The sequence below is a fragment of the Pseudoxanthomonas mexicana genome (assembly GCF_014397415.1).
In the GTDB taxonomy this organism is placed as follows: Bacteria; Pseudomonadota; Gammaproteobacteria; order Xanthomonadales; family Xanthomonadaceae; genus Pseudoxanthomonas_A; species Pseudoxanthomonas_A mexicana.
Map to the genome: position 1 here is coordinate 2015306 of NZ_CP060731.1, position 54991 is coordinate 2070296.

General features: G+C 68.2%; 59 protein-coding genes and 1 pseudogene (2 of these 60 cut by a window edge). 45 read left to right on the top strand and 15 right to left on the bottom strand.

Annotated features, from left to right (window positions below; translation table 11 throughout):
* Positions 1-313, top strand: the end of a protein-coding gene (locus IAE60_RS09270; protein WP_187572036.1) for a DMT family transporter. The gene continues 584 nt to the left of window position 1, outside the view; the window shows 313 of its 897 coding nt (coding positions 585-897); the start codon falls outside the window, past its left edge; its stop codon occupies positions 311-313.
* A gap of 6 nt (positions 314-319) precedes the next feature.
* Here the strand turns inward: IAE60_RS09270 and IAE60_RS09275 are convergent, their stop codons facing one another.
* The 4 genes from IAE60_RS09275 to IAE60_RS09290 all read right to left on the bottom strand — a co-directional run bounded on the left by IAE60_RS09275 (position 320) and on the right by IAE60_RS09290 (position 4424).
* The gene (locus IAE60_RS09275; RefSeq protein WP_187572037.1) at positions 320-1717 is read right to left on the bottom strand and encodes a DUF2867 domain-containing protein; all 1398 of its coding nucleotides are present in this window, start codon (positions 1715-1717) and stop codon (positions 320-322) included.
* A gap of 18 nt (positions 1718-1735) precedes the next feature.
* The gene (locus tag IAE60_RS09280) at positions 1736-2065 is read right to left on the bottom strand and encodes a metalloregulator ArsR/SmtB family transcription factor (protein WP_187572038.1); all 330 of its coding nucleotides are present in this window, start codon (positions 2063-2065) and stop codon (positions 1736-1738) included.
* An 89-nt stretch (positions 2066-2154) separates the two neighbouring features.
* Positions 2155-3063 carry a peptidylprolyl isomerase gene (locus IAE60_RS09285; protein WP_187572039.1) on the bottom strand — a complete coding sequence of 303 codons (909 nt, stop codon included), beginning with the start codon at positions 3061-3063 and terminating at the stop codon, positions 2155-2157.
* Between the two features lie 50 nt (positions 3064-3113).
* Positions 3114-4424, bottom strand: coding sequence for an MFS transporter (locus IAE60_RS09290; protein ID WP_187572040.1), 1311 nt, complete (start codon positions 4422-4424; stop codon positions 3114-3116).
* Between the two features lie 142 nt (positions 4425-4566).
* Between IAE60_RS09290 and cyoA the strand changes: the two genes are divergently transcribed.
* From cyoA to IAE60_RS09345, 11 genes are all read left to right on the top strand, one after another.
* The gene (gene cyoA / locus IAE60_RS09295) at positions 4567-5643 is read left to right on the top strand and encodes a ubiquinol oxidase subunit II (RefSeq protein ID WP_244966541.1); all 1077 of its coding nucleotides are present in this window, start codon (positions 4567-4569) and stop codon (positions 5641-5643) included.
* 78 nt (positions 5644-5721) lie between these two features.
* A complete protein-coding gene (cyoB, locus tag IAE60_RS09300) occupies positions 5722-7695 on the top strand; it encodes a cytochrome o ubiquinol oxidase subunit I (RefSeq protein ID WP_222937247.1) in 1974 nt (657 codons plus the stop codon).
* On the top strand, positions 7688-8320 hold the full coding sequence (cyoC, locus tag IAE60_RS09305) for a cytochrome o ubiquinol oxidase subunit III (protein WP_187572042.1): 633 nt from the start codon (positions 7688-7690) through the stop codon (positions 8318-8320). The genes cyoB and cyoC overlap by 8 nt, the downstream gene beginning before the upstream one ends.
* Positions 8320-8721 (top strand): cytochrome o ubiquinol oxidase subunit IV, encoded by a 402-nt coding sequence (cyoD, locus tag IAE60_RS09310; protein ID WP_187572043.1) that lies wholly within the window; start codon positions 8320-8322, stop codon positions 8719-8721. Before cyoC ends, cyoD begins: the two co-directional genes overlap by 1 nt.
* Positions 8718-9500: an SURF1 family protein gene (locus tag IAE60_RS09315; RefSeq protein ID WP_187572044.1), complete on the top strand. Its 783-nt coding sequence runs from the start codon at positions 8718-8720 to the stop codon at positions 9498-9500. Before cyoD ends, IAE60_RS09315 begins: the two co-directional genes overlap by 4 nt.
* Positions 9481-10827 (top strand): ATP-binding protein, encoded by a 1347-nt coding sequence (locus IAE60_RS09320; RefSeq protein ID WP_187572045.1) that lies wholly within the window; start codon positions 9481-9483, stop codon positions 10825-10827. Before IAE60_RS09315 ends, IAE60_RS09320 begins: the two co-directional genes overlap by 20 nt.
* Positions 10811-11353, top strand: coding sequence for a response regulator transcription factor (locus tag IAE60_RS09325; RefSeq protein WP_187572046.1), 543 nt, complete (start codon positions 10811-10813; stop codon positions 11351-11353). Before IAE60_RS09320 ends, IAE60_RS09325 begins: the two co-directional genes overlap by 17 nt.
* A gap of 222 nt (positions 11354-11575) precedes the next feature.
* The gene (locus IAE60_RS09330) at positions 11576-12172 is read left to right on the top strand and encodes a hypothetical protein (RefSeq protein WP_187572047.1); all 597 of its coding nucleotides are present in this window, start codon (positions 11576-11578) and stop codon (positions 12170-12172) included.
* Between the two features lie 92 nt (positions 12173-12264).
* Entirely contained in the window at positions 12265-12780 is a 516-nt protein-coding gene (locus IAE60_RS09335) for a DUF2878 family protein (RefSeq protein ID WP_244966542.1), read from the top strand.
* Positions 12781-12926: 146 nt separating this feature from the next.
* Entirely contained in the window at positions 12927-13292 is a 366-nt protein-coding gene (locus IAE60_RS09340) for a PadR family transcriptional regulator (RefSeq protein ID WP_162109843.1), read from the top strand.
* Positions 13289-14209: a sensor domain-containing protein gene (locus IAE60_RS09345; protein ID WP_187572048.1), complete on the top strand. Its 921-nt coding sequence runs from the start codon at positions 13289-13291 to the stop codon at positions 14207-14209. The genes IAE60_RS09340 and IAE60_RS09345 overlap by 4 nt, the downstream gene beginning before the upstream one ends.
* 133 nt (positions 14210-14342) lie before the next feature.
* Here IAE60_RS09345 and IAE60_RS09350 read toward each other — a convergent pair.
* Together IAE60_RS09350 and IAE60_RS09355 are read right to left on the bottom strand one after the other, a co-directional pair.
* Positions 14343-15581 (bottom strand): annotated as a pseudogene (locus tag IAE60_RS09350) (polyhydroxyalkanoate depolymerase); the annotation flags it as partial.
* 80 nt (positions 15582-15661) lie between these two features.
* Complete coding sequence (locus IAE60_RS09355; protein ID WP_187572050.1) at positions 15662-16270, bottom strand: class I SAM-dependent DNA methyltransferase; 609 nt, start codon at positions 16268-16270, stop codon at positions 15662-15664.
* A gap of 94 nt (positions 16271-16364) precedes the next feature.
* Here IAE60_RS09355 and IAE60_RS09360 point away from each other — a divergent pair, with 94 nt between their 5' ends.
* Entirely contained in the window at positions 16365-16781 is a 417-nt protein-coding gene (locus IAE60_RS09360; protein ID WP_187572051.1) for a CopD family protein, read from the top strand.
* Between the two features lie 132 nt (positions 16782-16913).
* Here the strand turns inward: IAE60_RS09360 and IAE60_RS09365 are convergent, their stop codons facing one another.
* A complete protein-coding gene (locus IAE60_RS09365; RefSeq protein ID WP_187572052.1) occupies positions 16914-18608 on the bottom strand; it encodes an alkaline phosphatase family protein in 1695 nt (564 codons plus the stop codon).
* A 138-nt stretch (positions 18609-18746) separates the two neighbouring features.
* Between IAE60_RS09365 and IAE60_RS09370 the strand changes: the two genes are divergently transcribed.
* The gene (locus IAE60_RS09370; RefSeq protein WP_187572053.1) at positions 18747-20024 is read left to right on the top strand and encodes a dicarboxylate/amino acid:cation symporter; all 1278 of its coding nucleotides are present in this window, start codon (positions 18747-18749) and stop codon (positions 20022-20024) included.
* Positions 20021-20458, top strand: a complete 438-nt coding sequence (locus IAE60_RS09375) for a GNAT family N-acetyltransferase (protein WP_187572054.1) — start codon at positions 20021-20023, stop codon at positions 20456-20458. The genes IAE60_RS09370 and IAE60_RS09375 overlap by 4 nt, the downstream gene beginning before the upstream one ends.
* Here the strand turns inward: IAE60_RS09375 and IAE60_RS09380 are convergent.
* From IAE60_RS09380 to IAE60_RS09390, 3 genes are all read right to left on the bottom strand, one after another.
* Positions 20455-21324, bottom strand: a complete 870-nt coding sequence (locus IAE60_RS09380) for a bile acid:sodium symporter family protein (RefSeq protein ID WP_187572055.1) — start codon at positions 21322-21324, stop codon at positions 20455-20457. The genes IAE60_RS09375 and IAE60_RS09380 overlap by 4 nt on opposite strands.
* 169 nt (positions 21325-21493) lie before the next feature.
* Positions 21494-22276 carry a C40 family peptidase gene (locus IAE60_RS09385; RefSeq protein ID WP_425504421.1) on the bottom strand — a complete coding sequence of 261 codons (783 nt, stop codon included), beginning with the start codon at positions 22274-22276 and terminating at the stop codon, positions 21494-21496.
* Positions 22277-22395: 119 nt separating this feature from the next.
* Positions 22396-22950, bottom strand: coding sequence for a C40 family peptidase (locus tag IAE60_RS09390; RefSeq protein ID WP_185895570.1), 555 nt, complete (start codon positions 22948-22950; stop codon positions 22396-22398).
* Positions 22951-23033: 83 nt separating this feature from the next.
* Between IAE60_RS09390 and IAE60_RS09395 the strand changes: the two genes are divergently transcribed.
* The 6 genes from IAE60_RS09395 (at position 23034) to IAE60_RS09420 (ending at position 29294) form a co-directional block, all read left to right on the top strand.
* Positions 23034-23513 carry an FKBP-type peptidyl-prolyl cis-trans isomerase gene (locus IAE60_RS09395; RefSeq protein ID WP_162109834.1) on the top strand — a complete coding sequence of 160 codons (480 nt, stop codon included), beginning with the start codon at positions 23034-23036 and terminating at the stop codon, positions 23511-23513.
* A 110-nt stretch (positions 23514-23623) separates the two neighbouring features.
* On the top strand, positions 23624-24871 hold the full coding sequence (locus IAE60_RS09400) for a DUF418 domain-containing protein (protein ID WP_187572057.1): 1248 nt from the start codon (positions 23624-23626) through the stop codon (positions 24869-24871).
* 19 nt (positions 24872-24890) lie between these two features.
* A complete protein-coding gene (locus IAE60_RS09405) occupies positions 24891-26141 on the top strand; it encodes an NAD(P)/FAD-dependent oxidoreductase (RefSeq protein WP_244966543.1) in 1251 nt (416 codons plus the stop codon).
* On the top strand, positions 26138-27493 hold the full coding sequence (gene gorA, locus IAE60_RS09410) for a glutathione-disulfide reductase (protein ID WP_187572059.1): 1356 nt from the start codon (positions 26138-26140) through the stop codon (positions 27491-27493). The genes IAE60_RS09405 and gorA overlap by 4 nt, the downstream gene beginning before the upstream one ends.
* A gap of 30 nt (positions 27494-27523) precedes the next feature.
* Positions 27524-28300 (top strand): N-formylglutamate deformylase, encoded by a 777-nt coding sequence (gene hutG, locus IAE60_RS09415; protein WP_187572060.1) that lies wholly within the window; start codon positions 27524-27526, stop codon positions 28298-28300.
* 100 nt (positions 28301-28400) lie between these two features.
* The gene (locus tag IAE60_RS09420) at positions 28401-29294 is read left to right on the top strand and encodes a DMT family transporter (RefSeq protein ID WP_187574717.1); all 894 of its coding nucleotides are present in this window, start codon (positions 28401-28403) and stop codon (positions 29292-29294) included.
* 10 nt (positions 29295-29304) lie between these two features.
* On the opposite strand, the gene IAE60_RS09425 is transcribed toward IAE60_RS09420, so the two are convergent.
* Both IAE60_RS09425 and parE read right to left on the bottom strand, forming a co-directional pair.
* Complete coding sequence (locus IAE60_RS09425; protein WP_187572061.1) at positions 29305-30447, bottom strand: carboxylate-amine ligase; 1143 nt, start codon at positions 30445-30447, stop codon at positions 29305-29307.
* Positions 30448-30560: 113 nt separating this feature from the next.
* Positions 30561-32450 carry a DNA topoisomerase IV subunit B gene (gene parE / locus IAE60_RS09430; protein WP_187572062.1) on the bottom strand — a complete coding sequence of 630 codons (1890 nt, stop codon included), beginning with the start codon at positions 32448-32450 and terminating at the stop codon, positions 30561-30563.
* Between the two features lie 322 nt (positions 32451-32772).
* Here parE and IAE60_RS09435 point away from each other — a divergent pair, with 322 nt between their 5' ends.
* The 9 genes from IAE60_RS09435 to IAE60_RS09475 all read left to right on the top strand — a co-directional run bounded on the left by IAE60_RS09435 (position 32773) and on the right by IAE60_RS09475 (position 40052).
* A complete protein-coding gene (locus tag IAE60_RS09435) occupies positions 32773-33027 on the top strand; it encodes a hypothetical protein (protein WP_187572063.1) in 255 nt (84 codons plus the stop codon).
* A gap of 137 nt (positions 33028-33164) precedes the next feature.
* Positions 33165-34826, top strand: coding sequence for a CTP synthase (gene pyrG, locus IAE60_RS09440; protein ID WP_162109826.1), 1662 nt, complete (start codon positions 33165-33167; stop codon positions 34824-34826).
* A gap of 149 nt (positions 34827-34975) precedes the next feature.
* Complete coding sequence (gene kdsA / locus IAE60_RS09445; protein WP_187572064.1) at positions 34976-35809, top strand: 3-deoxy-8-phosphooctulonate synthase; 834 nt, start codon at positions 34976-34978, stop codon at positions 35807-35809.
* A gap of 17 nt (positions 35810-35826) precedes the next feature.
* Positions 35827-37110 (top strand): phosphopyruvate hydratase, encoded by a 1284-nt coding sequence (eno, locus tag IAE60_RS09450; RefSeq protein WP_187572065.1) that lies wholly within the window; start codon positions 35827-35829, stop codon positions 37108-37110.
* A 3-nt stretch (positions 37111-37113) separates the two neighbouring features.
* Positions 37114-37458 carry a cell division protein FtsB gene (gene ftsB, locus IAE60_RS09455; protein WP_187572066.1) on the top strand — a complete coding sequence of 115 codons (345 nt, stop codon included), beginning with the start codon at positions 37114-37116 and terminating at the stop codon, positions 37456-37458.
* Complete coding sequence (gene ispD, locus IAE60_RS09460) at positions 37458-38150, top strand: 2-C-methyl-D-erythritol 4-phosphate cytidylyltransferase (RefSeq protein ID WP_162109822.1); 693 nt, start codon at positions 37458-37460, stop codon at positions 38148-38150. Before ftsB ends, ispD begins: the two co-directional genes overlap by 1 nt.
* A gap of 17 nt (positions 38151-38167) precedes the next feature.
* Positions 38168-38659, top strand: coding sequence for a 2-C-methyl-D-erythritol 2,4-cyclodiphosphate synthase (gene ispF, locus IAE60_RS09465; protein ID WP_187572067.1), 492 nt, complete (start codon positions 38168-38170; stop codon positions 38657-38659).
* Positions 38656-39717 (top strand): tRNA pseudouridine(13) synthase TruD, encoded by a 1062-nt coding sequence (gene truD / locus IAE60_RS09470; protein WP_187572068.1) that lies wholly within the window; start codon positions 38656-38658, stop codon positions 39715-39717. The genes ispF and truD overlap by 4 nt, the downstream gene beginning before the upstream one ends.
* Positions 39718-39821: 104 nt before the next feature.
* On the top strand, positions 39822-40052 hold the full coding sequence (locus tag IAE60_RS09475; protein ID WP_162109819.1) for a hypothetical protein: 231 nt from the start codon (positions 39822-39824) through the stop codon (positions 40050-40052).
* Positions 40053-40059: 7 nt separating this feature from the next.
* Here the strand turns inward: IAE60_RS09475 and IAE60_RS09480 are convergent, their stop codons facing one another.
* A complete protein-coding gene (locus IAE60_RS09480) occupies positions 40060-40605 on the bottom strand; it encodes a Smr/MutS family protein (protein WP_187572069.1) in 546 nt (181 codons plus the stop codon).
* Between the two features lie 89 nt (positions 40606-40694).
* Here IAE60_RS09480 and surE point away from each other — a divergent pair, with 89 nt between their 5' ends.
* Genes surE through IAE60_RS09505 form a run of 5 tightly spaced genes read left to right on the top strand, consistent with a single transcriptional unit; the run spans position 40695 to position 44486 of the window.
* Complete coding sequence (gene surE / locus IAE60_RS09485; RefSeq protein WP_187572070.1) at positions 40695-41474, top strand: 5'/3'-nucleotidase SurE; 780 nt, start codon at positions 40695-40697, stop codon at positions 41472-41474.
* Complete coding sequence (locus IAE60_RS09490; protein WP_187572071.1) at positions 41471-42148, top strand: protein-L-isoaspartate(D-aspartate) O-methyltransferase; 678 nt, start codon at positions 41471-41473, stop codon at positions 42146-42148. The genes surE and IAE60_RS09490 overlap by 4 nt, the downstream gene beginning before the upstream one ends.
* 4 nt (positions 42149-42152) lie before the next feature.
* Complete coding sequence (locus IAE60_RS09495) at positions 42153-42806, top strand: exopolysaccharide biosynthesis protein (protein ID WP_187572072.1); 654 nt, start codon at positions 42153-42155, stop codon at positions 42804-42806.
* Between the two features lie 31 nt (positions 42807-42837).
* Positions 42838-43617 carry a peptidoglycan DD-metalloendopeptidase family protein gene (locus IAE60_RS09500; protein ID WP_187572073.1) on the top strand — a complete coding sequence of 260 codons (780 nt, stop codon included), beginning with the start codon at positions 42838-42840 and terminating at the stop codon, positions 43615-43617.
* Between the two features lie 11 nt (positions 43618-43628).
* Positions 43629-44486 carry an endonuclease/exonuclease/phosphatase family protein gene (locus tag IAE60_RS09505; protein ID WP_187572074.1) on the top strand — a complete coding sequence of 286 codons (858 nt, stop codon included), beginning with the start codon at positions 43629-43631 and terminating at the stop codon, positions 44484-44486.
* A 32-nt stretch (positions 44487-44518) separates the two neighbouring features.
* Here the strand turns inward: IAE60_RS09505 and IAE60_RS09510 are convergent, their stop codons facing one another.
* Positions 44519-44896, bottom strand: coding sequence for an Mth938-like domain-containing protein (locus IAE60_RS09510; RefSeq protein WP_185895592.1), 378 nt, complete (start codon positions 44894-44896; stop codon positions 44519-44521).
* Positions 44897-44918: 22 nt separating this feature from the next.
* A complete protein-coding gene (gene yhbY, locus IAE60_RS09515) occupies positions 44919-45224 on the bottom strand; it encodes a ribosome assembly RNA-binding protein YhbY (RefSeq protein WP_187572075.1) in 306 nt (101 codons plus the stop codon).
* Between the two features lie 101 nt (positions 45225-45325).
* Between yhbY and rlmE the strand changes: the two genes are divergently transcribed.
* The 10 genes from rlmE to IAE60_RS09565 form a co-directional block, all read left to right on the top strand.
* The gene (rlmE, locus tag IAE60_RS09520) at positions 45326-45958 is read left to right on the top strand and encodes a 23S rRNA (uridine(2552)-2'-O)-methyltransferase RlmE (RefSeq protein ID WP_185895593.1); all 633 of its coding nucleotides are present in this window, start codon (positions 45326-45328) and stop codon (positions 45956-45958) included.
* 49 nt (positions 45959-46007) lie between these two features.
* Positions 46008-47936, top strand: coding sequence for an ATP-dependent zinc metalloprotease FtsH (gene ftsH, locus IAE60_RS09525; RefSeq protein ID WP_185895594.1), 1929 nt, complete (start codon positions 46008-46010; stop codon positions 47934-47936).
* A 63-nt stretch (positions 47937-47999) separates the two neighbouring features.
* Positions 48000-48899 (top strand): dihydropteroate synthase, encoded by a 900-nt coding sequence (folP, locus tag IAE60_RS09530; protein WP_187572076.1) that lies wholly within the window; start codon positions 48000-48002, stop codon positions 48897-48899.
* Positions 48900-48952: 53 nt separating this feature from the next.
* On the top strand, positions 48953-49909 hold the full coding sequence (miaA, locus tag IAE60_RS09535) for a tRNA (adenosine(37)-N6)-dimethylallyltransferase MiaA (RefSeq protein ID WP_187572077.1): 957 nt from the start codon (positions 48953-48955) through the stop codon (positions 49907-49909).
* A 165-nt stretch (positions 49910-50074) separates the two neighbouring features.
* Positions 50075-50353, top strand: a complete 279-nt coding sequence (gene hfq, locus IAE60_RS09540) for an RNA chaperone Hfq (RefSeq protein WP_162109808.1) — start codon at positions 50075-50077, stop codon at positions 50351-50353.
* Between the two features lie 34 nt (positions 50354-50387).
* Positions 50388-51728: a ribosome rescue GTPase HflX gene (hflX, locus tag IAE60_RS09545; protein ID WP_185895597.1), complete on the top strand. Its 1341-nt coding sequence runs from the start codon at positions 50388-50390 to the stop codon at positions 51726-51728.
* A gap of 222 nt (positions 51729-51950) precedes the next feature.
* A complete protein-coding gene (hflK, locus tag IAE60_RS09550; protein ID WP_187572078.1) occupies positions 51951-53069 on the top strand; it encodes an FtsH protease activity modulator HflK in 1119 nt (372 codons plus the stop codon).
* A complete protein-coding gene (gene hflC / locus IAE60_RS09555) occupies positions 53066-53929 on the top strand; it encodes a protease modulator HflC (RefSeq protein ID WP_162109805.1) in 864 nt (287 codons plus the stop codon). Before hflK ends, hflC begins: the two co-directional genes overlap by 4 nt.
* Positions 53930-54021: 92 nt before the next feature.
* Entirely contained in the window at positions 54022-54207 is a 186-nt protein-coding gene (locus tag IAE60_RS09560; RefSeq protein ID WP_162109804.1) for a DUF2065 domain-containing protein, read from the top strand.
* 223 nt (positions 54208-54430) lie between these two features.
* Positions 54431-54991 carry the 5' end (the start) of an adenylosuccinate synthase gene (locus IAE60_RS09565; protein ID WP_162109803.1) on the top strand. Its footprint extends 732 nt past the window's final position, so the window shows 561 of its 1293 coding nt (coding positions 1-561); its start codon is at positions 54431-54433; its stop codon lies beyond the right edge, outside the window.

The following is a 54991-nucleotide window of genomic DNA, read 5'->3' on the forward strand; positions in this document are numbered from 1 at the left end:
GGCGACGCTCGGTTGCGCGGCGCTGCTGGTGCTGCCGTTCGCGGCGACGCATTGGCCGACGGCGCGCATCCCGCCGGGTGCGTGGGGCGCGGCCATCGCCATCGGCGTGGTCTGCACGGGCTATGCGTTCCTGCTGTATTACCGGTTGATCCAGCGCATCGGCCCGGCCCGCGCATCGACGGTGACCTACCTGGTGCCGCTGTTCGGCGCGGGCTTCGCGTGGGCGTTCCTCGGCGAACCGGTCACGCTGGCGATGCTGGCCGCGGGCGCGCTGATCCTGGGTAGTGTGGCGGCCAGCCAGCGCGCCGCCTGAGCGGCGTCAGGCGAACAGCCCCTGTGCCAGCGTCAGCGGTGCGTGCCGCTGCACCGCACCTTCCACCGCCATGCGCAACATCGCCGGCGCGATATAGGCGTGGTGCACGCCGCTGATCGCGGCCATGTACGCGCGTCCGAAGAGATTGGCGCACTGCACGCGCGTGCCGAGGGTGATTTCCACGCCTGCATCGGTGATCTGCACGCCCACGCAGGACCGGAACGCCAGATGGCGATCGTTCGCGCCCAGGATCACCTGTGCGCGCCGCCCATCCGCGTCGATCCGCTGCGCCAGTACCGGATAGCGTCCGGCGAACATTGGCCCGTCACCCGTCGACAGCAGCGACGACACCGGGCAGCCCAGCGGCGAAGTGCGCAGCCGCAGCGGGCGCACCAGCGCATTCCGCAATCGCATCAGCTGGGTGACGCCGGCGGGGCGGTACTGCAGGAAGCCTTCCAGCACGTCCGCCATCAGGGCCGATGCGGTCGCGTTCGTCATGCCTTGCAGGCGCAGGCTGAAGGTGTCCTCGTGATGGAAGTCCGGCAGGTGCTCCGACAGCAGTGATCCCGTGGGTGGAGACGGCAGCGCCTTCACCGGCGATGCGCGGCCATCGACGAAGCCGATCCCGCCACACCAGCCGGCCAACCGCGTGTGGACACGCCCGGCCCGTGCGCGCAGGCTAGCGCAGAGGTGCTGCTGCCAGCTGCCGGGCGGCGCATGCAGGGCCAGCCGCACGGTGGGGATGCGCTGCGCATGTGCGGGATGGGTGGCCAGCCATGCCTGTACGGCAGCAGGGAGCGTTTCCGTCAGCGTGGCGATGGTCGCGTCGCCGGCCAGGACGTCGTCCTGCAGGGCGCCCGGTGGCAGCCCGCCAAGTTCGTCGGTGTGGCATGACAAGGCGAACAGCACCGGATGCGAACTGCTCGCCTGCAGCGGCGCGAACTGGTGCCAGGTGCCGCCCCCGAAGCGCACGCAGAAAAGCGCATCGGGGGGCAGGTCGACGTGGTGCAGGGCAGCGGCGAAGTGCGCCGGATCGCGCGCGAGCTGCGCGTCCGATGCCGTGGAGAAACGTAGGCGCACGCCGCCGCTGCCGGTCACCGCGGTGAACGTGCGGTGCCCGGCGTGACGGTGGAACGGATGGCCTGCCGCGCCGACGGTAAAGGTGTACAGCGCGCTGCGTTCGCCGGCATCGAAGTCCGGGGCTGCAATGCGCACCGATGGTTCGTCCAGCGCGTCCACGAAGCCTGGATGCGCGCGCTGCAGCGCGCCGGTGTCGGCGTGCAGGCGATCGCCCGCGCCGGGCCCCAGTTGCGCCAGCAACACCACCTCCACCGGCAGCCCGCCCGAGTAGGAGCGGATGCGGGCGGTGGGGAACCCCGGGACGACATCGGCATGGCGGTGCATGGCAGGACTCCTCGAAGGTCAGCGGGGCTTGGGTGTCGCGGTCTTGCGCGCGCGCGCCTTGGCTTCGCGCTTCAGCGGGCCGGCGGCGGGGCAGACCTCGAAGGCGAAACCGGTCAGCGTGTTGACCAGGTTGTCGGGCGCCAGCCGGTAGAAAACGAACTGCCCGCGCTTGTCGCTGCTGACCAGGCCAGCAGCTTCCAGTACGGACAGGTGCCGCGAGATGGCGGGCGCGCTCATGTCGAAGCGCGCAGCGATCTCGCCGGCGGTGAGTTCCTGCGCGGACAGGTAGGCGAGGATTTCGCGGCGCGGGCGGGAGGCCAGGGCGTCGAAGACGCGGTCGACCGTCATATGCACTTAGATAATTAACGTAATTGCTAAATATCTAAGTGCAAAGCACGGCTGTCAAGCGCCGCCCGTCGGGGCAGCGCTTGCGGGGCTCAGCGGGTCGGGGGCGTGCGCACCGGCAGCGGCACGTTGCACAGGTCGATATGGCCGGCGGGCCGCAGGTACCAGCCGTCGCGGCGGTTGCGGCGCGCCTCGGTGGCGGCGGCGAAGGTCTTCGAGTCGGTGCGCAGCACCTGCAGCGGCGTGCGCTCGGATTCGGGCACCTCGCTGGCCAGGCGGATGGCGGTGATCGGGGTGCGCTCGGTCGCGTTCTCGTAGAACCCCATCGGCTCTGGGCCGCGCGGGATCGCGCTGAGCAGTTCCATGCCCTTCACGACGCGCCCGACCAGGGTGATGTTGCGGTCCAGCTGCCGCGGCGACTGGCCGGTGACCACGTACAGTTCGCTGCCGTTGCTGCTGTCGGGCGGGCCACCGCGACCCGCGCCCAGCGCGCCGTAGCAGTGCGCCAGCCAGACCTCGTTCGTCTTCGGATCGCGTCCCACCGGAAAGCCATCGACGAAGCCGACCTCGGGCGCCCAGCCGTCAACATCCGGCAGCCGGGTGAAGGACACGCCTTCACCCGTGCGCGCGAATTCCGCCGGCAGCTTGGCCTTCGCCGTACCCAGCGGTTTCGCCTTGGCGGTGTCTTCCGCATCGGCATCGCCGAACTGCACCACGAAGTTGTCCTGCGAGCGGTAGATGGCCAGCCCGTTCCAGAAGCCCTCACGCGCCAGCGTGCGGATGTTGGCCACGTGCGCCGGCGCGAAGCCCGGCGCCAGTTCGATCACCACGCGTCCACCGGGCATGTCCATGTACAGCGTGCTGGCCGGATCCAGCGTGCGCCAGTCGGCGTCGGGCGAGGCGTCCAGGATCTCCTTGGCGCTGAGGTGCTTCGGCGGCTCTGCCGCGAGCGCGGCGGGCAGGGCGAACAGGCAGGCGAGCAGCAGGGGCGTCAGGCGCATGGACGTTCCGGGGCTTGGGATGCCCGGATTGTAGTGCGACTGTGCCGGCGTCAGCTCTTGTAGTTCATGGCCCGGTTGATGCCCAGGGCCACGAGCGTGCCCAGCGCGCCCGAGAGCAGGTAGGCGCCCAGCCACGCCAGTCCGAAGTTGGCGCACAGGCCCAGTGCGACCAGCGGGGCGAAGGCCGCGCCGATCAGCCAGGCCAGATCGGACGTGAGGGCGGCCCCGGTGTAGCGATAGCGCTGGCCGAAATTGGCGGTGACCGCGCCGGCGGCCTGGCCGTAGGACAGGCCGAGCAATGCGAAGCCCACCAGGATGAAGGCGCCCTGGCCGATCGGCCCGCCCTCCATCAGCGTGGGCGCGAAGCCGCTGAACATGGCGATGCCCACGGCCAGTGCACCCAGCGTGCGCGCCCGGCCGAAGCGGTCGGCGATCACGCCCGAGGCCACGATGGCGCCGGCGGCGATGAACGCGCCGACGATCTGCACGATCAGGAAGCTGACGATGGACTGCTGCGAGTACAGCAGGATCCACGACAGCGGGAAGATGGTGACGATGTGGAACAGCGCATAGCTGGCCAGTGCCGCGAACGCCCCGATCACCACGTGGCGGCCCTTGGCCCGGAACAGTTCGCGCACCGGCGTGGGTTCCAGTTCCAGTTCGCCCATGCGGTGCTGGTATTCCTCGGCCACCACGATGCGCAGGCGGGCGAACAGCGCCACCACGTTGATGGCGAACGCGACGAAGAACGGGTAACGCCAGCCCCACGACAGCAGGTCGGCCGGCTCCAGGCTGGCATACAGGAAGGCGAACACGCCCGCGGCCACGATGAATCCCACCGGCGCGCCCAACTGCCCCAGCATCGCATACCAGCCACGACGGTCCTTGGGGGCGTTCAATGCCAGCAACGACGGCAGGCCGTCCCACGAGCCGCCCATGGCCAGGCCCTGCAGCACGCGGAACAGGGCGAGCAGCACGATGGCGGTGCCGCCGAGCGTGCCGTAACCGGGAAGGAAGGCGATGCCGGCGGTCGCCGTGCCCAGCAGGAACAGGCTGATGGTCAGCTTGACGCCGCGACCCCAGCGCGCCTGCAGGGCCATGAACAGCACCGTGCCCAGCGGACGCGCGACGAACGCCAGCGCGAACAGCGCGAACGACCACAGCGTGCCCTGCAGACGGTCCATGAACGGAAAGAACACCGCCGGGAACACCAGCGCCGAGGCGATGCCGAAGACGAAGAAGTCGAAGTATTCCGATGCGCGTCCGATCACCACGCCGACGGCGATTTCGCCCGGGGCGACATCGGCATCGGCCTTGGTGCCATGGTCGTGGGTGGAACGGGTGGGGCTGATCGTCGACATCGCGCAGGGGCCGCCGGGCCGGACAGGGAAGGGGCGACCATAGACTCGCAGACCGGGCGCGCATCCGCGATAGGACAAAACGTCCAATACTCCCGGAAAGCGGGGCGCACTACATTGATCTGGATCAATCGGCAGACCCCCCATGCCCATGTCCTTCGTGCGCAAAACCCTGCAGGCCGCCGCGGCGATGTCCGCCGCGTCCATGCTGTCGGGATGCAACCTGCTGGTCCTGAATCCGGCCGGCGACATCGCCGCCCGCCAGGGCCATCTGATCGTCGTGGCCACCGTGCTGATGCTCATCGTCATCGTGCCGGTGATCGCGCTGACGTTCTGGTTCGCCTGGCGGTACCGGGCCGCGAACACGCGCGCCACCTACAAGCCCGACTGGGACCATTCCACCCAACTGGAGCTGGTGATCTGGGGCGTGCCGCTGCTCATCATCATCGCGCTGGGCGCGGTCACCTGGATCGGCACGCACCTGCTGGACCCGTATCGCCCGCTCGGACGCATCGGCGAGGGACGCCCCGTGCCGGCCGACGTCAAGCCGCTGGAAGTGCAGGTGGTCGCGCTGGACTGGAAGTGGCTGTTCGTCTATCCGGAATACGGCGTGGCTTCGGTCAACCAGATGGCCGCGCCGATCGACCGTCCCATCACCTTCCGCCTGACGTCGTCGTCCACGATGAACGCGTTCTACGTGCCGGCGCTGGCGGGGATGATCTACACGATGCCGGCGATGGAGACCAAGCTCCACGCCGTCATGAACAAGGAAGGCGAGTACGAAGGATTCTCCTCGCACTACAGCGGCGAGGGCTTCTCGCACATGCGCTTCCGTTTCCACGCATTGTCCGATCAGGGCTTCGAGCGCTGGATCGCCGAAGCCCGTAAGGAAGGCAAGGCATTGACCCGCGCCGAGTACCTGCAGCTGGAAGTGCCCAGTTCGCGCGAGCCGGCACGCCTGTACGCGTCGGTCGATCCCGGCCTGTTCGATGCGGTGGTCAACCGCTGCGTGGACACCGACCGCCTGTGCATGGACCAGATGATGGCCTACGACGCCATGGGCGGCCGCGGCCTGGACGGCAGCGGGGCGTTGCAGCGGCCGCGCCGCGGCAACCTCGCCGCCGGTCCGTTCGTCCGCTCCGACCTCTGCACGGTCGAGACGGCGCGAGCGGCCGATCGCATGTCTCCCGTTCCCACTGCCGGTGGCCTGAAGGCGCCCTGACGCGCCCGGTCGCCGCACTCCTGGATTCACCGGATCAGCAAGATGGCCTTCGATACCAGCACCGTCACGCATTCCCCGATCACCGGTCGCCTGGCCTGGGATGCGATTCCCATGCTGCACGACCCGATCATCGCCGCAACCTTCGTCGGCACCTGCCTCGGCGGCCTTGCGCTGGTCGCGGTGATCACGAAGTACAAGCTGTGGGGCTGGCTGTGGCGCGAGTGGTTCACCAGCATCGACCACAAGAAGATCGGCATCATGTACATGGTGCTAGGCCTGGTGATGCTGCTGCGAGGCTTCGCCGACGCCATCATGATGCGCCTGCACCAGGCGATGGCCTTCGGCGACAACCTGGGCTACCTGCCGCCGCACCACTACGACCAGATCTTCACCGCCCATGGCGTGATCATGATCTTCTTCGTGGCCATGCCGCTGGTCACCGGCCTGATGAACTACCTGGTGCCGCTGCAGATCGGCGCACGCGACGTGGCGTTCCCGTTCCTCAACAACTTCAGCTTCTGGATGACCACCGCCGGCGCGGTGCTGGTCATGCTGTCGCTGTTCCTGGGCGAATTCTCGACCTCCGGCTGGCTGGCCCTGTCCAACCTGGGCAACCAGGACCCCGGGGTGGGGCTGGACTACTACATCTGGGCGCTGCAGATCGCCGGCGTCGGCACACTGTTATCCGGCGTCAACCTGCTGGTGACCATCCTGAAGATGCGCGCGCCGGGCATGGGCATGATGAAGATGCCGGTGTTCACCTGGACCGCACTGTGCACCAACGTGCTGATCGTGGTGTCGTTCCCGGTGCTGACGGCGGTGCTGGCGCTGATGACGCTGGACCGCTACGTGGGCACCAACTTCTTCACCACCGATCTCGGCGGCAACGCCATGCTGTACGTCAACCTGATCTGGATCTGGGGCCACCCGGAGGTCTACATCCTGATCCTGCCGCTGTTCGGCGTGTTTTCCGAGATCGTGTCCACCTACTCGGGCAAGCGCCTGTTCGGCTACTCGTCGATGGTCTACGCCACGGTCTGCATCACCGTGTTGTCGTACCTGGTGTGGCTGCACCACTTCTTCACCATGGGCTCGGGCGCCAGCGTCAACTCGTTCTTCGGCATCACCACGATGATCATCTCGATCCCGACGGGCGCGAAGATCTTCAACTGGCTGTTCACCATGTACCGCGGCCGCATCCGCTTCGAAGTGCCGATGCTGTGGACGATGGGCTTCATGGTGACCTTCGTGATCGGCGGCATGACCGGCGTGCTGCTGGCGGTGCCGCCGGCGGACTTCGTGCTGCACAACAGCCTGTTCCTGGTGGCGCACTTCCACAACGTCATCATCGGTGGCGTGGTGTTCGGCCTGTTTGCGGCGATGACGCACTGGTTCCCCAAGGCCTTCGGTTTCAGGCTGGACGATTTCTGGGGCAAGGTATCGTTCTGGTTCTGGCTGGCCGGTTACTGGTTCGCGTTCACTCCGCTGTATGTGCTGGGCCTGATGGGCGTGACCCGCCGCATGAGCCACTTCGAGGATCCGTCGTTGCAGATCTGGTTCCAGATCGCCGCCTTCGGCGCGGTGCTGGTGGCCATCGGCATCGCCGCGTTCCTGTACTGCATCTTCATCAGTTTCCGCCGCCGCGAACAGCTGCGCGACCACACCGGCGATCCGTGGGGCGGCCGGACGCTGGAGTGGTCCACGTCGTCGCCGCCGCCGGACTACAACTTCGCGTTCACCCCGGTCGTGCACGACACCGACGCCTGGACGGACATGAAGCAGCGCGGGTTCGAGCGCCCCAAGAGCGGCTTCAAGGCCATCCACATGCCGCGCAACACCGGTGCGGGCGTGGTCCTGTCGGCGCTGAGCACGGTGTGCGGTTTCGCGCTGATCTGGCATGTGTGGTGGCTGGCGGGCGTGTCGCTGCTGGCGACGATCGCCTATGCGATCTGGAACAGCTTCGATCGCGACCGCGATTACTACATTCCCGCCGAGGAGGTCGCCAGGACCGAACAGGCGCGCACCGTGCAGCTGGAGCAGGTCCATGTCTGAGTCCATCGCCCTCAATCGACCCGACGGCTCGCCGGTGTTCCTGGATACCGAGGGCAGGCATCACCCGGAGAACGGCACGCTGCTGGGTTTCTGGATCTACCTGCTCAGCGACCTGATGATCTTCGGCTGCCTGTTCGCCACGTTCGGGGTGTTCTCGGGCAGCTACGCCGCCGGCCCGTCCGGCCGCGACCTGTTCCTGCCCAACCTGCACCTGATCGCCATCAATACCGGCATCCTGCTGGTGTCGTCGATCACCTACGGCTTCGCGATGCTGGCGATGGTGAAGCGCAACAGCCGCGGCACGATCGGCTGGCTGCTGGTCACCGGCCTGCTGGGCCTGGCGTTCCTGACAATCGAGGTCTACGAGTTCCATCACCTGATCCACATCGGTGCGGGACCCCAGCGCAGCGCGTTCCTGTCGGCGTTCTTCACGCTGGTCGGCACGCACGGCCTGCACGTGCTGTTCGGCGTCATCTGGCTGGTCGTGCTGTGCGTACAGGTGCGCAAGTGGGGCCTCAATCGCACCACCACGCGCCGCATCGCCTGCCTGTCGATGTTCTGGCATTTCCTGGACGTCGTCTGGATCGGCGTCTTCACCTTCGTCTACCTGATGGGCGTGCAGTGATGGCCACTCCTTCTTCTTCCTCCGAACACGACGACTTCCTCGAGGACGGCATTCCGCATGTCAGCGTGAAGGAATACGTCACCGGCTTCGTGCTGTCGGTCGTGCTGACCGCGATCCCGTTCTGGCTGGTGATGGCCAAGGTGCTGCCCACGCCGGCCATCACCACGCTGGTGATCCTGGCCTTCGCGATGGTGCAGGTCGTCGTGCACATGGTGTATTTCCTGCACATGAATCCGAAGTCGGAAGGCGGCTGGAACCTGTTCGCGCTCATCTTCACCGCCGTGCTGCTGGTGATCGTGCTGGCCGGTACGTTGTGGGTCATGCACAACATGAACACCCACATGATGCCGGGTGCGCACGACATGCATCGGATGCAGGACGCGGTCCAGAGCCTGCCGTGACCGACGCGGCTGCCACGCCGCCGCCGCGCGCGCGCTGGCGGGTCGCGTTCGCGGCGCTGCTGGTGTTCGCCTTCTGCGGATTCGTCGTGCTGGGGGTGTGGCAGTTGCAACGGATGGCGTGGAAGCACGACCTGATCGCCCGCGTCGATGCACGTATCCATGCGGCGGCCGTACCGGCGCCTTCCCGCGTGCAGTGGCCCGCCATCACCGAGGCGGACCATGGCTACCGGCGCATCCGGGTGGCTGGGCACTTCCTCCAGGACCGGCTGGTACGCACGCAGGCGGTGACCGAACTCGGCGGCGGCTTCTGGCTGCTGCAGCCCTTGCAGGCCGACAACGGTGACTACGTGCTGGTCAATCGGGGCTTCGTGCCGGCCGGCGCCACTGCGTCGCGCGCACCACGGGGCCGGGTGGTCGTGGAAGGCCTGCTGCGCATCAGCGAACCGAAAGGTGGCTTCCTGCGGCGCAACGTGCCGGAACAGGATCGCTGGTATTCGCGTGACGTCATCGCGATCGCACGCAGGCAGGAATTGCCGCCTGCGCGGGTCGCCCCCTTCTTCATCGATGCCGATGCCGAGCCGGGCTTCCGCGGTTGGCCGCGCGGCGGCATGACGGTAGTGAAGTTCCGCGATCCGCACCTGTCCTACGCGCTGACCTGGTTCGGGATGGCGCTGCTGACGCTGGTGGCTGCGGGTGTCCTGGTCGCGTCGGAACGCCGCTTGCGCGATGATCGGCGCCGACACTCCTCCCAGGACACGCATGTACTTCCGCCAGGCTGAAGCTCCAGACGATCCTGCCCCGCCGGCTGTACGCCTGGCGGGGTCGTATGATCGCGCCGGCCTGCGCAACCTGCAGCAGCTCATCCAGTTGCGCTGGATCGCGGTGGTGGGACAGGTGGCGACGATCCTGGTGGTGCAGTACGGCCTGGGCATCGCACTGCCCCTGCAGCCGATGTTTGCCGTGCTGGCCGCGCTGGTGCTGTTCAACCTGGCCAGCCACCTGTGGTGCCGGCGCCACACACAGGTTTCGCATGCGGCGCTGCTGGTCGGCCTGCTGGTGGACGTGGCCTCGCTCACGGTGCAGCTGTACCTGTCCGGCGGCATCGCCAATCCGTTCGTGTTCCTGTTCCTGCTGCAGGTCGTGATCGGCACGGTGCTGTTGCGTTCGCCCGGCAGTTGGGTGATTGCGGCCGCCGCGGCGCTGTGCGTCGTCGGACTCGCGGCCGTGCCCGCGCCGCTGAAGCTGGCGGTGGAGCCGGCGCGTGGGCTGGCCGATCACTACGTGCAGGGGTTGCTGGTCTGCTTCCTGTTAATCGCCGGCCTGCTGGTGGTGTTCATCACCCGCATCGGCGGCATCCTGCGCGAGCGGGATGCGCGCCTGGCCGAGCTGCGCCAGCGGGCGGTGGAGGAGGAGCACATCGTGCGCATCGGCCTGCTGGCGTCCGGAGCCGCGCACGAGCTGGGCACGCCGCTTTCCACGCTGTCGGTGATCCTGGGCGACTGGCAGCACCTGCCCACCATGGCCTCCGACGGCGAGCTGCACAACGACGTGCTGGAAATGCAGGCGCAGGTGGCCCGCTGCAAATCCATCGTCACCAACATCCTGATGGCCGCCGGCGAGACCCGCGCCGAAGCGCCCACCGAAACCACGCTGCATGCGCTGTTCGACGAACTGGCACATGAATGGGAACAGGCGCGGAATCCGCCACGTTTCGACTACCGCAACCAGAGCGGCCCCGACCCGCGTATCGTCACCGATGCCGGCCTTCGGCAGATGGTGTTCAACGTGCTGGACAACGCGCTGGAAGCTTCACCCGACTGGGTCGCCCTGGACGTACGCTGCGAGGACGACGCCGTGGTGGTGGTGGTGGCCGATGCCGGGCCCGGGTTCGAGCCGGGCATCCTGCAGCGGCTGGGCACGCCCTACAACAGCAGCAAGGGACGGCCGGGCGGTGGCTTGGGCCTGTTCCTGTCGGTCAACGTGGCCCGCACGCTGGGCGGCCGGCTGCAGGCGGAGAATCGCCCCCAGGGCGGTGCGGTGGTGACGGTGACGCTGCCGCTGGCGGCGATCGCGATCGAGGCCCCGGATGATGACGGCCAAGAATGAGCGCCGGTTGCTGATCGTCGAGGATGACGCGGCGTTCGCGCGCACGCTGGTGCGCTCGTTCGAGCGGCGCGGCTACCAGGTACGCCATCTCGCCGGCGAGGAGGGCATGGCCGCGTTGCTGGACGAATTCGCGCCCACGCATGCGGTGGTGGACCTGAAGCTGGCCGGCGGCGCGTCCGGCCTGTCCAGCGTCAGACTACTGCATGACGCCGATCCGGAGATGGTGATCGTGGTGCTGACCGGTTATGCCAGCATCGCCACGGCGGTGGAGGCGATCAAGCTGGGTGCGCGCCACTACCTGGCCAAGCCGTCCAACACCGACGACATCGAGGCGGCCTTCCAGCGCGCCGTCGGCGATGCCGATGTGGAACTGAGCGCACGTACCACCTCGATCAAGACGCTGGAGTGGGAGCACATCCACGAAGCCCTGGCGGCCAGCGACTTCAACATTTCCGAGGCCGCACGCCGGCTGGGACTGCACCGGCGCACGCTGGCGCGCAAGCTGGAAAAGCGGCGCGTCAAATAGGGCCTCCCCGGGCCGGCCTTCACGGCACGTGCACATCAGCGAATCCGCAGGCTGCCGTCCATCGGGCGGACGGCGCGATGCCGCGTGTCCCGCATCCACGGCCGTTGCGCCCGCGTATGGCGAAGGGCCTTCGATGCACGCGCCGAGAGCCGTGGGAAGCGTTGAACCCGCGCGTGCCCTGTCGTTGTCATTTCCCCGAAACCCACTTCACAGGAAGCCCTCATGAAAACGCTTCGACTCCGTGGTCTCGTCCTGGTCATGGCCGCGTTGCTGCCTGCGGCGGCATTCGCGTCGCCCACCGTCAACACGCTGGGCGGCGATACCCGCGTGCAGCTGTCCGCCGACCTGGTGGGCGCGCTGACCTCGCTGGGTGTCTCCGTGAAAGCCTCGTATCCCGCCCGCCTGCGGGGCGCGAGCGCGTCGTTCCCCATTGCCGGCGGCGAGCTGGATCTGGGCACTCTGAAAGGCGAGGTGGACCATGCGGGGGGCCTGACGCTGCGCGCCGGCGCCACCGAGGTGAACCTGAGCAGCTATACCATCGACACGACCGGTGCCGCCCCGGTGCTGACCGGCCTGGTGAAGGTCAACGACAGCGTGCTGGGCCGCCTGCCGCTGTTCGACATCACGCTGGTGAGCGCACCGGTCGTACGCGGACTGCACGCGCGTGCCGGTTCCGTGCAACTGGACAACGTGCGGCTGACGCTCAATGACGAAGCGGCCGTGGCATTGAACGCGGTCTTCAATGTGTCCGCGTTCCAGGCCGGCCTGCCGGTGGGCACCGCCCGCGTGCAGACCTACTTCTACGAGCCGGCGCCTTGAGTCGGGACCTGCGCCGGGAGAGCCGGGGGGCGTCGCCCCCCGGTCTTTCCGCATTCGGAATCCGGAAAGCCGCATGGCGGACGCTGTTCAATGTGGCCGGCAACCAGATCGTGTGGTTCATCGCGGTGATCGCCGCCGGCGAAGGCAGTGCATGGCCCGGGGTGCTGGCCGCGGCGGTATTCGTTGGTATGCACCTGGCGTGGGCGCCGCGTCGTGGCGACGAGGTGAGACTGGTGGCGCTCGCCGTGGCGTGTGGACTGGTGGTCGACGGTGTGGCCGCGGCGCAGGGCTGGGTGACGTATCGGGCCTCGATGGCGGGCGGTGCGACGGCGCCGGCCTGGATCCTGGCGCTGTGGGCCTCGCTGGCGGTCACCCTCAACGGCGCCATGCGCAGCCTGCAGGCGCGGTGGTGGGCGGGGGCGCTGCTGGGAGGCATCGGCGGCCCCCTGGCGTATCTGGCAGCCGCGCGCGGTTGGGGAGCCGCCGAGTTCGCCAGCCCCGCGTGGCGGGGACTTCTGTGGCTGGCAGCAGCCTGGGCCGTTGCGTTGCCGGGACTGCTGGCGGCCGCGCGGTGGCAGGCCGGACGAAGTCAGTACGCTTCGCGGTGACGGGTCGGCGGGTCGCTGCAGTGCGTCGAGCCGCCGCGAGCAGCCCGCCGTGCATCAGGGCATGGTGACTACTGGCACATTCGCTATATCAAAGTTCGCAATAGCATCGTCTCCAACCTAGCGGGTGTGCCGCGAAGGGGGGAGCCATGAGTGAACCCGATATCCATCTGAAGAAGTTCCAGAAGGAGCTGAGCGCCGGCACGGTGTCGCTGGCGCTGCTGGCGGTCCTGGCCCGCGCGGGCGAACCGCTGTACGGCTACCTGATTGCCAAGCAGCTGGAGCGTGTCGGCGACGGCGTGCTCAGCGGCAAGCAGAGTGCCCTGTACCCGGTACTCCGCAACCTGGAGGGCGGCGGCCTGCTGGACAGCTTCGTCGAGCCCTCGGTCGCGGGCCCGCCGCGCCGCTATTACCGCATCACTGAGGCGGGGCGACAGACCCTGCAGTCCTGGGCCGCCGCCTGGCGCGCCACCCGCGATTCCGTCGATTCCGTGCTTGAGGGGATTCCTGCATGAACACCACCACCCACCCGGGCAGCCGCCTGCCCACCACGATTCCCGAGTACCTGGACCAGTTGCGCGCCGCGCTCGCCGGTGCGGACAAGGCGATGATCCAGGACGCCGTCTACGACGCGGAGGAATACCTGCGCTCGGAACTGGCCGAAAACCCCGGCAAGTCCGAAGCCGAGGTGATCGCCTCGGTCGCCGGCAGCTACGGTGCGCCGGAGGAAGTTGCCGACATCTACCGCGAGACCGAGGTCACCGTCGCCAAGGCCCTGCGTCCGCCGCTACCGCCGAAGCGCAACTCGCTGCTGGGCCGGTTCTTCGGCGTGGCCGCCGATGCCCGTACCTACGGTGCGCTGTTCTACATGCTGCTGTCGCTGGCCACCGGCACGTTCTACTTCACCTGGGTCGTGACCGGCGCCAGCCTGTCGTTCGGTCTGATGATCCTGATCATCGGCATTCCGTTGCTGCTGTTGTTCCTGATGTCGGTGCGCCTGCTGTCGCTGGTGGAGGGGCGTGTGGTGGAGGTGCTGTTGGGCGAACGCATGCCGCGCCGTCCGCTGTACACGCAGCGCGACAAGCCGTGGACGACGCGCCTGAAGGAACTGTTCACCGACGGCCGCACCTGGACGGCGATGCTGTACCTGTTGCTGATGCACCCGCTCGGCGTCCTGTACTTCTCGGTGGCCATCACGCTGCTGGCCGTGTCGCTGGGCTTCATCGCGGCGCCGGTGGCGTACTTCCTGCCGTTCGACTACGTGATGAGCTTCGGCGACTGGAACATGATCACCGACGCGCCCTGGATGCTGCCGCTAGTGTCCGTCTTCGGCATCGTCCTGCTGTTCGTCACCCTGCACCTGGCGCGCATGGTCGGCCGCTTCCACGGCTGGCTGGCCAAGCACCTGCTGGTGCGCACGCCGGTGGTGTGAAGCCGCAGACACAGAAACGAAGAAAGCCGCCCCCGGGCGGCTTTTCTTTCATAGAGCGGAGCGTGCTCCGCTGCGCTGCGCCACCGTGCGGAGCCGGGCAAGCTCGGCTCTACAGCGTCTGGCGTCAGCCTGCGTATTTCGCGATGAAATCGCGCACCTGCGGGTAGACCTTCTCGCGCCAGCGGCGGCCGCTGAAGATGCCGTAATGGCCGGCGCCCTCGACGGTCAGGTGCTTGTGGTGGGGCTTGGGAATGCCGGTGCACAGGTCGTGCGCGGCAGCGGTCTGGCCCTGGCCGGAAATGTCGTCCAGTTCGCCTTCGATGCTCATCAGCGCGGTCTTGCGGATCGCGGCGGGCTTCACCAGTTCGCCATTGACCTTCCACATGCCGCGCGGCAGCAGGAATTCCTGGAACACGGTGCGGATGGTGTCCAGGTAATACTCGGCCGGCATGTCCAGCACGGCGTTGTACTCGTCGTAGAACCTGCGGTGCGATTCGGCATCCTGCAGGTCGCCCTTCACCAGGTCGCTGTAGAAGTCCCAGTGGGACATGAAGTGGCGGCTGGGATTCATCGCGATGAAGCCGGCGTGCTGCAGGAAGCCGGGATACACGCGGCGGCCTTCGCCCGGGTAGGGCATCGGCACCGTGTGGATGACGTTGTGTTCGAACCACGACAGGGGATTGCGCGTGGCCAGGCTGTTGACTTCGGTGGGACTACGGCGCGCATCGATCGGGCCGCCCATCATCACCAGCGAGCGCGGCGTGGCTTCACCACGCGCGGCCATCAGCGACACGGCGGCCAGCACGGGCACGGTCGGCTGGCAGACGCTGATCACATGCAGCTTCTCGGCGCCGATGTGGCGGATGAATTCCTCCACGTAGGCCACGTAGTCGTCCAGGCTGAAGGCGCCTTCGGACGCCGGCACCATGCGGGCGTCCACCCAGTCGGTCACGTACACCTTGTGGTTGCGCAGCAGGGTATGCACCGTGTCGCGCAACAGGGTGGCGTGATGGCCCGACAACGGCGCCACCACCAGCACCACCGGGTCGTCCTTCAGCAGCGCGATGGTGTCGGCATCGTCGGTATAGCGCTTGAAGCGCAGCAGCCGGCAGAACGGCTTCTTCAGCGCTTCCAGTTCCACCACGGGCACGGTACGGCCATGCGCCTCGACCTCGCGGATGTCCCACGCCGGCTTTTCGTAATCCTTGCCGATGCGGTGCACGAGTTCGTTGCCCGCCGCGATGCGTTCGGCGCCCGGCAGGTTGGACAGCCAACTGGTCGGAGCGGAGAAGATGCGCGCGTTCGCTTCGGCCATGTAGGCCAGCGGCGCCATCCATGCGCGTCCGAGTTCGTGCAGTTGGTACAGGGTCATGGCAGTCCGGAATCCCGATTTTGGTGCATGGTGCTGCGTCGCAGCATACCGCAAAGGGTGAGTTGCCGCCCGTGGCCTGTTCAGGTTATCGGCCGGTAATCCGCAGCCTCCAGTACCGCCACGTCGCCAGCCAGGCGTGGGCCCAGCCAGCAGTGATTGCCGACGGACTGGAAGCCCTCACCGTTGAAGGCCTGCCGGTACCAGGCCGCCCTGCGCGACTGAAAGCCGTCGTGATCGCCCTCGAAGTCGTCTTCCTTGGCGAACGTCTCCAGGAAGGCCACCCCGCCGCACAGTTCCGCCAGTCCGGTCAGGCCGCGCCTGAGTTCGCGCGTGGGCACGTAATGCAGTACATCCGAGCACACCAGCAGGTCGACGGGCTCGCAGGGGCGCAGGTACTGGAAGTCCTCGAAGCGCGCGTAGTGCAGGTTGCGCGTGCGCCCGAAGCGGCGGATCGCGTACTCGCTGCTGTCGAAGCCCAGGTACTGCAGCTTCGGTCGCAGCTTCAGCAGCGGTGCGCGCCAGGCGCCTTCGCCGCATCCGATGTCGAGCACCGTGCGGATCGGACGCTCCAGGTGGTACTCGGCCACCGCGACCGCCAGCGCGACCTTGCGCGCGAGCCGGGGCGCGCCGCCGATGTCGCCGTCGCGGTACCAGCGCTGGAAGTAGTCGGCGTCGTAATGCTTGGTCATGCGCGGGTCCCGGGCGTAAAGGCGGGAAGCTTACGCGATGGGCGCGCTATCCTATGAGTCATCCAAGCCTGCGCATCCAGACGGAGTCAACCGCATGTACCTGTGGGTCAAGACCTTCCACCTCGTCTTCGTCATCGCCTGGATGGCGACGGTGTTCTACCTGCCGCGCATCCTGGTCAACCTGGCCGAGACGTCGGGCCAGGCCGACGTGCAGGCACGCCTGCAACTGATGGGACGCCGCCTCTACGGTTTCGGCCACAGCATGTTCGGCATCGCGGTGATCCTGGGCCTGGTGCTGTGGTTCTACTTCGGCATCAGCGGCGGCTGGCTGCATGCCAAGCTGACGCTGGTCGCGCTGATGCTGGTGCACTTCATCGTCACCGGCCGCTGGCTGAAGGGCGCCGCGAAGGGCAAGTCGCTGCCTTCGCCAACCGCGCTGCGGTGGTTCAACGAACTGCCGCTGTTCGGGCTGATCGTGGTGGTGTGGCTCGTGCTGGCCAAGCCTTTCTGAGGCGATCTCGCTTGCGCGGGGTTGTGCTGGCGCGTTGCGACGCGCTTTCCCATGGCGGCGCCTCTTGTTCGATGAGGCGCGGTGCTGGCCAAGCCGTTCTGAGGGCGGTGCCGGCCAGGCCGGCACGCTGACTCACTTCTTCTCGAAATTTCCCGGTTTCGGCAATTCCACCGGTACGCCGTTCGCGTCGCAGGTGCCTGCGGCACAAAGGCGCGCGCGCAGCTTCGGCGCGGCCTGCACGATGACGTGGTAGATCGTGTTCTGTTCCAGCGTGCCGCGGAAGGCGTCGCTGCCGGGGCCGATGGCCCAGATGCCCACGTCTTCACCGCCGTGCGATTCGGACTTCAGTGGCACCAGGGCTTCCTGCAGGTAATCGGGATGCTCGGTGTCGACATGACTCAGGTCCGGGCGGCCTTCGGCGGGCTCGACGCTGCTGGGCGCATGCAGGAATTTCTTCGGGCCGGCAGGCTGCCGGTTGCTGGCGCCGGTGTAGCCGGGGCCGTTGGCATAGCTCAGCGTGGTGAAGGTCAGGCCGGTCTGGTCGCGGGCCAGGTCGCCCGGCGTGTCGTCTTCGCCGCCCTGGCCGCGCACCTTGCCGAGGATGGGATTGCCGCGTACGGGGTAACCGACGAAGTTCAGCGTGTGCGAGTGGTCGGCCGTCACGACGATCAGCGTGTCGTCGCGTGAGGTCGCCTCCACGGCGGCCTGCACGGCATCCGACATGGCGACGGTCTCGTCGAGCGCACGATAGGCATTGCCGTAGTGGTTGGCGTGGTCGATGCGCGCGCCTTCCACCAGCAGCACGAAGCCGTTGGGATTGCCTGACAGGGTGCGGATCGCCGCGCGGGTCAGCTCGGCCAGCGAGGGCTCGCCCTGGTCGTCCTTGCGGCGGTCGTGTTCGAACTGCATGTGGTCGTATTCGAACAGGCCCAGCAGCTGCGGTGCAGCGGCGGCGGCTTTCAGCTGCTGCGTGTTGGTGACGTACGCGCCCTGCGGATGCGCCTGCTGCCATTCGGCCACCAGGTTGCGGCCGTCCAGGCGCTGACCGACCTTGTCGTCCTCTTCGGGGTCGCGGACATCGATCGGCAGGAACTCGCCACGCCCGCCGCCCAGCGCGACGGTGGGGCCACGGCCGAAGCGCGCGGCGGCAAGCAACTGCTGCGCGATGTCCTTGCAACCCGCTGCGGCGGCTTCAGGCGGCAGATCGGTGTCGTTCTCCCAGTCACGGTGCGAGACATGCGCATACGTCGCGGCCGGCGTCGCATGGGTGAGGCGGGCGGTGGTGACGACGCCCGTGGCCAGGCCGGCGCTGTCGGCCAGCGTCAGCCAGCTGAGCAGGTCCTTGCTGCCGTCGGGCGTGCATTCGCCCTTGCGGCCGGCCGACACGCCGATGGCGCCCATGTGCGACTTCACGCCGGTGGCGATGGCGGTCATGGTGCCGGCCGAGTCGGGTGTCTGCGAGTCGGTGTTGTAGGTCTTGCTGAAGGCAGTGTGCGGGAAGTACTCCCAGCTCAGCAGGTTCTCCTCGCCCGGCATGCCCTTGCGCTGGCCTTCGAAGATGCGCGCGGCGGCCACCGTGGTCAGGCTCATGCCGTCGCCGAGGAAGACGATGACGTTCTTCGCCTTGCCTTGCATCGCGCCATGGGCGGCGGCCTTCGCCGCACCATTCCGATACCACCACTGCGGACTCTCACCCTGCGGGTGCGCAACCGCCGGCACGTCGACGTGCAGTGCTGGTGAGGAAGAGGGCGCGGTGCTGGCGCAGCCAGCCAGGGCGGTGAGCAGGGTCATGCCGGCGAGCGGCGACACGAAAGAACGCAGGAGCATGGCGAACCGGGAGAGGGTGGACGCGCCATTATGCCGCCCGTGCAGTGTCCTGTTCATGACACCCGGCATTCCGTGAGCAGGGTCGCGGGGTGGCAGACCTTGGGCTAAGGTGTCGCGTCCACCCTGTGGGTCGTACGGATGAAGCTGGTTGCAGCCTGGTTGAGGATCCCGTTCTGGCAGCGCGTCGTCGCCGGCTTCGTGCTGGGCGCAGTGGCGGGCTGGCTGATGGGGCCGGCTGCGGGTACGTGGTTGAAGCCACTCGGCGACCTTTACGTCACGCTGATCAAGATGATCGCGGTGCCGCTGGTGTTCTTTGCGGTGATCAATGCCGTGTCCAGCCTGCACGGGCAGAAGTCCGTGGCCGCGCTGGGCGGACGCACGTTCCTGTGGTTCGCTGCGACGGCCGCGCTGGCGGTCTGCGTGGGCCTGGCGGTGGGCTGGGTGGTGCAGCCGGGCAAGGGGCTGACCGGGCTGATGATGGCGCCGGATTACCAGGTGCGCGAAGTCCCCACGCCGGTACAGGTGCTGCTCGACATCGTGCCGGCCAATCCGTTCAAGGCGCTCACCGAGGGCAAGATCCTGCAGGTGATCTTCTTCGCCGGCCTGCTGGGCTTCGCGCTGGTCAAGCTGGGCGAACGCAGCGCGGGCCTGCGCAAGCTGGCCGGCGAGGCCAGCGACACCATGGTGCAGGTCACCCGCTTCGTGCTGGAGATGACGCCGATCGGTACGTTCGGCCTGATCGGCAGCCTGGTCGGCACCTATGGATTCGAGAAGCTGCTCCCGCTGGGCAGCTACATCGGTGCGCTCTACCTGGCCTGCGCGCTGCACATCACCGTCGTGTACGGCAGCCTGCTGCTGGCGCACGGGCTCAACCCGTGGAAGTTCTTCCGCGGTGGCGCACCGGGCATGCAGGTGGCGTTCGTCAGTTCGTCCAGCTTCGCTTCCATGCCGGTTGCGCTGCGCAGCGTCACCCACAACCTGGGCGTGGACAAGGACTACGCCGCGTTCGCGGTGCCGCTGGGCGCCAGCATCAAGATGGACGGCTGCGGCGCGATCTATCCGGCGCTGACGTCGATCTTCGTGGCCCAGTACTTCGGGCTGGACCTGTCGATGAACCAGTACTTCGTCATCCTGCTGGCGTCGGTGCTGGGCAGCTTCGGCACGGCCGGCGTGCCGGGCACCGCCACGGTGATGGTCACCCTGGTGCTGAGCGCCGCCAACCTGCCGCTGGAGGGTATCGGCCTGCTGGTGGCGATCGACCGCATCCTCGACATGATGCGCACCATGACCAACGTGACCGGCCAGATGCTGGTGCCGGTGCTGGTGGCGAAGGAGACCGGGCTGCTGGACAGGGAGGTCTACGAATCGGCATCGACGAACGTGGGCCTCACGGACGATGCTGCGTCCACGCCATGAGTGACGTGGGCCGGATCGAACTGGTCGAGTCGTTCCCCGACGCGCCGACTTACAGGCGGCTTCGTATCGAGACGGGGCTGTCCCCCAAATCGCAGGAAGCCGCCGAGCGCGGCCTCGCGAACACACTGTACGGCGTCAGCCTGCTGAAGGCCGGTGAGGTGATCGGCATGGGACGGGTGGTCGGCGACGGCGGCACCGTCTTCGTCGTGGTGGACATCGCCGTGCGGCGGGACCACCAGGGGCAGGGGCTGGGCAAGCGGATCATGGCGGCGCTGGATGCATGGTTGCGTGCGAATGCGCCGCCATCGGCCTACGTCATGCTGATCGCTGACGGAGACGCCCGACACCTCTATACGCAGTTCGGCTTCGCCGAAACCGCACCCGCCTCCATCAGCATGGCCTATGTGGCGCGTGGCCCGGGGAGCGGCGATTAGCCCGCGGCGTCGCGCCCGCCGCGCGACACCCACCACGCGAACACCGCCGCGGTGACGAACATCAGCAGGCTGTAGACCGCCGCCGGTACCGAGATGGTCGCGTTCTGCAGCACGTTGAGTGCGATGAAGATGGCCAGTGTGCCGTTGTGGATGCCGATCTCCATGGCGATGGCGATGGCCTGCTTCTTCGGCAGGCGCAGCGCCAGCGGTGCGGCGTAGCCGGCGCCCATGCTGGCCAGGTTGAACAGCAGGCAGGCCAGGCCGACGATGGCGAAATAGGTGGTCAGGGTCTTCCATTCCTGCGCCACGGCCGCGACCACCAGCAACGCCAGCACGAGCACCGACAGCAGGCGGATGGGCTTTTCGGTGCGCGCTGCGAATCCGGCGGCCCTGGCGCGTATGACCATGCCTATGGAGACCGGCAGCAGGATGATGGCGGCGACCTCGATCACTTTCTTCGTCGGAGGCGGCACGTACTGGCCGGCGCCGAGGAAATACTCCAGTGAAAGATTCAGGATCACCGGCAGCGTGAGCAGGCAGAGCAGGCTGTTGATCGCGGTCAGGGTGATGTTCAACGCCACGTCGCCGCGCGCGAGGTGGCTGTAGATGTTGGCGGTGGCGCCGCCGGGCGAAGCGGCCAGCAGCATCAGGCCGACGGCGAGTTCGGCCGGCAGGCCGAAGCCCAGTGCCAGCCCGAACGCGGCCCAGGGCAGCACCAGCGTCTGCAGCGCGAGCCCGATCAGCACCGCGCGCGGGTAGCGCGCCACGCGACGGAAGTCGTCCAGCGTCAGTCCCAGCCCCAGCCCGAGCATGATGATGCCCAGGGCCAACGGCAGCAGCAGGTTGGTCAGCAGTGAAGCCTGCATCGCGTACGACTCCCCTTCGGCGCGAAACAACAGGTGGCGCGCGGTGTTGGCGCATCGGCCGGAGGATGGCGGCAGGGCGCCGTGCGGTGCAAGCTGCGCTGCACCGTCGCCCAGAATGCGGAAGGCCGCGCGAGGCGGCCTTCATCGTGTCGCGGAAACCTTCCGGCGCTTACATCGCGACGCGACGACCGCTCAGGTAGCGGTTGGCCCAGTAGCCGGTCAGCAGGCTGTCCACGCGCACGTCCTTGCCACGGCTGGGCGAGTGCAGGAAACGTCCTTCGCCCACGTAGATGCCGACGTGGTTCACGCGGCCCTTCAGTCCGAAGAACACCAGGTCGCCCTGGCGCAGTTCTTCACGTGCCGCGACCAGTTCGGCGTCCGCCTTGCTGGCCATGTCGCGGGACACGCGCGGCAGCTCGATGCCCAACGCGGTACGGAACACGTAACCGACCAGCCCGCTGCAGTCGAAACCGCTGTCGGGCGAGGTGCCGCCCCAGCGGTAGGGCGTGCCCATCAGGGCCAGCGCACGCTGCAGTACGGCCTGGACCTTGCCGCCCTGTTGTTCCTGGGCGACCACGCCTTCCTTGCTCAGGTCGTACGCGGCCAGCAGCTTGCTGATGTCGCCCGCCACCATCGCCGAGCGGTCGACCAGCGGCAGCGTATCGCTGGCGGCCAGGCGCGGAAGCAGGGCGGATAGAGTGGCCGTGGCGGCCTCGGCAGCCTTTTCCTTGACGCTGGTGGTCACCGGCTTGGAGGGCGCCGGAGCGGGGGAGACCACGACATCGGCCGAGGCCGGCGTTGACGCGGCGTCGACGCCCGCCGGGGCAGTCTGTGCCTGCGCGATGGTGGCCATGGCCGTCAGGCCAAGCCCAAGAAGGAGTCGGGAAACCCCACGCGAAGGACGGTGGGTGGCGGCAGGCTGGCCTGTTGGCAGGTCGTCGTCGGTCGTCACGCGGGCGGAGGGTTTAACAAGTCAGCGGCGATAATGCCGCCTGATCGGCGCGATTTGGTTCATAAATCGTTATTTATTCGTTAATTGTGAACGGCCGACGTCACAGAGTTGACCGATTCCTAACGAAGCACGCGTTTTGCGCCGGTGTAGTGGTCCCGCCAGTAGGGGCCGTCCAGATGGTCCAGCCGCACCGTGCCTCCGGTGCTGGGCGCGTGAACGAACCGACCCTCGCCTACGTAGATGCCCACGTGGGTGACGCTGCCGCGGCTGCCGAAGAACACCAGGTCGGCCGGGGCCAGGCGACGGGGTTCGATCTTCGGCCCCTGTACCTGTGCCAGTTCCCGCGAGGTGCGCGGCAGGCGCAGGTCCAGCATGTCCCGGTACACGTAGGTCACCAGGCCGCTGCAGTCGAAGCCGGACTCGGGGGTATTGCCCCCGTACCGGTAAGGGGTGCCCACCAGGCCGATCGCCCGCATCAGTACCGAGGTGGCGGCGGCAGGATCGTCGGCCTGCACGACCGGCCAGTCGCGCTGGGCCGGCGGTGCGGTCCTGTGCGCCTGCGGCTTCGAACCGCCGCATCCGGCCACTGCCAGCAGGGCGCCGCAGAGCAGGGCGGCGGCCCACCGTTGAAGTGGCGCGGGCGCGGGCAAGCCGGGATAATGTCGGACCTTCATCGCGGCGCATCTTCGCCGCATTCCCTTGCGGCCGACAAGCCGCCCCCGTCCTGCCCGCTGGCAGGCCCCGCCCAGAGTCCCGCATGAAAATCGCAAAAGACAGCGTCGTCCGTTTCCACTACACCGTGTCCGAAGTCGGCCAGGAGCCGATCGAGAGTTCGAAGGACCGTGAGCCGCTGGCCATCATGATCGGCCACGGCAACATCATCCCGGGCCTGGAGAACGCCATGCAGGACCGTGAAGCCGGCGACAGCTTCGGCGTGGACGTGGCGGCGGCCGATGCCTATGGCGAGCGCCGCGACGGCCTGACCCAGCGGGTGCCCAAGAAGCACTTCGGCAACCAGCGCCTGGTGCCGGGCCAGCAGGTGGTGCTGCAGACCAACTTCGGTCCGCGCGCCGTGACCATCCAGAAGGTCGGCATGAGCGTGGTGGACGTGGATCTCAACCACCCGATGGCGGGCAAGGACCTGCACTTCGACGTGGAGATCGTCGACGTGCGCGAGGCCAGCCCCGAAGAGATCGAGCATGGTCATGTGCATGGCGAAGGCGGCCATCACCACTGAGCCCCACCACCGCAGCCCTTGCAACGGCCCGCGAAAGCGGGCCGTTTCTTTTGGCATGTGGGAAGCGGCGGGCGGCGTGGTCTAATCCCGGCATCGAACAGGGGAAGGGAATGTCGGCAACGATCACGGGGAACCTGTCACCGATCGCGGTGACCGAGCGCATCGAAGCGATGGACGTGCTGCGCGGTTTCGCGCTGCTGGGCATCCTGTTGATGAACCTGGAGGGCTTCGTCGGGCCGGTGATGGCGGCGGCGAGCGGTGTGGATCCGGCGCTGACCGGTGCCGACCGCATCGTGGACCTGCTGGTCTATGTGCTGGTACAGGGCAAGTTCTACACGCTGTTCTCGCTGCTGTTCGGCATGGGATTCGCCGTGATGTCGCAGCGCGCGGAGCAGGCGGGCCGGCCGTTCGCGGGCACCTATTGGCGGCGCGGGCTGGTGCTGCTGGCGATCGGCGTGCTGCATGCGGTGTTCATCTGGGCGGGCGACATCCTGATGATGTACGCGCTGTGCTCGTTCCTGCTGCTTGCGTTCCGGCCGCTGCCCTACCGCTGGTACGCCTGGCTGGGACTGGCGGCATACGTCGCGCCGATCGCCTTCATGTACCTGATGGGCGCCATGGGGTCCCTGCTGGCCGGCACCGAGGCCTGGGACAAGGTGATGGCGCAGATCGGCGCACAGTTGCAGGCGCTGATCGAAAGCGAACGCGCAGCCTATGGCGGCGGCAGTTATGCGGACGCGACGTGGCAGCGCCTCACGAGCGCCGGCATGGCGCTGAGCAACATCACCATGTTCGGGTTCATCGCCTTCGGGCTGTTCCTGCTGGGGGCCTGGTTCGTGCGCAGCGGCGCCATCGCGCGGCCACGTGAGTTCGGTCGCCTCTATGGGCTGCTGCGCTGGGGTGCCTTGCCGCTCGGCCTGCTGGCGATGCTGGGGTCGCTGACGCTGTCGCCGACGATGGACTTCGCCACCTTCAGCCTACGGCTGTCCACGGCCTTCGCGCTGCAGATGACGGCCAACCTGCTGATGTGCCTGGGCTACCTGGCGTGGATCCTGAAGGCCCTGCAGGCGCCGATGTTCGAGCGGGCGCTCTCGGTGCTGGCGCCCGCCGGCCGCATGGCCCTGACCAACTATCGGCTGCAGTCGCTGGTGTGCACGTGGATCTTCTACGGTTATGGCCTGGGGTATTTCGAGCAGTTGCCGCGCGCATGGCATCCGCTGTTCGCGCTGGTGCTGTTCGGAGGGCAGGTCCTGCTGAGCCATGCCTGGCTGTCGCGCTTCCGGTTCGGCCCGATGGAATGGCTGTGGCGGTCGCTGACCTATGCATCGCCGCAGCCGATGCGGCTGCAGGCGCGGTGATTCGGAATACACTGTCGGGGTGAATCCCCCCCACGACGACGTCCTCATCATCGGTGGCGGCGCCATCGGTCTGGCGACCGCGCTGGCCCTGCTCGACGCCGGCCGCAGCGTCCGCATCCTGGAGGCCGGTGCCGTTGGCGGCGGCGCCTCGCACGGCAACTGCGGCACAATCACTCCCAGCCATGCACCGCCACTGGCCGCCCCCGGCGTGGTGGCGCAGGCGCTGCGCTGGATGTTCACGCCGGACGCGCCGCTCTACCTCAAGCCCCGTGTCGATCCGGCGCTATGGCACTGGCTGCTGCGCTTCGCCGTACGCTGCAATCCGCGCGATTGGCGGCAGAGCACGCAGGCGCGCGCGGCGCTGCTCAACGATGCCCGCGCCCGGCTGGCCGACTGGGTCAGCCGCTACGACCTGCAGTGCGAATTCGAGGAAGAGGGCCTCGATTACGTCTTCCGTGATCCACGCAAGTTCCAGCAGTACGTGGACGAGAGCGTCGTGCTGAAGACGTTCGGCATCGCCACGCAGGTCTTCGGCGGCACCGACTACGAACGGGAAGAGCCGGCCATGCTGCCCGGTGTGGCCGGCGCCATCCGGTTCCCTGGCGATGCACGCCTGCGCCCGGACCGCTATGTGGCCGAACTCGCGCGCGTGGTGCGCGAGCGCGGTGGCGTGATCGAGGAACAGTGCCGGGTCGACCGACTGGAGCCCATGTCCGATGGCGTTCGCCTGGCGACGTCGCAGGGCGAGCGAAAAGGAGGCGACGCGGTGATCGCGCTGGGCGCGTGGACGCCCGCATTCGCGCACCGGCTCGGTATCCGTGCCCCGATCCAGCCCGGCAAGGGCTACTCGATCACCTATTCGCGCCCTGCGCGCGTGCCGCGCCATCCGATGGTGCTGAAGGACCGCTCGGTCTGCGTCACGGTCTGGGGCAGCGGCTTCCGCCTAGGCAGCACGATGGAGTTCTCCGGCCATGACGACACGCTCAATGCGACGCGCCTGGCGGCGCTGGAGCGGGGCGCACGCGAGTTCCTGCGCGAGCCCGTCGGCGCCGAGGTGCACGAGCGCTGGTGCGGGTGGCGACCGATGACCTGGGACGACCTGCCTCTGCTCGGGCGCGCACCGGGACAGCGCAAGGTCTGGATCGCCGCGGGCCACGGCATGCTGGGCATCAGCATGAGCACCGCCACCGGGCAACTGATGGCCGACCTGATGACGGGCCGCCCGCCCGCCTTCGATCCTTCGCCCTACCGACCGGAGCGCTTCGCATGACGCCGCAGGACTTCGACCTGATCGTGATCGGAGGCGGCTCCGGCGGACTGGCCGGCGCTTTCCGTGCGGCGTCGCACGGTGCGCGCGTGGCCCTGCTGGAGCCGAAGGAACTGGGCGGCACCTGCGTCAATGTCGGCTGCGTGCCGAAGAAGGCGATGTGGCTGGCGGCCGAGCTCTCGCAGAAGATCGCGATGGCTTCGTCGCTCGGTTTCGACACGCCGCCGCCGGTACTCGACTGGAGGGAGTTCATCGTCCATCGCCAGCGTTATATCGCGGGCATCCATGCCAGCTACCGCAAGCGGCTGGACGAAAGCGGGGTGGTGCTGATGCCCTGCCACGGACGGTTGCTCGATCCGCACACGGTGGTGAACGCCGATGGCGTGCCGCTGCGTGGGGAACACCTTTTGATCGCCACGGGTGGTCGACCTTCGCGGCCGGACATCCCGGGCGCGGCGCTGGGGCAGGTGTCGGACGATTTCTTCAACCTGTGCGCGGCGCCGCGGCGCGTGGCCATCGTCGGCGGCGGGTACGTGGCGGTGGAACTGGCCGGTGTGCTGCAGGCGCTGGGCAGCCAGGTGGAACTGTTCGTGCGCGGGCCGCGGTTGCTGGACGGATTCGATGTGCAGATCACCGCTGAACTGGCCGACGACATGCGGCAACACGGCGTGCACCTGCGTTTCGGTCATGCGGTGGCCGCGCTGGAGGAGGCGCCCCACGACGGCGTGATCGTGCTGGCGGAAGACGGGACGCGCAGCGAGCGCTTCGGCCGTGTGATCTTCGCGACTGGCCGTACGCCGAATACCGGCGGCATGGGTCTGGAAGACGCGGGCGTGACCACCGATGCGCGTGGCTTCGTGCAGGTGGATGCGTGGCAGGACACGAACGTACCCGGGATCCACGCGGTGGGCGACGTCACCGGTCAGGCCGCGCTGACGCCGGTGGCCATCGCCGCGGCACGGCGCCTGATGGACAGGCTGTTCGGTGGGCAGGCCGAAGCCCGCCTGGACTACCGCGACATCGCCACCGTCGTCTTCTCGCATCCGCCGGCAGGCAGGGTGGGGCAGACCGAAGAAGAAGCCCGCGCCGAGCATGGCGACAACGTGAAGACCTACACCACGCGGTTCCGCCCCATGCTGCACGCGCTGGCCGACTCGCCGCAGCGCAGCCTGTTCAAGCTGGTGTGCGTGGGCGAGGAACAGCGGGTGGTGGGCCTGCACCTGCTGGGCGAAGGTGCCGACGAAATGCTGCAGGGGTTCGCGGTAGCGGTGAAGAAGGGCATCACGCTGGCGGACCTGCACGACACCGTGGCCATCCATCCCACCAGCGCCGAGGAAGTGGTGCTGATGCGCTGAATCCGAGGGGCGCGGCGATACAATGCCGCCATGGATACCTACACGCTGCACCAGGGCACCGCGCCGCTGTTCATCAGCCTGCCGCACAACGGCACGCAGGTGCCCGACGACATCGCCGCACGCCTGACGCCCGAGGCACGCCGCGTGCCGGACACCGACTGGCATGTCGCCGAGTTGTACGACTTCGCGCGCGCGCTGGGGGCTTCAATCATCGTGCCGGTGTACTCGCGCTATGTGGTCGACCTGAACCGGCCCGAGGACGATGTCTCGCTGTATCCCGGCCAGAACACCACCGGCCTCTGTCCCATCGTGCGTTTCAGCGGTGACCCGGTGTACCTGCCGGGCCAGGGCCCTGCGCCGGACGAAATCGCCGCCCGCGTCGACGCCTACCGGCGGCCCTATCACCAGGCGTTGCAGCAGGAACTGGTCCGCATCCGCGAGATACATGGCCGTGCGGTGCTGTGGGAAGGCCATTCGATCCGCAGCGAGGTGCCGTTCCTGTTCGAGGGGCGGCTGCCGGACTTCAACCTGGGTACCGCGGCCGGCGCCAGTTGCTCGCCTGCGTTGCAGCAGGCGCTGGAAGCGGTTCTCGCATCGCAGTCGGACTACAGTTTCGTGGTCAACGGCCGGTTCCGGGGCGGCTACATCACCCGGCACTACGCCGATCCGGCCCACCAGGTGCAGGCCGTCCAGCTTGAGCTGGCGCAGCACACCTACATGGACGAGGACAGCTTCGACTACCTGCCAGGACGCGCCGCGCCCACGCAGGCGCTGATCCGGCGTCTGCTGGAATGCACGCTGGCATGACCGCGCGCCGATGAGCGGGCCGGGCGCGGAGGATGAACTGGCCCAGCCGCTGGATGTGGCACCCGCCGAAGCGGTCGACGCGCCGTCCACCCATTCCGCAATGCGCGCGGTCAGCCGCTCCGGCCTGGGCCTCGCCGCGCTGGGCGCCATCGCATTTTCGGGCAAGGCGATCATCGTCAAGCTCGGCTATCGCTACGGCACCGATGCGGTCACGCTGCTGGCGCTGCGGATGCTGGTGGCGTTTCCGTTCTTCCTGGCAATGGGCACATGGGCCGCACACCGCGCTGCGCCGCTGGCGGCGGCGGACCGCTGGCGCATCCTGTCGCTCGGCTTCCTCGGCTACTACCTCGCCAGCTTCCTGGATTTCGCGGGGCTGGCCTACATCACGGCCACGCTGGAACGGCTGATCCTGTATCTCACGCCGACCTTGGTGGCGCTGATCGGCTGGCTGGCGTTCGGTCGCCGTATCACCCGTCGGCAGGCGCTGGCGCTGCTGGTCAGTTATGCGGGCGTGGCCCTGGCGTTCGGTCACGACCTGCAGGTGGGCGGTGCCGACATCATGCTCGGGGGTGTGCTGGTGTTCGGCAGCGCGCTGGCGTATGCGATGTATCTGGTGGGCAGCGGCGAGCTGGTCGCGCGCGTGGGCGCGGTGCGCCTGACTGCCTATGCGAGCAGCGTGGCCTGCGTGCTGTGCCTGCTGCAGTTCGTGCTGTTGCGGCCGCTGGATGCGCTGGCGCTGCCGTGGCAGGTGTATGCGCTGTCGCTGGTGAACGGAACGCTGTGCACCGTGCTGCCGGTGCTGGCGGTGATGATGGCGGTGGCGCGGATCGGCTCTACGCTGGCCGCGCAGGTCGGCATGATCGGTCCCGTTTCGACCATCGTGCTGAGCCTGCTGCTGTTGGGCGAGCCGATGGGGCCTTGGCAGGTGGCGGGCACGGTGCTGGTGATGGCCGGGGTGTTCATGGTGTCGCAGCAGAAGACCGCCGCCCGATGATCCCGCGCATCTAAGCGGGGGCGCTCGCATCGGCGAGCCAATGCACCACGTGCGACAGCGCGGCAGCATGGCTGTCGCCGGCATCGCGCCGCTCCCGGTAACGCTGCAGTTGCGCGTGGGCGCTGGTGCCCTCTTCCAAGATCCGCCACACGCGCTCGACCTGCCGTTCGCAAGCGAGCGCGCGGATGTCGTCGTCCAGCGCCTCCAGCGTGTTCTCCAGCATCTCACGTACCGCCACCAGGCGACGGCTGCCCAGATCGATCAGTCCGGCATCGAATCCGTGGCGCTGCGCGCGCCACAGGTTTTCCGCCACGATCGCCTGGTCGCCCGCATGCAGGTCCGCGTACAGCGATGGCCTGCGCTCGAGGTGCCGCACCAGACAGCGGTAGAGCTGTGCGATGGCCAGTGCGTCGCACAGGTCGGTGCAGGCATCGGTGACGCGCAGTTCCAGCGTGGGAAAGGCCCGCGATGGCCGCAGCGCCCACCACAGGAAGCTCGCGTCCTGGATCGCGCGTCCATCGGTCATGCGCTGCACGTAGTGGTCGTATTCGGTCTGGTCGCGGAACAGCGGCGGCAGTCCGGTGCGCGGGATCTCCTGATACGCCGTCTGCCGGTAACCCATCAGGCCGGTGGCATGCCCCATCCAGAACGGGGACGATGTGCTCAGCGCCAGCAACAGCGGAAGGAACGGTTGCATGCGCGCCATCAGTTCCACGCGACGGCCGGGATCGGCCGGCTGCACGTGCACGTGCAGGCCACACAGCAAGTTGCGTTGCCCCAGCATCTGCAGCTCGCCCATCACGTGGTCGTAATGGGGCTTGTCGGTACTGAGCTGGCCGCGCCACTGGGCTGAGGGGTGCGTGCCGGCTGCCACGATGCCGAGTCCGTGCCGCTCCGCGACCGCGGCGACAGAGCGGCGCAGCGTGCGCAGGTCCTCTTCGGCCGTGTCAGGGTCATCGTGTACCAGGGTCTGGACTTCGACCTGGGTCTGCAGCATCTCGCTGCCGAAGCGTTCGCCCAGCGCTTCCCGGCATTCGGTGAAGAAGCGCCGCGGCATGTGGCGCAGCCGGCGGCCGTTGCGGCGTACCAGGAAGTACTCTTCCTCGAGGCCGAACGTGTAGGGATGAGCGGCGGGCCCGGATGTGGAGGTCATCTCCGGGTTATCGCACCGGCCGGGTGAACGCGATGTTCAACCGCTGCGCGCCATGGCACTGGTCGCAGGAGAACCAGGCCATCGCGACGGCCCCGCGAGATGAACGGCTGCGATCAGACTTCCAGCGACGCCAGGTCGCCCTTGGTCTCCAGCCACGTCTTGCGATCGCCCGCGCGCTTCTTCGCCAGCAGCATGTCCATCAGGCCACGGGTCTGCAGGTCGTCGTCGACGGTCAACTGCACCAGCCGACGCGTATCCGGGTGGATGGTGGACTCGCGCAGCTGGGAGGGATTCATTTCGCCCAGGCCCTTGAAGCGGGTGACGTTGACCGCGCCGCGGATCTTCTCGCGCTCGATCTTCTCCAGCAGCAGGCGCTTCTCTTCTTCGTCCAGCGCGTAGAACACCTGCTTGCCCACGTCCACGCGGAACAGCGGCGGCATCGCCACGAACACGTGACCGGCGGCGACCAGCGCGGGGAAATGCCGCAGGAACAGCGCGCTCAGCAGCGTGGCGATGTGCAGCCCGTCGGAGTCCGCGTCGGCCAGGATCACCACCTTGCCGTAGCGCAGGCCGCTGATGTCGTCCTTGCCCGGGTCGCAGCCGATCGCCACGGCCAGGTCGTGCACTTCCTGCGAGGCCAGCACGCTGCCCGATGCGACTTCCCAGGTGTTCAGGATCTTGCCGCGCAGCGGCAGGATGGCCTGGAAATCCTTGTCGCGCGCCTGCTTGGCCGAACCGCCGGCCGAGTCGCCCTCCACCAGGAACAGCTCGGTGCGCGACAGGTCCTGGCTGATGCAGTCGGCCAGCTTGCCGGGCAGGGCAGGGCCTTGGGTGACCTTCTTGCGGACGACCTGCTTCTCGGTCTTCAGTCGGGCGCTGGCGCGCTCGATGGCGATCTGCGCGATCTTCTCGCCCAGGTCGACGTGCTGGTTCAGCCACAGGCTGAAGGCGTCGTGCGCCGCGCCTTCGATGAAGCCGGCGGCCTGGCGCGAGGACAAGCGTTCCTTGGTCTGGCCGCTGAACTGCGGGTCGGTCATCTTCAGCGACAGCACGAAGGTCACGCGGTCCCACACGTCTTCGGGCGCCAGCTTCACACCGCGCGGCAGCAGGTTGCGGAAGTCGCAGAACTCGCGCAGCGCGTCGGTCAGACCGCTGCGCAGGCCGTTGACGTGGGTGCCGTGCTGCGCGGTCGGGATCAGGTTGACGTAGCTTTCCTGGACCAGTTCGCCTTCGGGCACCCAGGCCACGGCCCAGTCGACGACTTCGCTGTCCTTCTTCAGCTGGCCGACGAACAGATCCGGCGGCAGCAGTTCGCGGCCGGCCATCTCGCCCTTGAGGTAGTCGCGCAGGCCATCCTCGTAATGCCAGCTGTCGCGCTCGCCGGTGGCTTCGTCGAACAGGGTGACGTTCAGACCCGGGCACAGCACGGCTTTCGCGCGCAGCAGGTGGCGCAGGGCGCGCACGTTGAACTTCGGCGTATCGAAGTACTTCGGGTCCGCCCAGAACCGCACGCGCGTGCCGGTGTTTTTCTTGCCGACGCTACCCACCACCTCCAGCGGCGTGGCGCGGTCGCCGTTGCGGAAAGTGATGCGGTGTTCGCTGCCGTCGCGCTTGATGTGCACTTCCACCAGGGTGGACAGCGCATTCACCACGCTCACGCCCACGCCGTGCAGGCCGCCGGAAAAGGTGTAGTTCTTGTTGCTGAACTTGCCACCCGCGTGCAGCCGCGTGAGGATCAGTTCCACGCCGGGGATCTTCTCCTCCGGGTGGATGTCCACCGGCATGCCGCGACCGTCGTCGCTGACTTCGCAACTGCCGTCCTTGTAGAGGGTGACCTCGATGCTGCCGGCATGGCCGGCCAGCGCCTCGTCCACCGCGTTGTCGATGACTTCCTGCGCCAGGTGGTTGGGGCGCGAGGTGTCGGTGTACATGCCGGGCCGGCGCTTGACCGGGTCAAGGCCGGAAAGGACTTCGATGTCGGCGGCGTTGTAACGACTGCTCATGGGGTCTGCGGCGTCTCAGCGGGGCGGTGCGGCGCCCGGCAGGGCGTCGCTGGTGGGTGGATTGTAGTGATAGTCGCCAGGGAAACTCTCGCCGGTCCCAACGTCGCGCCGTGGCGGCGGCACGCGGTCCGGCGGCGCACGGGACGTGGAAAAATGCATTCGACATCCTCTGCCGGCGGCGTCAGGGTGCGGCAGTGTGCCGCCTGCCCCGGATTTTCGCCATGTTCAGTTGCACCGGCTGAAACTGCGCGCGTGGACAGGGACGCCCTTGGGATCGCCGCCCGGCGCCCCCAGATTTCCGCCATCCACGAGGAGCCTTGCCATGAAGTCCCGCAACCTGTTGCTGCTGTCCGCCGCCGCTGTCGGCGCGCTGTTCGCGGTCCAGGCGTTCGCCCAGTCCAAGACCGCGACCGACGCCGACAAGCCCAAGCAGGACCAGTCCCAGACCAGTGATCCTTCCGATCCGGAAGCCAAGGCGCGCCGCCGTGCGGCCAACGAGGCCGCCGCCAAGCAGCGCAAGGCCGCCGAGGGCCAGCAGAAGAAGGGCGGCGAGGAAGAAGAAGAGCGCAAGCCCTGATCCAGGTCTTCCCGGAAACCCTTGCAGCGCAAGGGTTTCGAGGCGCTTCGATGCGTCAGGACGCCCCGCTTCGGCGGGGCGTCGCGCTTCCGGGCGACACGTGTTGCCTGTAGACTATGGCTTTCCGGAGCCCCGCCATGACTCCCCTGATTTTCGTTACCGGCGGCGTTGTGTCCTCGCTAGGCAAGGGCATCGCCGCCGCTTCGCTTGCGTCCATCCTCGAAGCACGTGGCCTGAAGGTCACGATGATGAAGCTGGACCCCTACATCAACGTCGACCCGGGCACCATGAGCCCGTTCCAGCACGGCGAGGTGTACGTCACCGACGACGGCGCCGAGACCGACCTGGATCTGGGCCACTACGAGCGCTTCGTGCGCACGCGCCTGAGCCGCAAGAACTCCATCACCACCGGCCGGATCTACGAGAACGTGATCCGCAAGGAGCGCCGCGGCGACTACCTGGGCGCCACGGTGCAGGTGATCCCGCACATCACCGACGAGATCCGCCGCTGCATCGACGAGGCCACCGAAGGCTTCGACGTGGCGCTGGTGGAGATCGGCGGCACGGTGGGCGACATCGAGTCGCTGCCGTTCCTGGAAGCGATCCGCCAGATCCGCACCGAACGCGGCCCCGAGAAGGCGCTTTTCATGCACCTGACGCTGGTGCCGTACGTGGCCGCTGCCGGCGAGTTGAAGACCAAGCCCACCCAGCACTCGGTGAAGGAACTGCGCTCCATCGGCATCCAGCCCGACGTGCTGCTGTGCCGCTCCGAGCAGCCGATCCCCGATTCCGAGCGTCGCAAGATCTCGCTGTTCACCAACGTGCCCGAGCGCGCCGTCATCAGCGTGCCGGACGTGGACGTGCTGTACCGCATCCCGATGGGCCTGCACGGGCAGGGTCTGGACGAGATCGTCCTGCGCCAGTTCCGCATCGACAACGCGAAGGCCGCCGACCTGTCCGAGTGGGAAGCCGCGGTAGACGCCACGCTCAATCCGCTGGACGAAGTGACCATCGCCGTCGTCGGCAAGTACGTCGACCACCAGGACGCGTACAAGTCGGTGGGCGAGGCGCTCAAGCACGGCGGGCTGCGCCAGCGCACGCGCGTGAACCTGAAGTGGATCGAGGCGCAGGACCTGGAAGGCACCGACATGGCCCTGTTGCAGGGCGTGGATGGCATCCTGGTGCCGGGTGGCTTCGGCGACCGCGGCTTCGAAGGCAAGGTGCTGACCTCGCGCTTCGCGCGCGAGCACAAGGTGCCGTACTTCGGCATCTGCTACGGCATGCAGGCGGCCGTGGTCGACTATGCGCGCCACGTGGCGGGCCTGGTCGACGCCAACAGCACCGAGAACGACAAGCAGTCGCCGCACCCGGTCATCGGCCTGATCACCGAGTGGCGCACCGCCGCCGGCGAGATCGAGAAGCGCGACGAACGTTCCGACCTGGGCGGCACCATGCGCCTGGGCCTGCAGGAGCAGCGCCTGAAGCCCGGCACGCTGGCGCGCGAGCTGTACGGTAAGGACGTGGTGGCCGAGCGCCACCGCCATCGTTACGAGTTCAACAACCGCTACCGCACCCAGCTGGAAGACGCTGGTCTGGTGATCGCCGCCAAGTCGATGGACGACCTGCTGGTGGAAATGGTGGAACTGCCGCGCACCGTGCATCCGTGGTTCCTGGCCTGCCAGGCGCATCCGGAATTCCTGTCCACGCCGCGCGACGGTCACCCGCTGTTCGTCGGCTTCATCCGTGCCGCGCGCGAAAAGAAGGCCGGCGGCAAGCTGTTGAAGGAAGCGCGGGCGTAAATGCATGCCCTTCTCCCGCCGGGAGAAGGGGCCCTGAAGGGGCGGATGAGGGCCCGGCGGAATCGGGTATGTTCCAGCCTCCGTATTCCGCCGTACCCTCACCCCAACCCCTCTCCCGGGGGAGAGGGGCTCAAACGAGAGGTTTGTGAATGAAGCTTTGTGGATTTGACGTCGGCCTGGACCAGCCCCTGTTCCTGATCGCCGGCCCGTGCGTGATCGAGTCGATGCAGCTGCAGATCGACGTCGCCGGTCGCCTGAAGGAAATCACGGGCAGGCTGGGGATGAACTTCATCTTCAAGTCCAGCTTCGACAAGGCCAACCGTACCTCCGGTACCAGTTTCCGCGGCCCGGGCATGGAAGAGGGCCTGAAAGTGCTGGACGCGGTGAAGAAGCAGATCGGCGTGCCGGTACTCACCGACGTGCACGAGTACACGCCGATGGACGAGGTCGCCGCCGTCGTGGACGTGCTGCAGACCCCCGCCTTTCTCGTGCGCCAGACCGATTTCATCCGCAAGGTCTGCTCCGCCGGCAGGCCGGTCAACATCAAGAAGGGCCAGTTCCTCTCGCCGTGGGACATGAAGCCCGTCGTCGAGAAGGCCAAGTCCACCGGCAACCAGGACATCATGGTCTGCGAGCGCGGCGCGTCGTTCGGCTACAACAACCTGGTCAGCGACATGCGCTCGTTGAGCGTGATGCGCGACACTGGCTGTCCGGTGGTGTTCGATGCGACGCATTCGGTGCAGTTGCCGGGCGGGCAGGGCAGCAGCTCCGGCGGCCAGCGCGAGTTCGTCCCGGTGCTGGCGCGCGCGGCGGTCGCCGTGGGCGTGGCGGGCCTGTTCGCTGAAACCCACCCGGACCCGGCCAAGGCCTTGTCCGATGGTCCGAACGCCTGGCCGCTGGACAAGATGGAAGCGCTGCTGGAAACACTGCTGGCGCTGGACTCCATCACCAAGAAGAACGGTTTCCTAGAATCCACTCTCTGAGCTGAGCAGACGACACGATGACGACCATCGCCAAGATCCACGCCCGCGAGATCCTCGATTCCCGCGGCAATCCCACCCTCGAAGCCGAGGTCACGCTGGACGACGGTTCCTTCGGTCGCGCCATGGTGCCGTCCGGTGCCTCGACCGGCACCAAGGAGGCCGTGGAACTGCGCGACGGCGACAAGACCCGTTACCTGGGCAAGGGCGTGCGCAAGGCGGTGGAGAACGTCAACGGGCCCATCGCGAACGCGCTGCACGGGTTCGACGCCACCGACCAGGAAGGCCTGGACCGCCGCCTGATCGACCTGGACGGCACCGAGAACAAGGGTCGCCTGGGCGCCAATGCGCTGCTCGGCGTGTCGCTGGCCAACGCGCATGCGGTGGCGGCCTCGAAGAAGCAGCCGCTGTGGCAGTACCTCGCCACCGGCGACGTGACCCTGCCGGTGCCGATGATGAACATCATCAACGGTGGTGCGCACGCGGACAACAACGTGGACTTCCAGGAGTTCATGGTGCTGCCGGTCGGCTTCGACTCTTTCGCCGAGTCGCTGCGCGCCGGCACCGAGATCTTCCACTCGCTGAAATCGGTGCTGAAGGGCCATGGCCTGAGCACGGCGGTCGGCGACGAGGGCGGTTTCGCACCGGACTTCCGCAGCAACGTGGAAGCGCTGGACACCATCCTGGAAGCCATCGGCAAGGCCGGTTACACCGCGGGCGAGGACGTGCTGCTGGGCCTGGACGTGGCCTCCAGCGAGTTCTTCGACAACGGCAAGTACCACCTGGTGGGCGAGAACAAGCGCCTGACCAGCGAGCAGTTCGTCGATTTCCTCGCCGACTGGGCCGCGCAGTACCCCATCATCACCATCGAGGACGGCCTGGCCGAGGACGACTGGGCGGGCTGGAAGCTGCTGACCGACCGGATCGGCAAGAAGGTGCAGCTGGTCGGCGACGACCTGTTCGTCACCAACCCGAAGATCTTCAAGGAAGGCATCGAATCCGGCACCGCCAACGCGATCCTGATCAAGGTCAACCAGATCGGCACCCTGAGCGAGACGCTGGAAGCGATCGCGATGGCGCACCACGCGGGCTACGCAGCGATCGTGTCGCACCGTTCCGGCGAAACCGAGGACACCACCATCGCCGACATCGCGGTGGCCACCACGGCGACCCAGATCAAGACCGGTTCGCTGTGCCGCAGCGACCGCGTGGCCAAGTACAACCAGCTGCTGCGCATCGAAGAAGCGCTGGGCAGCAAGGCGCGCTATGCCGGCCGCAACGCCTTCGTGTCGCTGAAGAAGTAATCCATGCGCAAGGCGCCCTGGCTCCTGCTGGTGCTCGTGCTGCTGCTGGGATGGCTGCAGTACAAGTTCTGGTTCGGCGTCGGCAGTTCGGGCCAGGTCGTCGCGCTGGAACAGCAGGTCGCGGCGCAGAAGCGCGAGAACGCGGGCCTGCAGGAGCGCAACGACGCCCTCGCCGCCGAAGTCGAGGACCTCAAGTCCGGCGAATCGGCGGTGGAGGAGCGCGCGCGCAGCGAGCTGGGCATGATCAAGCCGGGCGAGACGTTCTACCGCGTGGTGGAGCCGGTGCCCGCCACGCCTGCGTCGGCCGATCCGGCGTCCGCCGACGCGGACGAAGAGGCGGCGCCCTGATGGCCGGTGTCTGGGCCGTGGTCCCTGCCGCCGGCCGTGGTACCCGTTTCGGAAGCGAACTGCCCAAGCAGTACCTGACCGTGCACGGTCGCCCGCTGCTTGCCTGGACGCTGCAGGCCCTGTTCGCCCATGACGCCGTCGAAGGCGTGGTGGTGCCGCTGTCGGAGAACGATCCGGACTGGCCGGGCTGGACGGATTACGAGGGCCGGCCGCTGATCGCCTGTACCGGCGGCGCGACCCGGGCCGCATCCGTGCTTGCCGGTCTGCAGGCACTGCCGGCCAGCGTGCGCGCGGATGATTTCGTGCTGGTGCACGATGCGGCCCGCCCGAACCTGGGGCGGGAAGACCTTGCCCAACTGCTGGAACGCGGCCGGAACGATCCGGTCGGTGCGATCCTTGCCGCGCCCGTGCGCGACACCCTCAAGCGCGCGGGCGACGATGGCGGGATAGACGGCACCGAGCCGCGCGAGCGGCTGTGGCGCGCGTTCACCCCCCAGCTGTTCCGCCGCCTGCAACTGACCCGCGCGCTGGAAGCCGCCACGGCCGAAGGCGTCGAAGTCACCGACGAGGCCATGGCGATGGAGCGGCTGGGTCTGCGCCCCTTGCTGGTCGAAGGCGCGGAAAGCAACTTCAAGATCACCACGCGCGCGGACCTCGAACGGTTCGAATTCGAGCTTTCGCGCCGCACCTGAGCCCGCACGGTATCGCCATGCCCGACACCTTGAACATCCGCATCGGCCAGGGCTTCGACGTCCATGCCTTCGGCGACGGCGACCACGTCATGCTGGGCGGCGTGCGCGTGCCGCACGCGCGCGGCGTACAGGCGCACAGCGACGGCGACGTGGTGCTGCATGCGCTGTGCGACGCCATGCTGGGCGCGCTGGCGCTGGGCGACATCGGCAAGCACTTTCCGCCTTCCGACGATCGCTGGAAGGGCGCCGACAGCCGTGCGTTCTTGCGGCATTGCGACGCGCTGCTGCGCGAACGCGGCTGGCGCGTCGGCAATGCGGACGTCACCGTCATCTGCGAGCGTCCGAAGGTCGGGCCGCACGCCGATGCCATGTGCGCCTGTGTGGCCGAAGACCTTGGCATCGAGGTGGGCGCAGTCAGCATCAAGGCGACGACCAGCGAGAAGCTCGGCTTCACCGGCCGCGGCGAGGGCATCGCGGCGCAGGCCGTGGTGCTGCTGGTGAAGGCATGAGCGAGCCGCTGCCGCGCGCGTTCGGCGCGCCGGTGCTCACCGCGCAGTACCGTTGCGTGCCGGAGGACTTCTTCGTCGAGGAACTGGCGGGCTTCGACCCGTCGGGCGAAGGCGAGCATCTGCTGCTGACGGTGGAGAAGCGCGGCATGAACACGGCCTTCGCCGCCAAGCGCATCGCAGCCTGGGCGGGCATCGCCGAGATGGGCGTGGGCTATGCGGGCCTGAAGGATCGCCATGCCGTCACCCGTCAGCGTTTCAGCGTGCACCTGCCGCGCAAGGTGGCGCCGGATCTGGCGGGCCTGGTGTCGGACGATCTCAAGGTCATCGAGGCCTCATGGCATTCGCGCAAGCTGCCGCGGGGAGCGCTGGCCGGCAACCGCTTCGAACTGGTCCTGCGGGATGTGGCGGGCGATCGAACCGCCATCGAGGCGCGGCTCGGCGACATTGCCGCGCACGGCCTGCCCAACTGGTTCGGCGAGCAGCGCTTCGGCCGCGATGGTGGCAATGTGGCGGCGGCGCTGGCGATGTTCGCCGGTCGCCGGGTGCGACGTGACCAGCGTTCGCTGCTGCTCTCGGCCGCGCGTTCGGAGCTTTTCAACCGGGTGCTGGCGGCCCGTCTGGCCGACGGCAGCTGGAATCGCGGCCTGGAGGGCGAGGTCTGGATGCTGGCGGGCAGCCGCAGCGTCTTCGGCCCCGAGCCCTGGAGCGGGACGCTGGCGCAGCGCCTGGCGGATTTCGACATCCATCCGACGGGACCGCTGTGGGGAAAGGGCGCCTCCCGCGCGGAAGCGGCCGCCCGCGACTGCGAAGAGGCCGCGTTGCGGGCCGGCGATGCGTTGGCGCTGAGGGCCGGCCTTGAACAGGAAGGCCTGCGCCAGGAGCGTCGTGCCCTGCGGCTTCGCCCCGAGGGGCTGGCGTGGGAGTGGCCCGATTCATCGGTGCTGCGGTTGAGCTTCGCGCTGCCGCCGGGCAGTTATGCGACGGCGGTGCTGCACGAACTGGGCGAGGTCGGAGAGGCGTCGCGACTGGTCTCCGACCGTTTGTCGGAAGACCGCTGAGGGGACTGGAAGCCTGCTGCAGCAGGCGTATAAGCCGAAGGTGAGCCGGAGGCGCGCTCCGGTGTACTGGATGTCATGTCCACCCCAACCGACGGGAGGTCACCATGAAACGTCTCAGTCTCGTGTGCGGAACACTGCTTCTGGCCGCATTGTCGGCAGGCTGCACCAGCACGCAGAGTGCGATGCGCGATGCGCCGCTCATGCAGCGCGAAACCCAGATCGACCAGGTCTACGTGGCCTATGTGGACGGCGTGGCCAAGCAACGCGGCACGCGCGTGGTCTGGGTGAACCCGCCGAAGCGGACCGTCATCAAGCCCATCGCCTCGACGAACTGACGCCCGCCTAGCGGCGACGCGCCAACAGCACCAGCACCGCACCGGTGCCGCCCTGTGCCGGCGGCGCCGAATGGAACGCCATCACGTCCGCGCGCTGGCGCAGCAGGCGGTCGACCAGATTCTTGATCACCGGTGCACCCGCGTCCGCGCGCTGGCCCTTGCCATGGATGATGCGGACGCAGCCGTACTCGTGCAGAGCGGCATCGGCCAGGAAACGCCGCAGAAGGCCCTCGGCCTGCGCGGCCGTGGCGCCGTGCAGGTCCAGTTCGTCCTGCGCCGCGTACTGCCCCCGCTTCAAGCGCTGGAATGCGCGTGCAGGCAGCGCGTCGCGGCGATGGCTGAGCGTGTCGCCAGCCGCCAGCGGCTCAAGCGCATCCAGTCCTCGCAGAAACTCGCTGCGTGCATCCAGATCGTCGCGTTCGGCCATGCGCGCGCGGGGCCTGGGCGGCGCCTTGCGCGGCGGCGGCGGCGCGTCTTCCATGCGGCGCACTTCGCCGATGGCATCGCGGAACAGCGCAGCGTCGTCGTCTTCGGGCGGATCGGGTCGGGCCATGCCGCCAGCGTAGCCGCATCGTCCTGCGACGCAAGCGCGGGAAGCATCGGCGCGGTTCCGGTATCATGGGCCCGTCCCCGAGGAAACCCATGCGCGTACTGGTCAGCAACGACGACGGCGTCGACGCCCCCGGCATCCGAATCCTGGCAGAAGGCCTGCGCAGTGCGGGCCATGAAGTGTATGTGGTCGCCCCCGACCGCGACCGCTCGGGCGCCAGCAACTCGCTGACGCTGGATCTGCCCATCCGGCTCAAGCGCATCGATCACTACACCTGCAGCGTCGCCGGCACGCCCACCGACTGCGTGCACCTGGCGCTGACCGGAATGCTGGAGTTCGAACCGGACATCGTGGTCTCGGGCATCAACAACACCGCCAATATGGGCGACGACGTCATCTACTCCGGCACCGTGTCGGCGGCGATGGAAGGGCGTTTCCTGGGCCTGCCGGCCGTGGCGATGTCGCTGGCCACCAAGAACCACGACGCGAAGCACTACGAAACCGCGGCGCGCGCGGCCGTTGAGATCGTGGCGCGGCTGAAGGCCGATCCGCTGCCGGCCGATACCATCCTCAACGTCAACGTCCCCGACATGGCCTGGGCCGACGTGCGCGGCTTCGAGGTCACCCGCCTGGGCAACCGTCACCGTTCCGAGCCCTGCGTACCGCAGCCGGACCCGCGTGGCCACACGGTGTACTGGATCGGGCCGGCCGGACGCGAGCAGGACGCGGGCCCGGGCACCGACTTCCATGCCGTGCGCATGGGGTACATCTCGATCACACCGATCCACGTGGACCTGACCCGTTACCAGGCGCTGGAGAAGGTCGCAGGTTGGGTCGGCGGGCTCACCGCCGCGCTGGAGGCGTCGGCGTGACGCCGCGCTTGCGCCTGCAGCCCGAAGCGGTGGGCATGGGCATGACCTCGCAGCGTGTGCGTGATCGCCTGGTCGAGCGCCTGCGCGAGGCCGGCATCGTCGACGAGCGCGTTCTCAACGCCATCCGTACGCTGCCGCGCCATCTGTTCGTGGACGAGGCGCTGGCCACGCGCGCCTACGAGGACACGGCGCTGCCGATCGGCCACAGCCAGACCATTTCCCAGCCCTGGGTGGTCGCGCGGATGACCGAGGTGCTGCTGGAGAATTCGCCGAAGAAGGTGCTGGAGATCGGCACCGGGTCCGGCTACCAGGCCGCGGTGCTCGCCACCCTGGGCCTGGAGGTCTACACGGTGGAGCGGATCGGCGATCTGCTGCGCCAGGCCCGCAAACGCCTGCGCCAGTTGGGCCTGAACGTGCGCAGCAAGCACGACGATGGCCGCATCGGCTGGGCCGAGCACGGTCCCTACGACGGCATCATCGTGACCGCGGCAGCGCCGGCGCTGGTGCCGGTGCTGGTCGAGCAGTTGGCGGTGGGCGGGCAGCTGGTGGCACCGGTCGGCGGCAGCGGTTCGCAATCGCTGGTGCGGCTGGTGAAGCGCGAAGACGGCAGCGTGCAAGAAACCACGCTGGCGCCGGTGGTGTTCGTGCCGCTGCTGTCGGGCACGCTGGACTGAGCGCATGACCGACGCACCGCATACGGAAGCCGCGGATCCGGCCGCTTCGCTGGGCCAGCAACTGGCCGACATCATCGAACGCCTGCCACCCGACGCCTTGAGCCTGGGCGAACTGCTGGAAGTCTTCAGCGATGAAGGCCTGCTGCTGCTCACCATCCTGCTGACCCTGGTGTTCCTGATCCCGGTGTCGATCCCGGGCGTGAGCACGGTGTTCGGCGCGGCCATCCTGCTGGTCGGCGTCAGCCGCCTGATCAACCGGCCCTTGTGGCTGCCGCAGCGGGTCAAGCACAAGGCGTTGCCGGCCGCGCGCCTGCGTCCGGGCCTGACCGCCGGCCTGGTCTGGGTGCGGCGCATGGAGAAGATCAGCCGCCCGCACCGGCTGCGACTCTTCGTCGACGGACCGGGGCAGGGCGTGATCAACAACCTGGCCTTCATCCTGGCCGCCCTGCTGCTGATGGCGCCCTTCGGATTCGTGCCATTCAGCAATACCCTGCCAGCCTTGGCGCTGTTGTTGTACGCCATCGGCTTCATCCAGCGCGATGGTGGCGCGATCCTGCTGGGCCATCTGGCCAACATCGGCACGATCGTCTATTTCAGCGTGCTGATCGGGGGCGGTGGCGTGGCCGTACGCGAACTGTTCCAGCGGCTGACCGGCTGAGAACATGCCCTGTGAGGAAACGAAGCGACGCATGACCACGACGATCCGTTCCGCCCGCCGCATCACCTCCGTCGTCCTGATCGGACTGGTTGTCGCGCTGCTAGGCGCCTGCTCGACCACCGTGGTGCGCGAGCCTTCCGCGTCGTCCGCCACCCGCAAGCCCTCGCAGGGAAAGCCGGGCGCGACCGTGCGCGTGCAGCGCGGCGACACGCTGTACGGCATCGCGTTCCGCAATGGCGTGGACGTCAACGACCTGGCCCGCTGGAACGGGCTGGGCGCGCCTTACACGATCTATCCGGGGCAGACGCTCAAGCTGTATCCGGGCAGCAGCAGGCCGACCACGACGCCTCCGCGTTCCACCGCCGGCACCACGACGCGGCCCACGCCGCCGCCGGCGCCGGTGACCCGGCCTGCACCGGTGCCTGCGCCGGCGAACAGTGGGTTCGCCTGGCGATGGCCCGCGGAAGGCCATCTGATCGGGCGGTTCGTCGGCGGCGATGCGACCAAGCAGGGTATCGACATCGCCGGCAGCAGCGGCCAAGCGGTGCGTGCGGCAGCCGACGGCGTGGTGGTGTACTCCGGCGCCGGCCTGGTCGGTTATGGCGAGCTGATCATCATCAAGCACAGCGAGCAGTGGTTGTCCGCCTACGGCCATAACCGCAAGCGCCTGGTCAACGAAGGCCAGAACGTGAAGGCCGGCCAGCAGATCGCTGAGATGGGCAGCACCGGCGCCGCGCGCGAGATGCTGCACTTCGAGATCCGCCACAACGGCAAGCCGGTGGATCCGTTGCAGTACCTGCCGGCGCGATGAACCGGGTCAGGATGGCACGTGCAGGTTTCGTCGCCGTGCTGTGGAGCGTGCTGCTCGGCCTGGCCGGAGGCTGTGCGTCGACGGCCATGACGCCGGCAGACAGCCCGGCCACCGTGGATGCGGTGACGCTCAACCTCTGGCACGACAAGCAGGACTGGCCGCGCAGGCAGGATGCGATCGTCGCGGACCTGCGCGCGCGGGGGGCCGATGTGATCCTGCTGCAGGAAGTCCTGCAGGATGTGGCGCTGCCCAACCAGGCGCAGGTGCTGGCTTCACGATTGGGCTACCAGTACCGCTTCTTTTCCGCCGATGCGCCAACTCAGGCCCGCCGCTACGGCAACGCGATCCTGGTGCGGGGCACGATCGAGGCCTCCCGCGAGGTGAAGCTGGCGCCACTGGACGACTACCGCAACGCCGGCTGGGTGCGGACGACGGTCGATGGCCGCCCGCTAAACGTCTACGTGACGCACTTGCACCACACGCCGGAGGGCGGCGCGATACGGGCCGAACAGATCGCCGGCGTGCTGACGCTGATAGGCGAGACGGCGGGCGACGCTCCCTCGATCATCGGCGGCGACTTTAATGCGCGCTCTGATATGCCCGAACTTGCGCCGCTGCGCGCGCGCTTCGCCGAGGCCTATTCGGACGCGCATCCGGGCGTTGACGCGAACGCGCCGGTGCATACCACGCTCAATCCGCACCTGGGCCATGCGCCGATCCGCATCGATCACGTGTTCGCGCAGCGCGATGCGTTCCGCGTCGTCGACGCCGACATCATCCTCGACCAGCCCGATGCGACCGGCGCCTGGCCGTCCGACCACTACGGCGTCTGGGTGCGACTGATGTACAGCGACGTTCCCCGCCGGTAGCCGCGCGCGGCGTGCGCGCACCCGTGATGGGATCAGCCCGGCGCCAGCAGGAAACCCGCGACCACGCGCCTCGATTCGCCGGCCAGCACGTTGAAGGTGCGAGCGGCCGCGGCGTTGGTCATCACTTCCAGGCCCACGCCCTGGCGCAGGCAGGCCGCCATGACGGCGGCGGGCGGAAACACCTGGCGCTCGCCGGTGCCCAGCAGGACCACCTCGGGCTGCAACGCCAGCAGGGGCGCCAGATCATCGGCGGTGAGCGCGGCGCTGTCCCTGACCGGCCAGTTCTCGACCAGCTGCTGCGGGGACAGGATGAAGCTGTCGGTGAGGGTGAGGTCGTTCACCCGTGCGTGTCGGCCGTCGGCGGAGCGCAGGGTGAAGGCGTAGTCGGGCAGTTCGTGGCTCAGCTGCATGACGGAAGCCAGGGGAGTCGGATCAGCCGCGCGGCAGCACGATCTGCCGGCGCTCCTTGCTGGGGCGGTACAGCACGGCGGTATGGCCGATGCGCTGTACCAGGGCGGCGTCGACCTTCTCGGCCAGTTCGCCGATCATCGCGTCGCGTGCCTCGCGGTCTTCGCCCGCCACCTTCACCTTGACCAGTTCGTGCTGTTCCAGCACGGCGTCCAGCTCGGCGAGGAAGGCCGGAGTGACGCCTTTGTTGCCGATCTGCAGCAGGGCTTTCAGGTCATGGGCCTGGCCGCGCAGGAAACGGGTCTGGGCGGCGGTCAGGGCAACAGGCATGCGGCACGGTACGGGTCGGAAAGGGCGATCAGGGTATCATGGCGGCCCCCACGAACGGCTCCGGCGGCTCCCGTCGCAGCGTGCCCGGAGACCTTGCCGACATGGCCACCCGCAGCAAGAGCAGCCAGCGCTGGCTCAAGGAACACTTCTCCGATCCTTACGTGAAGAAGGCCCAGGCCGAGGGCCTGCGCTCGCGCGCGGCCTACAAGCTGGAAGAGCTGCTGGAACGCGACCGCCTGCTCAAGCCCGGCATGGTGGTGGTGGACCTGGGCGCGGCACCGGGCGGCTGGTCGCAGTTCGTCCGCCAGGCGATGGGCGACCACGGCCGGGTCGTGGCGATGGACATCCTGGACATGCCGCCCTTGGCGGGCGTGGAGTTCCTTCACGGTGATTTCAGGGACGACAGCGTCCTATCGCAGCTTGAAGCCCTGCTGGACGGTGCGCCCGTGGACCTTGTGCTGTCCGACATGGCCCCCAATAAGAGTGGTGTGGACGCGGTCGACCAGCCGCGGGCGATGTACCTGGCGGAGCTGGCCATGGACTTCGCCGACCGGCACCTGAAGCCGGGCGGCGCCTTCCTGATCAAGCTGTTCCAGGGCACCGGGTTCGACGACTACATCCGCGAGCTCCGCCGCCGCTACGACAAGGTGGCGATCCGCAAGCCGGATGCCTCCCGCAAGCGCTCCCCCGAGGTGTACGCCCTGGGGCAGGGCAAGCGGATCCAGATCAAGTAAGGTGACGTAAAGTGCGTATTACGAAAGAGGAACGCCGGAGCCGATGAGGATGAACGACCTGACCAAGAATCTGCTGCTGTGGGTAGTCGTCGCCGTCGTGCTGATGGTGGTCTTCCAGAGCTTCTCGCCCAAGGGCGGCGCCACCGCGACCGGCGGCCCGATCACCTATTCCGAATTCCTGCGCGAGGTCGAGTCCGGCCGCGTGGCCTCGGTGAAGTTCACCAACGAGAGCAACCTGGCCACCAACGCCATCGCCTTCAAGCGCAAGGACAGCTCCACCGGCACCGTTTATGGCCCGCAGGACGACAAGCTGGTCGACACGCTGCTGGACAAGAACGTCACCATCGACCGCGAGCAGCCCGAAAGCGGTATCTCGCTGGTGGCCATCCTGCTGAACTTCCTGCCGGTGCTGCTGATCATCGGGTTCTGGATCTTCATCATGCGGCAGATGCAGGGCGGCGGCGGTGGCGCCAAGGGCGCCATGTCCTTCGGCAAGTCGCGGGCCAAGCTGCAGGGCGAGGACCAGGTGAAGGTGACCTTCGCCGATGTCGCCGGTTGCGATGAAGCCAAGGAAGAAGTCGGCGAACTGGTCGAGTTCCTGCGCGACCCCGGCAAGTTCCAGAAGCTGGGCGGCAAGATTCCGCGCGGCGTGCTGATGGTCGGCCAGCCCGGCACCGGCAAGACGCTGCTGGCCAAGGCCATCGCCGGCGAAGCCAAGGTGCCGTTCTTCAGCATCTCCGGCTCGGACTTCGTCGAGATGTTCGTGGGCGTGGGCGCCAGCCGCGTGCGCGACATGTTCGAGCAAGCCAAGAAGCATGCGCCGTGCATCATCTTCATTGACGAGATCGACGCCGTGGGCCGCCATCGCGGCGCCGGCCTGGGCGGTGGTCATGACGAGCGCGAGCAGACCCTGAACCAGCTGCTGGTCGAGATGGACGGTTTCGAGGGCGGCGAAGGCGTCATCGTGATCGCGGCCACCAACCGTCCCGACGTGCTGGACCCGGCGCTGCTGCGTCCGGGCCGTTTCGACCGCCAGGTGGTGGTGGGCCTGCCGGACGTGAAGGGCCGCGAACAGATCCTGCGCGTGCACATGCGCAAGCTGCCGCTTGCCGACGACGTGGAGCCGATGGTCATCGCCCGCGGTACGCCGGGCTTCAGCGGCGCCGACCTGGCCAACCTTTGCAACGAAGCGGCGCTGTTCGCCGCGCGCGAGAACGCGAAGGACGTCCGCATGGACCACTTCGACCGCGCCCGCGACAAGATCCTGATGGGCGCCGAGCGCCGTTCGATGGCGATGAGCGAAGAAGAAAAGACGCTCACCGCCTACCACGAGGCCGGCCACGCCATCGTCGGCCGCGTGGTGCCGGAGCACGATCCGGTCTACAAGGTCACCATCATTCCGCGCGGTCGTGCGCTGGGCGTGACCATGTACCTGCCCGAAGGCGACAAGTACTCGCTCAATCGCGTGGCCATCGAATCGCAGCTGTGCTCGCTGTACGGCGGCCGCGTGGCCGAAGAGCTGATCTTCGGCGCCGACAAGGTCACCACCGGTGCGTCCAACGACATCGAGCGCGCCACCAAGATGGCCCGCAACATGGTCACCAAGTGGGGCCTGAGCGACGAGATGGGCCCGATCGCCTACGGCGAGGAAGAGGACGAGGTGTTCCTGGGTCGTTCGGTCACCCAGCACAAGAACGTCTCCAACGAAACCGCGCGCCGCATCGACGAGGTGGTACGCGCCATCCTGGACCGCGCCTATGCGCGCACCAAGACCATCCTCACCGAGAATCTGGACAAGCTGCACACGATGTCCCACCTGCTGCTGCAGTACGAGACCATCGACGCGCCGCAGATCGACGCCATCATGGAAGGCCGCGAGCCGCCGCCGCCGATGGGCTGGAACAAGGCCGGCAAGGACGACGACAAGCCCGAGTCCCGCCCGCTGCCGCCGATCGGTGGGCCGGCCGCGCAGACCTGAGCCGCGTTGCCAGCTTCGCGATGAAAGGCCAGACTCGCGTCTGGCCTTTCTTTTTTCCTGCCCATGTTCGACACCGTCCCCCAGCTCGACTGCGCCGGCCGCATCCTCCGGCTCGACCGCCCGCGGGTGATGGGCATCGTCAACGTCACCCCGGACTCGTTCTCCGACGGTGGCGCGCATGACACGACCGATGCCGCCGTCGCGCATGCGCTGAGGCTGGTGGAGGAGGGTGCCGACCTGCTCGACATCGGCGGCGAATCCACCCGACCCGGCGCCGCCGAAGTGGAGGTCGAAGAAGAGCTTCGTCGCGTGGTGCCGGTGATCGAGCGCCTGGCCGCGCAGGTGGCCGTGCCGATCAGCATCGACACCTCCAAGCCAGAGGTGATGCGCGCAGCCGTGCAGGCGGGCGCCGGGATGATCAACGATGTCTACGGCCTGCGCCGCGAAGGCGCGCTCGATGCCGCCGCCGCACTCGGCGTCCCCGTCGTGCTGATGCACATGCAGGGCGAACCGCGTTCGATGCAGGCCGCGCCGCAGTACGACGATGTGGTGGGCGAGGTGCACCGCTTCCTGGCCGAGCGCATCTTCGCCGCCGAAATGGCCGGCATTGCGAAGCAGCGCATCGTCGTCGATCCGGGCTTCGGCTTCGGCAAGGACACCGCGCACAACCTGCAGCTGCTCGCGCGGTTCGAGCGTTTCGTCGAGCTGGGCGTGCCGGTGCTGGCGGGACTGTCGCGCAAGCGCAGCATCGGCGAACTGACCGGTCGCGACGTGCCGGCGGACCGCGTGGCCGGATCGGTGGCGGCGCACCTGATCGCCGCCCAGCGCGGCGCCGCGATCGTGCGCGTGCACGACGTGGCCGCCACCGTCGATGCCCTGAAGGTGTGGAACGCCGTCGCCGCCGTGCCGACGCCGCGCAAGGCCGCGGCGACACCGGCGATCCGCTGGCCCGACGACGACTGACCGCGTCCGGCGTTCCATCGGCCAGCGCGGCGGCCGGATGCGACAATGCGCGCATGTCGCTCGACCCCCGTCCTTCCGCCATCGCCATCATGGGCCCGACCGCGTCGGGCAAGACGGCGTTCGCGCTGGAGGTGGCCGAACGTTTCAATGGCGAGATCGTCAGCGTCGATTCCGCGCTGGTCTACCGCGGCCTGGACATCGGCGCCGCCAAGCCCAGCGCGGACGAACGGGCGCGCGTGCCGCACCACCTGCTGGACGTGCGCGATCCCTGGCAGGTCTACTCCGCCGCCGACTTCGCCCACGACGCGCGCCGCGCGATGGACGACATCGCCGCGCGTGGCCGTCTGCCGGTGCTGGCCGGTGGCACCGGGCTCTACTTCCAGGCACTGCTCGAAGGACTCGCCGCCATGCCGCCGGCCGACGCCGCCCTGCGCGACCGCATCGCCGCCCGGGCGCAGCAGGACGGCTGGCCCGCCCTGCATGCCGAGCTGGCGCGGATCGATCCGGAGGCCGCCGCACGCATCCATGCCACGGACCCGCAGCGCATCCAGCGCGCGCTGGAAGTGTTCCACTTGACCGGCACGCCGATCAGCCACTGGCAACGTACGGCGCGGCGCGAACGGCTGCCGTACCGCGTGCTGAAGCTGGTGCTGGCGCCGGCCGACCGCGCCGTGTTGCACGCGCGCATCGCCCAGCGCTTCGACCTGATGCTGGCGCAGGGTTTCCTGGAGGAAGTCCGCGCCCTGCGCGCCCTGCCCGGGATGCAGGCAGTGGCCGCGCCGCTGGATCTGCCGGCGGTGCGCGCCGTGGGTTACCGACAGGCCTGGGAATTCCTGGACGGGCAGGGCGATGCCCGGGACTACCGCGAACGCGCCATTGCCGCCACCCGCCAGCTGGCCAAGCGCCAGCTCACCTGGCTGCGCGGCGAGCTCGACGCCCGCTGGTTCGATCCCGCCACCGACGCTGCACGCCTGGCCCAGGCCCTGGCCCTGTTCCTGCCGCGCGGCTGAGCCCGCCGGGGCCAGCATGGCCGAACTGCGACCGGCTGCCGGACTTGGCGGCGCCCCCGAGGGCCGGAGTTGTGTAACATCGGGTCTCCGGAGCGGCTGGGGAGCCGTTTGCCGCGCCGGGTTCAACACCATACCTACTATAAGAACGCAAGGCGGGAGTACGTCATGTCCAAGGGGCAATCCCTGCAGGATCCTTTCCTGAATGCACTGCGGCGCGAGCGCGTCCCGGTGTCGGTCTACCTGGTGAACGGCATCAAGCTGCAGGGCACCATCGAATCCTTCGACCAGTTCGTGGTCCTGTTGCGCAACACGGTCAGCCAGATGGTGTACAAGCACGCCATCTCCACGGTGGTGCCGGCGCGCAACGTGCGCGTGGGGCCCGGTGGCGGCTACGTGCAGCAGGGCGAGGACGGGGCGGAAGGCAGCGACGACGAAACCGCGTGATAATGCGGGCCTCGATTGAAGAGGCACGACCCCATTGTTTGAAAGATCCCGCAAGGGCGAGCATGCGCTGCTGATCCAGCCGCATGCCGGCGGCCGTCCCGACGACGGCCTGACCGAGGAATTCAGCGACCTGGCGCGCTCGGCCGGCGCCAGCATCGCCGCGCTGCTGACCGCGCGCATCGACCGTCCCAATCCCTCCACGCTGATCGGCAGCGGCAAGCTGGAGGAAGTGAAGGCGGCCGCCGACGCGACCGGCGCCGACCTGGTGCTGGTCAACTTCCCGCTCTCGCCCGGCCAGGAGCGCAACCTGGAGAAATTCCTGCAGCGCCGCGTGCTGGACCGCACCGGCCTGATCCTGGACATCTTCGCCCAGCGCGCGCGCAGCCACGAAGGCAAGCTGCAGGTGGAACTGGCGCAGCTGCGCCACATGGCCACGCGCCTGGTCCGCGGCTGGACCCACCTGGAGCGCCAGCGCGGCGGTTCCATCGGCCTGCGCGGCCCCGGTGAGACGCAGCTGGAAACCGACCGCCGCCTGCTGCAGAAGCGCGTCGAGCAATTGCAGAAGCGGCTGGAAAAAGTCGAAGTGCAGCGCACCCAGATGCGCCGCGCCCGCGTGCGCAGCGAACTGCCGCGCGTGGCCCTGGTGGGCTACACCAACGCCGGCAAGTCCACGCTGTTCAACGTGCTGACCGGTGCCGAGGCCTACGCGGCCGACCAGCTGTTCGCCACGCTCGACCCCACCGTGCGCCGCATCGACCTGCCCGGCGGCGCGGTGGTGCTGGCCGATACGGTGGGTTTCGTGCGCGACCTGCCGCACGAACTCGTCGCCGCGTTCCGCTCCACCCTCAGCGAAGCGCGCGAGGCCGACCTGCTGCTGCACGTCATCGACGCCGCCGATCCGCACCGCGAGGAGCGCATCGCCCAGGTCGACGAGGTGCTGCAGGAAATCGGTGCCGGCGACCTGCCGCAGATGCTGGTGTTCAACAAGATCGACCGCATCGAAGGCGCTGCGCCGCGCCACGACCAGCCCGATCCCGGCGTGGACGAGGGCGAGGCGCCCAGCGCCGGCATGGGCCGCGAGCGCGTATGGATCTCCGCCCGCGACGGGCAGGGCATCGACCTGTTGAAGGGCGCGCTGGCGCAGCGGCTGGGCTTCCAGCGCGTGCGCGGCGAGCTGCATCTGCCGGCCAACTCCGCGCGCCTGCGCGCGCGCCTGCATGCGCTCGGCGCGGTGCTGGCCGAGGACTTCGAGGAACACGGCTGGCGCGTCACCGTCGACCTGGCCCTGGCCGACGCCCAGCGCCTGGCCTCGCAGGCCGGCGGCCATCCGCTGGAGGCGTTGTTGCCGAAGGTCGAGCGGGAGGAGTGGCAGTAGGGCGGGCCTGCATCGGTTTTCGTGGGAGCGACGTAAGTCGCGAATGGGGCGTGCATGGACTCGGGCTGGGTCGATGACGCCATCGCGACTCACGTCGCTCCTACAGCTGTCAGGCGGCCCCATGACCTCTCGGCCTTGCCTGCCGGTCGGGCCGCCCCTATCTAGTAGAATCGAAACCTGCGCCGGCCCCGTGCCGTGCGAATCCTTCACGATGGAGTGGGCATGGCCTGGAACACCCCCGGCAGCAGCAGCGGCGGATCTGGCAACAACGGCAACCGGAACAACAGCTGGAAGCCGCGCAACCGGCAGGGCGGCGGCATCGGCGACGTGGTCGAGCGCCTGCGCGGCCTGTTCGGCGGCGCCGGTGGCGGCGGCAACCCGCTGCGCTGGGTCCTGCTGGGCATCGGCATCCTGGTGCTGTTCTCCAGCTTCCAGCTGATCGGCGAACAGCAGCGCGGCGTGGTGCTGCGCTTCGGCCAGTACAACCGCACCATGCAGCCGGGCCCTAACTTCAAGTTCCCCTGGCCCATCGAGAGCGTCACCAAGGTCAACGCCACCGAGGTGCGCACCTTCAGCAACAGCCTGCCGGTGCTGACCCGCGACGAGAACATCATCACCGTCTCGTTCAACGTGCAGTACCGCGTGGGCGATCCGCAGAAGTTCCTGTTCGGCACCACCGACGCCGTCCGCGTGCTGGAACAGACCGCCCAGAGCGCCGTGCGCGAAGTGATCGGCCGCTCCAACCTGGACGCCGCGCTGAACGCGCGCGGCCCGCTGTCCGCGGCCGCGTCCACCGCGCTGCAGGCCTCGCTGGAGGCCTACCGCACCGGCCTGGTGGTCACCGAACTGAGCCTGCAGGACGCGCGCCCGCCGGAAGAGGTCAAGCCCGCCTTCGACGAGGTCAACAGCGCCCAGCAGATGAACGAGCGCCTGGTCAACGAAGCCCGCGCCTACGCCGCCCGCATCGTGCCCGAGGCCCGCGGCCAGGCCCAGCGCGTGCGCACCGTGGCCGAAGGCTACAAGACCGCCGCCATCGCCAAGGCCACCGGTGACGCCACCCGCTTCAGCCTGCTGCTGGACGAGTACCGCAACGCACCGGAAGTCACCCGCAAGCGCCTGTGGCTGGATACCGTCCAGCAGGTGCTGGCCGACAACCGCAAGGTGGTCGGGGGTGACAGCCGCCAGCTGATCTACGTGCCGATGGGCGGTGCGCAGGCTCAGGCCGCGCCCGCGCCCGCCGGCGCCCTTCCCGCCGAGGTCGTGATGCCGCAGGTCGAAAGCACCCCGTCCGGTGCGCGCAGTTCCGTGCGCACTCCCCGCCGCGAGGAGGCCCAGCCATGAGGACCTCCCTGATCGTCGGCATCGCCGTGGCCGTCCTGCTGGGCCTGATGGGCTCGGTGTTCGTGGTCCGCGAAGGGCAGGTGGGCCTGGTGCTCAACCTGGGCCGCGTGGCCCGCAGCGAGATCGGCCCCGGCCTGCACTTCAAGTGGCCGCTGGTGGAGACCGCGCGCGTGTTCGACCAGCGCTTCACCGCCAACGAGTTCCCGCCGGAGCGTTCGCTCACCTCCGAGCGCAAGGACGTCAGCGTCGACTTCATCGCCATCGGCTTCATCGTCAACGCCGCGGACTTCTACCGCGCCACCGGCGGCAACCAGGAAACCGCCACCGACCGCCTGGCGCCGATCATCAAGGAGTCGCTGCGCAACGAGATCAACTCGCGCACGCTGACCCAGCTGGTGTCCGGCAATCGCAACGAGCTGATCGAGAAGCAGCTGCCGGGTATCAACGCCGGCGCCAAGACCCTGGGCATGCAGATCGTCGACATCCGCTTCAAGCAGATCGACCTGCCCACCGACAGCGAAGTGATCGGCCAGGTCTACGACCGCATGCGCGCCGAACGCCGCCAGGTGGCCAGCGCGCTGCGCGCCGAGGGCGAGGAACAGGCCCGCATCGTGCGTGCGCAGGCCGACCGCGACCAGACCGTGCTGGTGGCCGAGGCCGAACGCGACGCACAGAAGCTGCGCGGCGAAGGCGATGCCGAAGCCGCCCGCATCTACGGCGAAGCCGCCAACCGCGATCCGGCCTTCTACGCCTTCCAGCGCAGCCTGGAGGCCTACCGCGCCTCGTTCGCCGATGGCCAGGGCGTGATCGTGCTGGACAAGGACGACCCCTTCCTGCAGTACATGAAGAGCGACCGCTGAGCCCTTCCACCGGCCGCCCCAGGGCGGCCGGTCCCGTTTGGCCCTCCGTCTTTCATCGCCCCGCGCCCGGTCGCCGGGCCGGGAATCCGCCCATGTCCGAACTCTGGTCCGCCCTGTGCCTGGTCGCCATCCTGGAAGGCCTGGTGCTGTTCGCCATCCCCGCCGGCTGGAAACGCGCCGCGCTGCAACTGCTGCAGATGTCCGACGGCCAGGTCCGCGCGGTCGGCGGCTTCATCCTGATCTTCGGGCTGACCCTGCTGTGGGCGGTGAAGCACTGAACGGCGCCGCTGGCCCAGGGTAGCCCCCGCCCCCCGAAACCCGGATAATGCACAAAAGCCGGACGGGCCCCCTGCGTGGGATACCCGCCGGCTTTTTCCGTGTCTGGGCCCGGCGTGGCGGGCGGCTCCCCGATGGAGTTCGCCGGCATCGGTAACGCGGTGGTCCCGCACGACCCCTTCCGGTGGCCCCGATGGCCACCCACCAATCGAGGAGTTACCCGTCATGGGTCAGTCAGTCGTCGTTCTCGGCGCCCAGTGGGGCGATGAAGGCAAGGGCAAGATCGTCGATCTGCTCACCGAGGAAATCGGTGCCGTCGTCCGTTTCCAGGGCGGCCACAATGCCGGCCACACGCTGGTCATCGGGGGCAAGAAGACCGTCCTGCACCTGATCCCGTCCGGCATCCTGCGCCCCGACGCGCTGTGCCTGATCGGCAACGGTGTGGTGCTGTCGCCGGCCGCGCTGATCAAGGAAATCGACGAGCTGGAATCGGCCGGCGTGGAAGTGCGTTCGCGCCTGAAGATCTCCCCGGCCACGCCGCTGATCATGCCGTACCACATCGCCCTGGATCAGGCCCGCGAGAAGGCCGCCGGCGGCAAGGCCATCGGCACCACCGGCCGCGGCATCGGCCCGGCGTACGAGGACAAGGTGGCGCGTCGCGGCATCCGCGTGGCCGACCTGCATTACCCCAAGCAGCTGGAAGAGCTGCTGCGCACGGCGCTGGATTACCACAACTTCGTGCTCACCAAGTACCTGGGCGTGGACGCGGTCGATTTCCAGAAGACC

Coding starts and splice junctions, on each gene's coding strand:
- IAE60_RS09275 (WP_187572037.1), bottom strand. CDS start 1,717: ATGCACCGCCATGCCGATGTCGTCCCGGGGTTCCCCACCGCCCGCATC.
- IAE60_RS09280 (WP_187572038.1), bottom strand. CDS start 2,065: ATGACGGTCGACCGCGTCTTCGACGCCCTGGCCTCCCGCCCGCGCCGC.
- IAE60_RS09285 (WP_187572039.1), bottom strand. CDS start 3,063: ATGCGCCTGACGCCCCTGCTGCTCGCCTGCCTGTTCGCCCTGCCCGCC.
- IAE60_RS09290 (WP_187572040.1), bottom strand. CDS start 4,424: ATGTCGACGATCAGCCCCACCCGTTCCACCCACGACCATGGCACCAAG.
- cyoA (WP_244966541.1), top strand. CDS start 4,567: ATGCCCATGTCCTTCGTGCGCAAAACCCTGCAGGCCGCCGCGGCGATG.
- cyoC (WP_187572042.1), top strand. CDS start 7,688: ATGTCTGAGTCCATCGCCCTCAATCGACCCGACGGCTCGCCGGTGTTC.
- cyoD (WP_187572043.1), top strand. CDS start 8,320: ATGGCCACTCCTTCTTCTTCCTCCGAACACGACGACTTCCTCGAGGAC.
- IAE60_RS09320 (WP_187572045.1), top strand. CDS start 9,481: ATGTACTTCCGCCAGGCTGAAGCTCCAGACGATCCTGCCCCGCCGGCT.
- IAE60_RS09325 (WP_187572046.1), top strand. CDS start 10,811: ATGACGGCCAAGAATGAGCGCCGGTTGCTGATCGTCGAGGATGACGCG.
- IAE60_RS09330 (WP_187572047.1), top strand. CDS start 11,576: ATGAAAACGCTTCGACTCCGTGGTCTCGTCCTGGTCATGGCCGCGTTG.
- IAE60_RS09340 (WP_162109843.1), top strand. CDS start 12,927: ATGAGTGAACCCGATATCCATCTGAAGAAGTTCCAGAAGGAGCTGAGC.
- IAE60_RS09345 (WP_187572048.1), top strand. CDS start 13,289: ATGAACACCACCACCCACCCGGGCAGCCGCCTGCCCACCACGATTCCC.
- IAE60_RS09355 (WP_187572050.1), bottom strand. CDS start 16,270: ATGACCAAGCATTACGACGCCGACTACTTCCAGCGCTGGTACCGCGAC.
- IAE60_RS09360 (WP_187572051.1), top strand. CDS start 16,365: ATGTACCTGTGGGTCAAGACCTTCCACCTCGTCTTCGTCATCGCCTGG.
- IAE60_RS09365 (WP_187572052.1), bottom strand. CDS start 18,608: ATGCTCCTGCGTTCTTTCGTGTCGCCGCTCGCCGGCATGACCCTGCTC.
- IAE60_RS09370 (WP_187572053.1), top strand. CDS start 18,747: ATGAAGCTGGTTGCAGCCTGGTTGAGGATCCCGTTCTGGCAGCGCGTC.
- IAE60_RS09375 (WP_187572054.1), top strand. CDS start 20,021: ATGAGTGACGTGGGCCGGATCGAACTGGTCGAGTCGTTCCCCGACGCG.
- IAE60_RS09380 (WP_187572055.1), bottom strand. CDS start 21,324: ATGCAGGCTTCACTGCTGACCAACCTGCTGCTGCCGTTGGCCCTGGGC.
- IAE60_RS09390 (WP_185895570.1), bottom strand. CDS start 22,950: ATGAAGGTCCGACATTATCCCGGCTTGCCCGCGCCCGCGCCACTTCAA.
- IAE60_RS09395 (WP_162109834.1), top strand. CDS start 23,034: ATGAAAATCGCAAAAGACAGCGTCGTCCGTTTCCACTACACCGTGTCC.
- IAE60_RS09400 (WP_187572057.1), top strand. CDS start 23,624: ATGTCGGCAACGATCACGGGGAACCTGTCACCGATCGCGGTGACCGAG.
- gorA (WP_187572059.1), top strand. CDS start 26,138: ATGACGCCGCAGGACTTCGACCTGATCGTGATCGGAGGCGGCTCCGGC.
- hutG (WP_187572060.1), top strand. CDS start 27,524: ATGGATACCTACACGCTGCACCAGGGCACCGCGCCGCTGTTCATCAGC.
- IAE60_RS09420 (WP_187574717.1), top strand. CDS start 28,401: ATGCGCGCGGTCAGCCGCTCCGGCCTGGGCCTCGCCGCGCTGGGCGCC.
- IAE60_RS09425 (WP_187572061.1), bottom strand. CDS start 30,447: ATGACCTCCACATCCGGGCCCGCCGCTCATCCCTACACGTTCGGCCTC.
- parE (WP_187572062.1), bottom strand. CDS start 32,450: ATGAGCAGTCGTTACAACGCCGCCGACATCGAAGTCCTTTCCGGCCTT.
- IAE60_RS09435 (WP_187572063.1), top strand. CDS start 32,773: ATGAAGTCCCGCAACCTGTTGCTGCTGTCCGCCGCCGCTGTCGGCGCG.
- pyrG (WP_162109826.1), top strand. CDS start 33,165: ATGACTCCCCTGATTTTCGTTACCGGCGGCGTTGTGTCCTCGCTAGGC.
- kdsA (WP_187572064.1), top strand. CDS start 34,976: ATGAAGCTTTGTGGATTTGACGTCGGCCTGGACCAGCCCCTGTTCCTG.
- eno (WP_187572065.1), top strand. CDS start 35,827: ATGACGACCATCGCCAAGATCCACGCCCGCGAGATCCTCGATTCCCGC.
- ftsB (WP_187572066.1), top strand. CDS start 37,114: ATGCGCAAGGCGCCCTGGCTCCTGCTGGTGCTCGTGCTGCTGCTGGGA.
- ispD (WP_162109822.1), top strand. CDS start 37,458: ATGGCCGGTGTCTGGGCCGTGGTCCCTGCCGCCGGCCGTGGTACCCGT.
- ispF (WP_187572067.1), top strand. CDS start 38,168: ATGCCCGACACCTTGAACATCCGCATCGGCCAGGGCTTCGACGTCCAT.
- truD (WP_187572068.1), top strand. CDS start 38,656: ATGAGCGAGCCGCTGCCGCGCGCGTTCGGCGCGCCGGTGCTCACCGCG.
- IAE60_RS09475 (WP_162109819.1), top strand. CDS start 39,822: ATGAAACGTCTCAGTCTCGTGTGCGGAACACTGCTTCTGGCCGCATTG.
- IAE60_RS09480 (WP_187572069.1), bottom strand. CDS start 40,605: ATGGCCCGACCCGATCCGCCCGAAGACGACGACGCTGCGCTGTTCCGC.
- surE (WP_187572070.1), top strand. CDS start 40,695: ATGCGCGTACTGGTCAGCAACGACGACGGCGTCGACGCCCCCGGCATC.
- IAE60_RS09495 (WP_187572072.1), top strand. CDS start 42,153: ATGACCGACGCACCGCATACGGAAGCCGCGGATCCGGCCGCTTCGCTG.
- IAE60_RS09500 (WP_187572073.1), top strand. CDS start 42,838: ATGACCACGACGATCCGTTCCGCCCGCCGCATCACCTCCGTCGTCCTG.
- IAE60_RS09505 (WP_187572074.1), top strand. CDS start 43,629: ATGGCACGTGCAGGTTTCGTCGCCGTGCTGTGGAGCGTGCTGCTCGGC.
- IAE60_RS09510 (WP_185895592.1), bottom strand. CDS start 44,896: ATGCAGCTGAGCCACGAACTGCCCGACTACGCCTTCACCCTGCGCTCC.
- yhbY (WP_187572075.1), bottom strand. CDS start 45,224: ATGCCTGTTGCCCTGACCGCCGCCCAGACCCGTTTCCTGCGCGGCCAG.
- rlmE (WP_185895593.1), top strand. CDS start 45,326: ATGGCCACCCGCAGCAAGAGCAGCCAGCGCTGGCTCAAGGAACACTTC.
- ftsH (WP_185895594.1), top strand. CDS start 46,008: ATGAACGACCTGACCAAGAATCTGCTGCTGTGGGTAGTCGTCGCCGTC.
- folP (WP_187572076.1), top strand. CDS start 48,000: ATGTTCGACACCGTCCCCCAGCTCGACTGCGCCGGCCGCATCCTCCGG.
- miaA (WP_187572077.1), top strand. CDS start 48,953: ATGTCGCTCGACCCCCGTCCTTCCGCCATCGCCATCATGGGCCCGACC.
- hfq (WP_162109808.1), top strand. CDS start 50,075: ATGTCCAAGGGGCAATCCCTGCAGGATCCTTTCCTGAATGCACTGCGG.
- hflK (WP_187572078.1), top strand. CDS start 51,951: ATGGCCTGGAACACCCCCGGCAGCAGCAGCGGCGGATCTGGCAACAAC.
- hflC (WP_162109805.1), top strand. CDS start 53,066: ATGAGGACCTCCCTGATCGTCGGCATCGCCGTGGCCGTCCTGCTGGGC.
- IAE60_RS09560 (WP_162109804.1), top strand. CDS start 54,022: ATGTCCGAACTCTGGTCCGCCCTGTGCCTGGTCGCCATCCTGGAAGGC.